Source organism: Pseudomonas sp. P39-UII1, from assembly GCF_039672635.1.
Lineage (GTDB): Bacteria > Pseudomonadota > Gammaproteobacteria > Pseudomonadales > Pseudomonadaceae > Aquipseudomonas.
The window spans coordinates 115,344-171,129 of the sequence record NZ_JBDFPP010000005.1 but is presented as its reverse complement, the minus strand read 5'-3'; the positions used below and the strand labels follow the sequence as shown (position 1 = coordinate 171,129).

Sequence of the window (55,786 nt, the reverse complement as noted above, 5' to 3'; positions counted from 1 at the left end):
GAACCGCCGGATGCCCGCGCCCGTGTCGTCAGCCGCGAAGACGACCAGGTACGCCTGGCCGGGCGCAAGGCCTGGTGTTCGGGGGCCTTGCAGATCGACCGGGCGCTGATCACCGCCTGGGGCGATGACGACCAGCCGCAATTGGTCGCCATCGAACTGGCCCACACCCGCCAGCGCCTGCACATCGACAATTGGCAAGCGGTCGGCATGGGCACCACCACCAGCGTGGAGATCGAGTTTGACGACGCCCCGGGCATTGCAGTCGGCCAGCCCGGCCAGTACCTGTCGCGCCCAGGCTTCTGGCATGGCGGTGCCGGCATCGCCGCTTGCTGGTATGGCGCCGCCGAGGCATTGGCGGATTACCTGCGGGAACAGTGCCGCAAACCCCGGCCCGACCCCCATGCCCAGGCGCACCTGGGCGCCGTGGATGCAGCGTTATACGGCGCCCGCGCCGCGTTGCGCGAATGCGCCGCGTGGATCGACCGTCAGCCCACGGCCGATGCCAGTTTCGAAGTTCGTCGGGCGCGTGCCCAGGTAGAACAGGCGGTTGAACAGGTGATCCGGCACGTCGGCCGCGCGCTGGGTGCTACACCGTTTTGCCGCAGCAGCCATTTCGCCCGGCTAAGCGCCGACTTGCCGGTGTTCATGCGCCAGAGCCACGCCGAGCGGGACCTGGCCGCCCTTGGACAACAGCTGGCCCAGGTGCCGGCAGGAGCCTGGCAACTATGACGGAAAACCTCATTCAGGCCAGTTCAGGCACGCCCTGGGCAGACTGGCAGCAGTCGGCGCACCTGGCGCGGGCCACCTGGATCAAGCCCGAGCAACTGCTGCCACCCGGGCGACGCCTGGTGTTGCTTGCCCCGCACCCGGATGACGAGATTCTCATGGCGGGTGGTTTGCTGGCTGGCCTGCACGGCCGCGAGCAAGACCTGTTGCTGATCTCGGCTACCGACGGTGAGGGCAGCCACCCCGATTCCGCAACCTGGACCGAACACCGCCTGCGCCGCCAGCGGCCACTGGAAAGCCGGCACGCCCTGCAGCAGCTCGACCTTGACGTCAATCAACTGGACTGGCGGCGGCTGCACCTCAAGGACGGTGCGTTGCCCCGCGACGAGGCCTTTCTGGTCAACCACCTCAACCAGTTGCTCAGGCCCGATGACGTGCTGATGACCACCTGGCGAGGCGACGGCCACTGCGACCACGAAGCCCTTGGCCGTGCGGCAGCGCAAGCGGCGCTGGCCCGCAAGGTTCAACTGGTCGAGGTACCGGTGTGGGCCTGGCACTGGGCGACGCCTGACGACCCGCGCCTGCCCTGGCCCCGCGCGCATCGGCTGGAGCTGGACGAGGCCCGCGTGGCGCGCAAGCGCCAGGCGCTGGCCGCGCACCACAGCCAACTGGAGCCGGACCAGAACCGGCCGCCGGTGCTGCCCGCGCACCTGCTCGATTGCCTGCTGCAACCGTTCGAACTCGTGTTCATGTAAGGGGATAGCTGATGAGCCTCGATGCGCAGTATTTCGCCGACCTGTATGCCAACAATGAAGACCCCTGGGCTTTTCGCACCCGCTGGTACGAGCGGCGCAAGCGTGACCTGCTGCTGGCCAGCCTGCCGCGGCAGTGCTACCAGCGTGTGTTCGAGCCCGCCTGCGCTAATGGCGAACTAAGCGCCGGCCTGGCCGAACGCTGCGCCGAGCTGTTGTGTCAGGACCTCAACCCCACCGCTGTAGCGCTGGCCCGCCAGCGCCTGGCGGGTGTGCACAATGCCTCGGTGGTCACGGGCTGCCTGCCGGGGGACTGGCCCGGCGGCAGCTTCGACCTGATCGTGCTCAGCGAAATGGGTTATTACCTGGACCCGACCGACTGGCTGCAAGTGATCGAGCAGTCCGTCGCCAGCCTGACTTACGACGGCGGCCTGCTCGCCTGCCATTGGCGCCACCCGATCGCCGGCTGCCCGCAGGATGGCCGCGAAGTTCACCAGATGCTTGCCAAGCACCTGCCGCTGTACCCGGTGCTGCGCCATGAAGAGGCAGATTTTCTGCTGGAGTACTGGTCATGCGAGCCCAGCGTGGTCGACCTCGACGAGACATGCTCATGATCGCCGTGGTCATCCCCGCACACAATGAAGCCCGCCGGCTGGGCCGGTGCCTCAAGGCGGTGGCTGCAGCAGTTGCCTTGGCCGAGCAGGCGGGGCATCAGGTCGAGGTGCTGGTGGTGCTGGACCGCTGCGTCGACGGCAGTGCTGCGGTGGCCAGGCGCTTTGGCGTCCAGACGCTGGCGGTGGAAGCAGGCAGCGTGGGCATGGCCCGCCGCCTGGGCGCAGCCCTGATGCTGGAACAGGGTGCCAGCTGGCTGGCCTGCACCGATGCCGACAGCCAGGTGCCGCCGCACTGGCTGCTGTCGCAGCTGGCCTGCACGGCCGAGGTGGTGTGCGGCACGGTGCACATCGAGCGTTGGCAGCCCTGGCAGCGCGCTGCGCTGCGCAAGTTGTACCGCAGTGGCTATCAGGCGTGCGAGGGGCATCGGCATGTGCATGGCGCCAACCTGGGTGTGTGTGCCCGCGCCTATGAACGTGTAGGCGGCTTTCAGCCGCTGCCGGCGCACGAGGATGTGCAACTGGTGCGCGACCTGGAGGCCAGTGGTGCACAGATCGTGTGGACGGCCAGGCACAGTGTGGCCACCAGCAGCCGGGTGGACAGCCGCGCCCGGGAAGGGTTTGGGGATTTTCTGGCGGATTTGCAGGCTCAGGTTCTGTAGCGCGTTTGCCCGCTCTCACAGAACAAACGCTAACTTACTGATTCGGCGCGGATCTTGTAGGAGCGGCTTCAGCCGCGAACACCGGCAAAGCCGGTGCCATCCACCGCGGCGCCTGCTTCGCGGCTGAAGCCGCTCCTACAGGGCCTACCTTGATTTCAAGACGCCTTGCGCGGCCGCTTGGCGGGTTTCTTCTCCGCCGGCGCTTTCTTGGCAACCTTGCCGCCAAGGCTGCGCTTGAGCAGTTCGGTGAGGTCGATGATGTCGGCGCTTTTCTCGGCATCGCCCGCCTCGCCTTTGTCGACCACACTGATCTTGCCTTTGCTGGCCTTCTCTTCCACCAGGTCCATGATGGTCTGGCGGAACGCGTCGTGGTATTCATCCGGCGCCCAGGCACCGCTCATGTCCTCGACCAGGCGCTTGGCCATGTCCAGCTCACGCTTGTCGACCTTGGTGTCGGTCACGCTCTTGTCCAGCTCCAGGGTGTCCAGCCCGCGTACTTCCTCGGGCCAGCGCAGGGTGATCATCACCAGTGCGTCCTCCAGCGGGCGCAGCAACGCCAGGTGCTGACGTGTGTGCAGCACCACCGTGGCCAGCGCCACCTTGCCGGTGCTTTCGAGGGTTTCACGCAGCAAGGCGTACACCTTGCCGCCACGGCGGTCCGGGCTCAGGTAATACGGGGTGTCGAACTGCTGCAGAGGGATTTCGCTGGCGGCGACGAAGGAGAAAATATCGATGGTCTGGGTCGCTTCAGGCCGCGCCTTGCGGATCTCCTCCTCGCTGATCACCACATAGCGGCCCTTCTCGTATTCCACGCCCTTGACGATGTTGTCCTTGTCGATTTCCTTGCCGGTCACCTTGTTGACCCGCTTGTAGCCCACCGGCTCCATGCTGCGCTTGTCGAGCCAGTCGAAATCGATGCGCTCGGTGCGCACGGCAGTGTTGAGGGAGACCGGGATATGCACCAGGCCGAAACTGATAGCGCCTTTCCAGATTGCCCTGGCCATGGCGAGCCTCCTAAGGTTGCACGGGGTGACCGGGTTGGCAGTAGCGCACCGCGCCGCAGCGTTCACAGAGCTGGCAGCGCAGCCCGGTCACTTCAGGGTTGGCCATGGCACGCCAGTGGCAGCCACGCAGCAGGCAGACAAATGTCATCAGCCACCTCCTCGGCCCGTGAATGTCGGGCGCTTACTTGAAGTGACTGCACAGCGCCGCGAAGGTTTGATCCAGTCAGCGTTCGGCCGGGCAGATGGTCAGCTCGGCGCGCTGAACAGCACCCGCTGGAAGGCTTCGGCGGCCAGGTGCACCTGCACCGACCAATCGTCTGCCGCCTCGCTGCCGGCGTCATCGGAGATGTACTTGAGGCAGACGAAGGGAATGCCTTCGTTGCGGGCAATCAGCGCGAGCACGTAGGCCTCCATGTCGACCACGTCGTACGGCGCATCGCCGTGGTTGATCTCGAAGCTGTCGCCGCTGCCGCAGGTTTCCACGGGCAGGCCAGGGATCATATGGCCATATTCCAGCACCACCGGGGTATCCGACAGCGGCGTCTGGTAGCGGGCAAAGCCCAGCGGGGTCACGTCCATGTCGCGCTGCACGAAGCGCGTACAGCACACCACCGACCCCTTGCCATGCCCCTGGCTACCGGCGGAGCCCAGGTTGACGATGAGCTTGGGCTTGCGCGGGTGGATGGCCTTGGTCAGGGCGATGGCGGCGTTGACCTTGCCGATCCCGGTGAACACAGTGTTCATCTGGGCAAAAACGTTGCCGGCCTCAGCTTCGAGGGCGAAAACGAACAGGGTGTCGGCCATTGAAATATCAGGGAATTGCTTGATCAGCATCATGGAGCGGGCAGGTCCGAATGGTTTGCAGGGGGCGCCGCCATTGTCGGCGAACCCTGCCGGAATGCAAGCGCCGCTGCTGGGCTGCAGCTGGGGTTTGCTTCAGCCAGGACCTGGTCTACCACGCTATTCACGGCCTGGGCTGCACTGGCACCGCGCACTATCGCTTGCTGCAGGCAGCCGAGCTGGCGGTCGGCGCTGGTCCCTGCGCGCAAAATCCCCCGGGCATGTTCGAACGAGCGCTCGGCGTCCACGGTGTCGACCGGGAAGCACGCCTGCATCTGCGCAAGCCACGCCAACGCGGTAACCGGCTGCTGGGCGTGAATACCAATGAATGTGGCGCTGCGCCCGTAGCGCATCGCCCGCCAGTAGTTTTCCTGGGTTACCCAGCGCAATTCGCGGCTGAACGGCGCCATGGCCGGGTGCGGCACCAGGCAGTGCTCCACCAGGTGGCGGAACAGGCCGGCCAGGCACAGGGCGTCTTCAAGCAACGGGCAGCCGTCGCAGATGCGTAGCTCCACGGTCGGAAAACGTCGCGAAGGCCTGACCGCCCACCAGAAATCGCCATCCGCTGCCAGCGCCCCGGTACGTTGCAGCAATGCCCGATAGCGCTGGTACGCGCCCCAATCCGCCAGTGGCTCCGGCAGCCCCATGTGGGGCCACTCGCCGCAGATTACCCGGCGGTAGCTCATGTAGCCGGTCTGCTGGCCTGCCCACAGGGGTGACGACGTGCTCATGGCAAGCAGTAAGGGCAGCCAGTAAAGCAGCCGATTGATCAGTTGCATGCGATCAAAGCCAGGCGCAACCCCCACGTGCACATGCAGCCCGTTGAGCAGGCTACGCCGGGCCACTTGCTGGTAATCGGCGAACAGCTGCCGATAGTGCGGCGTAGCCCTGGGTTTTTGCCGCTGCCAGGGTGCATTGGGGTGGCTGGCAGCGGCGTACAGGCCCACGCCATGTTGCCCGAGCACCTGGTTGAGCAGCTGGCGGCTGTCGGTGAAAAAATTGCGCGCCTCGTGCAGGTTGCCGAAAACCGGCGATGCCACTTCTATCTGGCTGCGGAACATTTCCTCGGCGAAATAGCGGCCCAACACTTCTTGGCACTGCCGATTGAGGGCAGGCGATGGCGCGGCGTGTACTCGCCGGCTGGCGAGCCCGACCAGCAGGTATTCTTCTTCGATGCCGAACGTGCACGCCCGGTCCATGGGGGTCAAGCGCTGCGGTTGACGGTCAGGGCCACGGCCGCGATGCGCTCGACGCGCTCGTACCCTGGCGCTGACAATTGCTCGCCGAATACGTCCGGGTCCACTTCGCGATACACCCAGGCCCATTCCGGGCCGGCCAGGCGCAGGCGAATGGCTTCGAGCAAAGGGTCGCGGCCTTCGACAATGGCCACGCCGGTGTAGAGCAGCAGCGACCCGCCCGGGGTCAGGCGCTCGCAGGCCTGCTCGACGATGCGCAAGGACAGCGCCGCGCCAAGGTCGCCACCACCGTGGCGGTAGGTGCGCTGGCTGTGATCGAGCATGTACGGTGGGTTGGCCACGATCAGGTCGAAGTTGCCGCCAAGGGCGTCGAGCAGATTGCTGGGCTGAATGGCAACATTGGTCACCCCCGCCAGCGCGGCGTTGATCGCCGTGTAGCGCAGTGCCAGCGGGTTGATGTCGACGGCGCTGACGTGTGCGTGTTGCACGGCGCGAGCGATCAGCAAGGCACCCACGCCGCTGCCGCAGCCAATGTCCACGGCGCGTTCGACGCGTACCGGGCTGCGTTGCAAATGGTCATGAATGACCTGGGCAAAGCGGTAGCTGTCGGGGCCGAAGAACACCGCATCGCTGGCCTCGGTCGGGTAGGCAGAATGCACCAGCAACAGGTCATCGAGGTTGGACCAGCGCACCCGGCTGCGCAGCAGCTCGCCGTCATCATCGACTACCTGCGCGGTGCGCAGCTGTTCCAGCGCGTCAGCGGATATCAGCGAGGGCATGAACGCACGGCTCCAACCGAACACATCGCGCAAGTTAGCCGCACGCTGCGCCCCGCCTCTGGCGTTGTTACGGGCATGGGTAGCGGGCGTCACACAGGTGAAACGATAGCCGTCGGCGCGCAGGCGCCGCCCCAGTTGCAGCAGCGCTGCATCGGCCTGGGCCTGGTGCGGGTCGGGTAGCATCAGTGCGGGCCCTCCTGGGCAAGGCCGGTTACATGAAGGTAGGTACGAGTGGCCTGCAGGCCGTCTGGCAATGCATGACGATTACCGGCCATTTGCGCGATCAGGGTGTCGATGTTCATCGACTGCTTGCGGGTGGCAGGCGGCGGTTCCTGCCCAAGTGCTGCCTCCCAGCTGCCTGGGGGCACGCGGCGCAGCGGCGCTTGCCAGCCGTTTGCTATCCAGTCGTGCCACAGCTGCTTCTCGTAAGCATCGAAAACGCCGAACATCGGCGCGCTCGGGCCTTCGATCAACGACCACCAGCGGCTCTGGGCGGGGTCCATGCCGCGCTTGATCCAGCCCTGTGCTTGCAAGGCCTGCAAAAATGCCGGCAGCGCCCCGGGCTCGGCAAGCCACTGATTGACGGTGCGCTGCTGCAGCCGGCAACGGTCGGCGTGCATGAACTGCCCGAACAGGCGCTTGTGCTCCAGCGCTGCCAGTAACTGGGCGTCGAGGTTGAAGCGGCTGATGAGCGTCGGCGTGTCGGTGCCCAGGTCGTTCAGGCGATAACCGTGCCTGACCCGCTGGTAGAACAGTTCGCGGCCCTCGCGCGGGCACAGTTGCTGCAGCGCGCTTATGGCTTTGTTGGCATGGCCGCTGGCGGCGTTGTCGATGGTCACGTGCAGCTGGAAGTAGTGGCCGTCGATGCCAAGCTCTGCCAGCTCGTAGGTAGTGATCAGCAGGTGCAACGGTGGCTGTTCATAGCCAAGGTTGTAGCCGATGACTTCCGGCAGGTAGTCGTCACCGCAGGCGCCCAGCGCCAGTTGCAAGGTGCCCTGCAAATAGCACGCGTCATCCAGCGACACGGGCTCGAGGCAACCGAGCCGGCTGAGCAGCCGCTGGTAGATCAACACATGGTTGCAGCGCGGGTCACCGTCGCCCAGCTCTTCAAGGTAGGTGCGTATCAAGCCGTGAAAGCGCGGGTCTTGCCAGTGGCGCAAGGCGCTGAACAGCCAGGCACCATCGACCGCCTTGGTCGGCGCCACTTGCTGCAGAAACCACAAGGCCTGGGCGCGATGGGTGAAATATTGACGTGGCGCGCCTTGCGCGCGTTGCTCAAGGTAGTGGGCGTAATCCGCAGCTACCTGTGCGGCGTGACGCGCGCTCCAGGCATGCAGCTGGTCTAGGCTGTCCGGCAGGTCGTCTGCCAGCTCACAGGCCATGGCCAGTTGTTCGGCAAGCCAATGGTGGGTGTCGCTGGAAGTGCCAGCCAGCAATGCCTGGTAGCGTTCGGCGAGGGTTGGATGCGCGGTCGTGGCTGGCGCCAAAGGTGAATCGTTGCGGGTAAGGGCCGTCATACCGCACTCCTCGAATGATTACTGGCTTTGGCCTTGCTGCTGCGGCATTGGCTCGGGGCCTGGCGCAGGTTGTGGTGCGGGTTTTTCGGTGTTCTGCTGCATTTGCAGGGAGGGTTTGCTCTGGTCGGCGTCCTTGGCCGGGTGATCGGCGTCGCGATCAAAACAGCCGCCAACCAGGGTCAGGCTGCCCAGCAGGCCCATAATCGGTATCAAGCGCATGGGATGTCCTCGTGTGCAGGTGAACCGCAGTGCCAGGTTGCCCCGGCACTGCGCTACGTCACTTACGAACGGCCGCCCTTGCGGCTCGTGTCGTTGGTGTGGCCACCACCAGACTGTTGGCCCCCTTTGCGTCCGGCTTCGGATGCCTTCTCGCGGTCATTGGCGAAGTTCCCTGGGTTTTTGGTACCGCCTTGGTTGCCTTGACCACCTTGGCTGCCGGTACTGCCCTTTTCTTTCTTGTCCATGGTGCGAAACCTCATGTGACTTCGGGATGCACGGCACAACTGCCGTACATAGGTTCGGAGTTCAGCGATATCGAGACATTCGTTTTATTGCGAAGGGTTCGGACCGGTGGCGTTAAATAAGCGGCGGTGGAGTATTTGGTGCGCCAGGGGATGCCGGTGCGCTCGCGTCCAGCTGCCGCTGCCGCCGCCCGAGCCAACCACCGGTCAAGCCCCAGGCCAGCGCGAGCACGGCACCGATGATCATGGCCAGCTGGGGATGGTCCCCCAGCACATCCAGCCCGCGCTTGACCCAACCGCTCAGTGCATCGCCGCCGCGATAGACCACTGTGTCGATGAAGTTCTTGGCCTTGTACTTGTCTTCGGCCGGCAACACCGTGAACAGCATCTCCCGCCCGGGCCGCACCAGGGCGTACTCGCCGGCGCGGCGTACGACCATCACCACCACGAACACCGCGAATACCGGCGCAAGGGCCAGCCACAGGAACCCGGCCGCCATCACCAAGGGCACGGCCACCAACAGCACGCCCACGCCCATGCGTTTGGCCAGGCGGCCGGTAATGAACACCTGGGTAAGGATCGCCAAGGCCTGGACAACGCTGTCGATCAGGCCGAACACCTGGGTCTGGCGGGTGCGGTCGGTGAATGTTTCGCTGACGATCCGCGCCTGCTCGAAGTACAGGAAGGTGCTGACGCTGGCCAGCAGCACGACGAACAGGGCAATCCCCAACAGGTACGGTGAGCGCAGCACTGCGGTGGCGCCGGCGAATGGATTGCCGCCCAAGGGTTTGGAGGCAGGCTGGGCGCTGTGAGCCGGCAATGGGTGGCGATCGCGCCAGCGCTGCAGGTAAACCGCTGCGGCAATGCTGCCCAGCAGAAACAGCGCAGCCAGCACGACCAGGCCGGCATGGCCCAGTGGCGCAACCAGCAGCGTGCCGAAGATTGGCCCGCAGAGGCCGCCCAGGCTGGCCCCGGCCGCCAGCAGGCCGAACAGGCGTTTGCCTTGCTCGGTGGAAAACAGGTCGGCCAGCACACTCCAGGCAAGCGAGATGGTCAGCAGGTTGAACACCGACAACCAGATGTAGAACGCCCGGGCATTCCACAGATCGTCCGGCGCGCGGGCAAACAGCACGGCAAACAGCAGCAGGTTGCTGGCGAAGAAGCCGTAGGTCCAGGGCAGGATGTGCCGCCGACGCACTTTTGAGGCCAGCCAGCCGAACAGCGGCAGGCAGGCCAGTGTGGCAATGAAGGTGCCGGTGAACAGCCATTGCAGGTTGTCGACACCGCCTGCTACGCCCATGGTTTCGCGTACCGGGCGCAGCATGAAATAGCCGGTGAACAGCAGGTAGAACAGTGCCAGGCCTGCAGCGACGGCAGGGCCTTCCCCGGGCTGGATGTTCAGCCCTTTGCGCCAGTTGGCCATGGCGTCAGCCGAACTGCTTGATCAGCGCCTGCTGCTGCGCCTGGGTAAGCAGTGGTTCGTGCCCGGCCTTGAGCTGGTCGAGCTGGCGATCGGGCCGGCCGGTGGCCGGGATCACCGTGGTCACGGCCGGGTGGCTGATGGCGAACTTCAGAAACAGCTGCGCCCAGCTGCCGATGCCCGCCTCTGCGGCCCAGGCTGGCAAGGGCTGGTCCTTGACCTTGGCAAACAGCCGGCCGTCGTCAAACGCGCGGTTGATCAGCACTGCAATGCCCTTTTCCTGGCACAGCGGCAACAGCTCACGCGCGGCCTGTGGCGCATTGACCGAATAGTTGATCTGGATGAAGTCCAGCGGCTCGTTGCGCACGATGCGCGCAACCTCGTCCTGGCCGCTGTTCAAATAGTGGGTGATGCCGACGTAGCGGGTCTTGCCTTGTTGCTTGAGTTCACGGGCATAGGGCAGTTGCGTCTGCCAGTCGCGCAGGTTGTGGATTTGCAGCAAATCAACCTTGTCGGTGCGCAGGCTCTTGAGGCTTTGGGCCCATTGCGCTTGCGCATCGGCGCGGCTGTCGGCGGCAATCTTGGTGGCGATGAAGCACTGCCGGTGCCAACCGCCCTCCTCCAGCAGCTGGCCGAGAATGCTGTCGGCGCCGCCATAGTTCGGCGAGGTGTCGATGACCTTGCCACCCCCGTCGAAAAACGCCTTGAGCACCTGCTTGAGTTGTAAGTACTCGGCAGAGCCGGCCTCGACTTCGAAGCTGCCGGAGGTCCCGGCGCCAATCACCGGCAAGGCCTCGCCGGTAGACGGGACCTTGCGTGTCAGCAACCCGGCAGAAGGTGCCGCATGCAGCCAAGGCACGGTGGCAAGCAGGCCCAAAGCCGCCCCGGCACGTAGGACATCGCGACGTGCATACATGGCAAAGCTCCCATTATGAGTCGGAAACTTTCAAGGCTAGCCGCATCGCCCCACGCTCGCAGGTGATTCTGTATCTGGATGTTTAGTGATCAGTCTTGCAGCAGCAGGCTCAGGTCCAGGCTCGTCGCGGTCATGGGAGGGCACCAGTAGAAACCACCGGTCAGGGGGCGGCTGAAACGGTACAGGCCGTCGATGATGCCGTCTTCCAGGCCGCTCATACGCTTCAATTGCACCTCGAACGCGTCAAAGCTGTGGCCCAGGGCGACGAATGCCAGGCCGGCGCCGCGGCTGTCCGCCCACGCTACCGAACGCCGCACCATAAACGCTTCGGGTGCGAAGCTTTCCTGGGCGGTGCGCTTGACGTGGGCCGATTCCGGCGCATCGTCGAGCTCTTCGTTGTCACTAAGGCGACGGCCGATGATGTTGTCCTGGTCGGCCTGGGGCAGCGACTTGAAGTATTCCAGGTCGTGCTTCCACAGCTGGAAGGCGGCAAAGCTGGAGCCTGCCAGCCCCGACTGCTCGGTGGCAACGATGGCAGCCTCGACGGCAGCCTGGTCAACCGGGTTCTCGGTGCCGTCTTCATAACCGGTCAGGTCGTGGCCGCCACGGTGCAGGAAGCCGTCGACGCTGTCGGCCAGCCGCAAGGCCGGGGCCAGTGCCTGTTCCAGCGCCTGGGCCTGCAGCAGCAGGTCGCCGCGTTCATCACCGCGCAGCCATAGCCACAGGGCATGCTGGGTGCTTGGGTTCTCCACGGCCGCATCCAGCTGCGGGAATGGGCGCAGGCCTGGCACTTCACGGCCCAGGGCCTTGGCCAGTGGGGCACCGATGCCGACGATCAGACGCTGGCCATCGACGTGCGGCAACAGAGCATCCAGTGCGCCAGGCAAAGCTTCGGGCATATGCAGGGTGAAGAACAGGTGGCGGGCTTGTGCCGGCACCGGGGTGGCAAGCAGACCTTGCTGGAACGGCATGACAGGCTAATCCTAGGTGAAAAAAGCGGCATGCTACTGCGCGCGGCAGCCTATCGCAACGCGGCATAAAAGCGTGATGGCACCGGGCCTGGCGAGATTGCAGTAACAAAAGGTTACCAAGTGCTGGCGCATTGCAATTAGCTATCGTTCAGGTGCGGCCTAGACTGCCTGGATCCCATGCCCGAGTGATTGCCCATGACCGCCTCGCCCCTGCTGTCCACGTTTCTTCCGCTGGCCTTGGGCATCATCATGCTCGGCCTTGGCTTGTCGCTGACCCTGGCCGACTTCGCCCGTGTGGTGAAGCATCCCAAGCCGGTGCTGATCGGCCTGGGCTGCCAGATCCTGCTGTTGCCGCTGGTGTGCTTTTTGATTGCCAATGGGTTCGGGCTGGAAGCGGCACTGGCCGTTGGCCTGATGCTGCTGGCAGCCTCACCCGGTGGCACCACCGCCAACCTGTTCAGCCACCTGGCGCACGGTGACGTGGCACTGAATATCACCCTGACGGCGGTCAACTCGTTGATCGCGATCCTGACCATGCCCCTGCTGGTAAACCTGTCGCTGGTGTGGTTCATGGCGTCGGACCAGGCCATCCCGCTGCAATTTGCCAAGGTCATGCAGGTGTTCGCCATCGTCCTGCTGCCGGTCGCCCTGGGCATGATGATCCGGCGCTGGACGCCAGGTTTTGCCGCACGCATGGAAAAGCCCATGAAACTGGTGGCCGCGCTGTTCCTGGCATTCACCATCGTGCTGGCCCTGACCAAGGACTGGCAGACCGTGGTCGAATACGCACCCGTGGTCGGCCTGGCGGCGTTGCTGTTCAACGTCATCAGCCTGGCTGTCGGTTACTGGGTGCCGCGGTTGTTGAGTATTCCCAAACGCCAGGCCATCGCCATCGGCATGGAAATCGGTATTCACAACGGCACCTTGGCGATTGCCCTGGCCTTGAGCCCGTCGCTGCTGAACAACCCGACCATGGCGGTGCCGGCGGCCCTGTACAGCCTGATCATGTTCTTCACGGCGGCGGGGTTTGGCTGGTGGGTAAGCCGCGGGCAGGCAGCGGTAGCGCCGCAAGGCAAGGGTGAAACGGCGAATTGACGCCGTCAGCTGCGGCTGCGCCGGGCCTGCAGTTGCCGTTTGAGCACCTTCAGCGGTGGTGCGTAGAAGAACCCAAACGACACACTGCCCGTACGCCCTTTGACTGCATGGTGTAGCCGGTGGGCGCGGTGCAGGCGTTTGAGGTAACGGTTGATCGGGCGCGGCTTGCGTGGCCAGTGCCGATGGAAAAAGCCATCGTGCGCCAGCACATACAGCACGCCGTAACTCGCCACCCCGCCGCCGACCCACTGCAACGGAGCATGGCCGGCCTTGCCCAGCGCCATCAACGCGGCGGCGATCAGGCCCAGGGCCACCAGGTACAGGTCGTTGGTTTCGAGCATGCCCAGGTGCGGCTCGTGGTGCGAGCGGTGCAGCCACCAGCCCCAGCCATGCATGATGTATTTGTGCGCCAGTGTACCGACACCTTCCATGGCCACCAGGGTGCCGATCAGCACGACGAAGTTGAACAGCATGTAACGGTCCGGGGGATGACGAAGAATGGCGCAAGGGTACCGATTAGCGGCGTTTTTTTCCATGTGGGAGTGACCGGCTGTAGGGCATTTCCTTATGAAGCCATTGTCATGTTTTTACCCTTGACCCTGCGTGAACCGGGGCGTAAGGTCCACCCCGCAATTTTGCATCCCTCAACAGGAGCCCCGCTGTGGACAGTAGCCCCAGTCGCTTGCGACAGGCCCACTCGGCGAGCTAGTCCGGCAGCTTCCTGTCACTGTCTCGCTACCGGCTAGACGGTGGATTGCTCCAGCCAATCAAGGCTCGAGCCCCTCCTCTCTTCTTCCTCTTCGTGGTCCTGCGCATTTCTGGTTATTCAACCGCGCCACCTGACGTGGCGTCAGAGCGGGCACGTGCCCGCGCAAGAGGTTCGCTATGGATTGGAAAGTATTTCTGCTGCGTGTCAGCATCGCCTTGCTGCTGGGTGCCCTGATCGGTGCCGAGCGCCAACTGCGCCAACGCCTGACCGGGCTGCGCACCAATGCGCTGGTCAGCACCGGCGCCTGCCTGTTCGTACTGATGACCCAGGCGGTACCGGGCATGGCGCCCACCGATGCCTCACGGGTTGCGGCCTATGTGGTGTCGGGCATCGGTTTTCTGGGGGGCGGCGTAATCATGCGCGACGGTTTGACCGTGCGCGGCCTGAACACCGCGGCCACCCTGTGGTGCACGGCGGCGGTCGGGGTGCTGTGCAGCCTGGGCCTGCTGCTTGAAGCGGCGCTGGGTAGCCTGGTGGTGCTGTGTGCCAACATTCTGTTGCGTGATATCGCGCAACGCCTGGACCGGCAGGAGGTGCTGCCGGCCAGCGAGGTCGAACAACGCTACGAAGTGCGCGTAGTATGCCGCGCCGAAGATGAAATCCAGGTGCGCAGCCTGATGCTGCACAGCTTGGGCGACCCGGAGCTGCGCCTGCAGTCGCTGCACAGCGAAGACCTGGCCAACCCCGCGCGCCTGGAAGTTCGCGCCGAGCTGCTCGGCAACCCGCAGGCACCGGCGCAGCTGGAGCGGCTGGTCAGCCGCGTGAGCCTGGAGAAAGGCGTCAGTTCGGTGCGCTGGCAGCTGCAAGCGCAGGTATTGGCGACGGACTAAGGAGCGCTTGATGTCAATGCGCCAGCTCGTGGGTTGAGTACACTGCCCAGCGCTAGCCGGCGCTCATCGCCATGTTGCCTGCGACGGTGTAGCCGTCGCGCCCCTGCTGCTTGGCCTGGTACAACGCCCTGTCGGCTGCCGCCATCAGGCTTTCCGGGGTGCTCGCATCCAGTGCCGGGTGGCCTACGGCAATTCCGGCGCTGGCCGACACTCGCCCCAGCGGGCTAGCGGCATGCTCGATCACCTGGCGGCGCAGCAACTGCATGATCTCTTCGACAACCAGTTCGGCGCCCTGCACGTCGGTGTCCGGCAGCAACACGGTAAATTCTTCACCGCCATAGCGCACGGCGAGGTCGGCCGGCCGCTTCAATGCCTGCTGCAACAACTCGGCGAACCGCCGCAGGCACTGATCACCCGCCGGGTGGCCATAACGGTCGTTGTACAGTTTGAAGTAGTCCAGGTCGAGCATCACCAGCGCCAGCGCATACCCGTGGCGCCGCGCCCGGCGTATCTCTGCCTCGAACACCGCGTCCAGCCTGCGGCGGTTGCCCAGGCCGGTCAGGCTGTCGGTCAGGGCCAGCGACCTGAGGGTCTGATGCGCCTGGTGCAGTGCCCGTTCGATGGCAATCCGCTCGCGCAACTGGCGCAGTACCACCCAGCCAAACGCGCCCAAGCCCACCAGCAATAACAGCAAGACCGCCACCGACTTGAATACATCATGCCGCCAGGGCGCGATGATCGACTCACGGGACAAGCCCGCCTCCACCACCAACGGGTAACTGGTCAGTGCCCGATAAGCGTACAAGCGCGGTGTTCCGTCCACTACCGCCACCGCCTCGGCCAGCCCCTCGCTGGCATAGGGCAAGTGATCGCGAAATATTTCGCTTTTAGCCAGGCTGCGGCCTACCACCTGGTCGACGAAGGGCCGGCGGACCAGAATGGTGCCATCGCGCTTGGCCAGCACCAGCGCGCCGCGTTCGTCGATCCTGAAGTCACCGTAGTAGCGCACGAACCAATCCACCTTGATGGTCCCCAGCAATACCCCGGCAAAACTGCCGTCTGGGTTGTCCAGCCTGCGCGAGATGGGGATGATCAGGTCGCCGCTGGAGCGGCTGCGCACCACCGAGCCGATGCGCACGTTGCGGTCGGTATGGGTGCGGTGGAATACAAAGTAATCACGGTCGCCGTTATTGGCCTTGGGCGGAATCGCAGCCTGGTCGGTGACGATCCAGCTGCCATCCGCCCCATACACGAACAAACCCTGCAACTGCGGGATGATTGCCTTCTGCTGCGCCAGCAAGGCGTGCAGGCGCGGCCGGTCAAGGTGGCTGAAGCCATCGCCTTCCAGGCGCTCGGCCAGTGCTGCGGTAATGGCGTCGACCTGGCGGATGGCGTCCTCCGCATGTTGGGCGGTGGCCCTGGCCAGGTTGCTGACCATGTTCTCGGCATTGGTGAAGGCGTGCCGGTAGTCGCGCCAGATGCGCCAACCCTCGATCAACACGAAGGTCATCATCACCACGGCCATGAACGTCAATACCAGGCGGAACAGCGCTACCGCGCGCCCCTCACCGGGTACCCCGAACAGCCCGTCATCGTCCTGGTTGTTGGCCGCACTCATGGAAGTCCTTGCCCTCAAGCGTTCGCCGCTTACCACTATAGTTCAGCGCTGCTTGCGCGTGCCCAGCTCGATCCACGTCGGCGCATGGTCGCTGGCCTTGGGTTCGTTGCGTACCCAGGCATCGACCCCGCCCGCCTTGAGGTAGGGCGCAAGCTGCGGGTTGAGCAACAGATGGTCGATACGCAGCCCGGCGTTGCGTGCCCAGTGGTTACGGAAATAATCCCAGAAGGTATAGATGCGCTCTTCGGGATACAGCGCGCGGAGGGCGTCGGTCCAGCCTTGCTCCAGTAGCGACTGGTAGCAATCGCGGGACGCGGGCTGGAGCAAGGCATCCTTGCGCCAGGATTTCGGGTCATAGATGTCGAAATCAGTCGGCACCACATTGAAGTCGCCCGCCAGCACCGTTGGGTGGCCACTGCTCAGCAAGCCGCGTGCATGGGCGTTCAGGCATTCGAACCAGCGCAGTTTGTAGTCGAATTTCGGCCCCGGCTGCGGGTTGCCGTTGGGCAGGTAGAGGCACCCAACCAGCACCCCGTGCACTGCGGCCTCCAGGTAACGGCTCTGGTCGTCGTCTTCCATGCCTGGCAGCCCGCGGCGTACTTCCAGCGGCTGGCTGTCGCGCGCCAGGATCGCCACCCCGTTCCACGACGGCTGGCCGTGATGCAGGTAGCCATAGCCCGCCGCCTCAAAGGCGTCGCCCGGAAACTGGGCATCGGCTGCCTTGAGTTCCTGCAAGCAAGCGATATCGGGCTGTTCTCTCTCCAGCCACGCCAGAAGCGCCGGCAGGCGGCTACGGATGCCGTTGATATTGAAGGTGGCGATGCGCAGCGCTTTCATGCGTCCGGGTCTTCAACATGGGCCTGCACCGCCGCTTGCAGCGCGCCCAGGTGGGCTTCATCCGCCAGCGCCTTGAGTGCCAGCCAGTCGTCCCAGTCGATGGCGCCATCGTCGCGCAGCGCTTCGGCCGTGCGCACCAACTCATGGTGATAGGCATCCGGCGATTCGCGCCGGTAACTGTCATCGTCGTACTGCGCGTACCAGGCTTCAAGCTCGGGAATGCTGCGTTCGATGCTCATCCTCTGCTCCTTTGCGGCAACCTTTGAATGTGTGAGCTTAGCTGCCGGGCATCGTTCAACCGCAATGCCGTGGTGGTCGCCCTGGCCGCAAAAAAAAATTAAACCTATGGCCCTGCGCGCGGCTCAACCGTTAGCGACACTGAGGTCGCGCCACCGATAGCAAGGAGTGAAACATGAGCAATCTGTTCATCAAGCGCGCAGGTTTGTCGCTGGTGCTGGGCATGGCGTCGTGGCAGGCACTGGCGGCGTCCTCCGATGATTTCGTCGACGCGGCCACCGAGGCCGGGATCGCCGAGGTGGTCACCGGTAACCTGGCGCTGGAGAAAAGCCAGAACGCCGAGATCAAGACCTTCGCCCAGCAGATGGTCACCGACCACACCAAGGCCAACCAGAAACTTGGCGACATCGCCCGAAAACTCGATATCAGCGTGCCAGACGAGGCTGCACTGACCGATAAGGTCAAGAAGATGATCCTCGAATGGCGCGAGGAGTCGTTCGACAAGTCTTACGTCAACAATCAGGTCGATGCCCACGAGAAAGCCGTGGAGCTGTTCAAGAAGGAAGCCGCCTCATCCGACAAGGCTGAGCTGAAGGCTTTCGCCAGTGAAACGCTGCCTACGCTGGAGCACCACCTGGAGCAAGCCAAGGCGCTTCAGGCCACCCACGGCAAGTAATTGGAGGACCCAGATGACTAACGATAGCTTGCGCAGCGAAATCCTCACTCGGTTGCTGCATGCCCACCCGCACGGGCTGGGCAAGGAAGTGCTCGACAACTACCGCGGCGAGAAGGCGGTCGCTGATGTGCTCCATACCTTGCAGCAGCACGGGTTGATCCAGGACGGCAGCGTGGTTAGCGACAATGACCAGCCGTTGAGCATCAGTTACCCGATCAAGCTGTCTGCGGCCGGCGTTGAGGCAGCAAAGCAGGTTGAGGGTTAAACCCGCCTGGCAAGGCTCTGTGGGAGCGGGTTTGTGTACGATGCAAACGCCGCCATAACTGGCACCGGCCTCGCCGGTGTTCGCGGGGCAAGCCCGCTCCCACAGAATAAACGCTAACTTACTGATTTGGCGGGGATCCTGTAGGAGCGGCTTCAGCCGCGAACACCGGCGAAGCCGGTGCCATCCACCGCGGCACGCTCGCGGGCTTTGTTCTCTGCGCGACAGCGCAGCCCGAAGGGCTGGTTAATCGCCCACAAAATTACTTGGGCTCGCGTTCGGTAATGGTTGGGTGTGCCTTGAGTGCTTCATCACGCTTGAGCAATTGGTCTTCCAGAAACTGCAACTGCCTGCCCTGCTCCGCACACAGTACCCGCTTCTCCTCCAAGCTCTGGTTTTGCGCCTGCAGCTGCCGGCGCATTTCATCGCTGGCGCCCTGCGCCTGGGCCAGAATCGTACGCAAGCCCTGGATCTGTGTATCGCGCTGCTCGAGCAGGTCATCCAGAACCTTGCGTTCGCTGCTCGCCTGACGGTGCTCGCCAAGCAGGCGCTCGTTGTCCCGGTGCAGCCGGGTCAGTTCATCCTGTTTGACGATCAACCCCTGCTGCAGCTGGCGCATTTCGACCTGTAGCTGTTGCACCTGCGCTTCGTGGCGGCGCTGATCCTGCTCGCGCTGTTCACGGCTGGCGCTGCGGTAATGCTCCAATGCATCGCGTGCGTGCCGGTGTTTCTCCTCCAGCGAACGCACCTGCTCCTCCTTGTCAGCCAGGCGTACCTGCAGCTCGCCAAGTGCCTGGTTGAGGCTGGCGCCGCGCAGTTGCTCGGCTTGCAGTGTGCTTTGCGTAGCGCTCAAGCGCTCCGACTCGGCGGCCAGGGCGGCGGCCTGGATCTGCTGTTGCTGGTGCGCAGCGGCCAGCGCCTGCTGAGTCAGTTGCAACTGGGCTTCAAGTTGTTCGCGCTGTTCGTTGAAGCTGGCTTGCGCCTGCTCGACCCGCGCGTCCGCCTCTTCCTGCAGTTGCTCTGCCAGCTGCGCCACCAGTTTTGCCAACGTGTCACTCAACGCAGGTGTGCCCTGCAGCGCCGCAGGCTTAACCCCTTCGAGCTCCTTGAGGTAGCGGTGAATGGTGGTCTTCGAGCCAGTGTTGCCCAGCTCGATGCGTACTGCATCGATACTGGGGTACTCACCCCGGGCGATCAGCACCTGCCTTGCCTGCTGCACTACCGCCTTGTTGATGCCGCCCCGGGCCATGTTTGCTCCTACGATTTCGTGTTGTGGTACGTACTATGTATTTACGTACCAATTCTGTCTTTTTTCAGGCATTAATTCAAGCGACTACTAAGGCTTAATAATCACGGCTTATCGCATGAGATGGTGTGCAAAGGGGGGTTTAGCTGGGCTGAGGTAGCGGTGGCAGTACGAAAGGCGCTGAAAAGTGGGTTTGCAGGCGCCTTGAAGTTAGGTGGCGCTTGAGTCCACCATGGACAAAATGGCTATGCGCCCAATCAAGCCCCTACCCTTGGCCCAAGATGAACATCGAAAACTACAAGGCAATCGCCGACAGCATCGCGCTGCTGCTCTTCCCTCACGCTGAAGTCATCGTTCACGAGGTGAAGAGCCAGACGGTGGTCCACATCGCCAATAACTTCTCCAAGCGTGCACTGGGAGACGACTCGGCGCTGGACCTTGAGCTGGGCGACTTTCGCAACGCGGCCAAGCTGGGGCCCTACGAGAAGCTCAACTGGGACGGCCAGAAGATCCGCTCCATTACCACCGTGCTGTACAACCCGAACGGCGAAGCTGAGCACCTGTTGTGCATCAACCTGAATTTCTCGGTGCTGGAGCAGGCCCGCGAAGCACTCGATGCGTTCTTCCAGATCAGCCGCCTGGTGCCGCAACCGGACGCACTGTTCAAGGATGACTGGCAGGAGCGCATCAACACCTTCCTTCACGCCTGGCTCCAGGCGCGCAACCTGTCGCTGCGCACACTAAAGATGAAGGAGAAGCGCGCCCTGGTGGAGGCGCTGCATGCCGAAGGCGCATTCGAAGGCCGCAGCGGTGCCGACTATGTGGCCAATGTGCTGAACATGGGCCGGGCGACCGTTTACAAATACTTGAAGGAGCTGCGGGATCAGCCCGTCTGAATAGGTGTCCAGCACTTGTCCATTGTGGATATTGAGTCTATTGTGGACTCATATTCCACAAGCGGATTCTGTTCTCATGCCAGTCGATGCCCAGTACCTCGTCGCCCTGCACCACGCCATCGCTGAAGCACACCAGGCCCTGCGCCCTGAGGTAAGTGTCACCCCGCTCACCTACAGCGCCCGGCTGTCGGCATTGACCGAATGCAGCGTTTACCTGAAATGTGAACACCTGCAACACACCGGCTCGTTCAAATTCCGCGGCGCCAGTAATAAGCTGCGTCTGCTGCCGGCTGCGCAACGCACGCTTGGCGTCATCACCGCCTCGTCGGGCAACCACGGGCAAGCGCTCGCCCTGGCGGGCAAGGTCATGGGGGTGGCGGTCACCGTTTACACCACCACATCGGCGTCCGCCTACAAGCTCGGTGCCATTCGGGCGCTCGGCGCCGAGGTGGTCAGCCTCGACCTCGACCCGCTGGGCGTCGAGCTGGAAGCCGCACGGCAGGCCGCGCTCCAGGGCAAACCCTTCGTCTCGCCCTACAACGACCCGCAGGTCATCGCCGGCCAAGGCACCATCGGCATGGAGCTGTTCGAACAGGCCCCCGACCTGGATGCAGTGTTCGTCGCGGTTGGCGGTGGCGGCATGATCGCGGGCATCGGCGCTGCGCTACGTGCACGCAACCCAGGCATCGACATCATCGGTTGCTGGCCGGCCAACGCGCCCACGCTGCAACGTTCACTCGAAGCCGGGAGCATCATCGAGATGGAAGAAGCCGATACGATCTCCGACGGCACGGCCGGCGGTGTCGAACCCGGCGCCATCACCTTCCCGCTGTGCCAAGCACTGCTGACCCGCACCGTGCTGGTCAGCGAAGCAGAAATCAAGGCAGCCATGCGTGAAGTCGCCAGCGCTGAGCGCTGGATCATCGAAGGCGCGGCAGGTGTTGCGGTGGCCGGCATGCAGAAGCTGGCCAAGGACTACCGTGGCAAGCGTGTAGCCGTTGTGATTTGCGGCCGCAACATCGTGCTGGAGAAATTCCTCGAGGCGGTCCAATGAAAGTCTTCAATAAAGAACAGATCATTGCCCGGCTCGACATGGACCTGGCGGTGCAGCACCTTGAGCAAGATTTCATCGCCTTTTCGCAAGGCAAGGCCCAGGTGCCGCCGGTGCAGGCATTCGCGTTCCCCCAGGCGAACGGCGACTGCTGCATCAAATCTGCGCATGTCGAAGGCAGCGACACCTTCACGCTGAAGGTGTCGACTGGCTTCTATGACAACCCAGCCAAAGGCCTGCCCAGCAACGACGGCTTGATGATGGTGATCTCGGCCACCACCGGGCAGCCCATTGCCTTGCTGCAGGACGAGGGCTGGCTGACCTGTATCCGCACCGCGCTGGCCGGGCGCATCGCCGCCCGCTTGCTGGCCCCCTCGAAGGTCAACGCCATCGGTATTCTCGGCACTGGCACACAGGCGCGTATGCAGTTGGAACAGTTGGCTACCGTCACCCCTTGTCGCAAGGTGGTCGTGTGGGGGCGCAGCGAGGCCGCGCTGGCTGATTACAGTGCATTCGCCGAGGGTCTGGGGTATGAAACCGAGGTCACGCGCAGCGTTGAAGGGGTGGCACGCAACGCCAACCTGATCGTCTGTGCAACACCTTCGTGCGCACCGTTGCTGCACAGCGACTGGGTGCAACCTGGCACGCATATTACTGCCGTAGGCGCAGACGCACCGGGCAAGCAAGAGCTCGACCCGGTACTGGTCGCACGGGCAGACCGCATCATTGTCGACTCCATGTACCAATGCAGCCACTACGGTGAAGCCTCCCATGCACTGAACGCCGGCCTGATCGGCGAGCACCAGCTTGCAGAGCTTGGCGCGCTGCTTGAAGGCCGCGCGCCAGGCCGTGACAACGATCGGCAGATCACCCTGGCCGACCTGACTGGCGTGGCCGTGCAGGACGCCCAGATCTCAAGCTGTGCGCTGGCCTCACTGGGTATGTGAGCGCGCTACGATTGCGAAACTTCAGCCTCTGTCCGTGATGCCTTGGGCGAGGCCTTTTTCTCCTGCACCACGATGTAGAACTCCTCCCCGTGCTTGACCGCGCCGTACAGCACCGCTTTTTCAATCAGCTCGCTGCCGCGCAGGTGGCGCAGCATCATCGGGTCCTTGCGCAAGTCGCGGTACAGCGCAAGGCACAACAGCACCATCACCACCACAAAGGGCAGCGCCACCACAATGGTCAGGTTCTGCAGGCCCGTAAGCGCTTCACCCGGGTTACCAGAGTTACCAATGGCCAGCATGATGGCGGCCACGGTGCCGGTCAGTGCGCCCCAGAAAATCACGGTGCGGCGCGAGGGCTCCGTGGTGCCGTGTTCGGACAAAGTCCCCATCACCAGGGAGGCCGCATCGGCGCCAGAGACGAAGAAGATCGCCACAAGGATCATCACCAGTACCGAAGTCGCCGCTGCAAACGGGTAGCTGTCGAGTAGCTGATACAGCGCATGGTTGCTGTTCACCGCGCCGTCGATCAGCACGAAGGTGCCCTCACGCAGCGCATCGATGCCGGCACCGCCGAAAATGCTGAACCACACCAGGCTGACCAGGCCTGGCACCAGCAGCACGCCGCTGACGAACTGGCGGATGCTGCGCCCACGGCTGATACGGGCGATGAACATGCCGACGAAGGGCGTCCAGGAAATCCACCAGGCCCAGTAAAACACCGTCCAGCTGGCCAGCCAGCTGTCCATCGCATCGCCGCCACTGGCGCTGGTGCGCGCCATCATCTCGGGCAGCAGCTTTATATAGACGCCGATCGAGGTTGGCAGCAGGTTGAGCATCAACAGCGTCGGGCCGACCAGAAACACGAACACCGCCAGCGCCAGTGCCAGCACCATGTTGGTGTTGGACAGCCACTGGATGCCTTTGCCGATGCCCGACACCGCCGAGGCAACGAAAGCGATGGTCAGCAACGTGATGAGGCCGATGTAGAACAGCTTGCCGGGGTTTTCGATCCAGCCGTTGTATTCCAGGCCGCCGGCGATCTGCAGGGCACCGAGCCCCAGCGACGCCGCCGAACCGAACAGGGTGGCGAAGATCGCCATCATGTCGATCACCCGGCCGATGGGGCCATTGGCATGTTTGCCTATCAAGGGCCGGAACGCGGTGGAAATCAGCTGCGAGCGCCCGCGGCGAAAGGTGCCATAGGCGATCGCCAGGCCAACGATGGCGTACATCGCCCAGGGGTGCAGCGACCAGTGAAACAGCGTGGTGGCCATCGCCACCTGCAGCGCCTCGTCGGACTGCCCGGCGGCAGTGCCCGGCGGCGGTGATACGTAGTGCGACAGCGGCTCGGCCACGCCGAAGAACATCAGGCCGATGCCCATGCCCGCGCTGAACATCATGGCAACCCAGGACACCGTGCGAAATTCCGGCGCTTCGCCATCACGCCCCAATGGAATTCGGCCGTAGCGGCTGGCGGCCAGCCACAGCACGAAGATTACGAAGAAGGTCGAGGTGAGGACGAAGAACCAGCCAAAATTGACGATGATCCAGGACTGTGCCGTGGATGCGCTGGCGGCGAGGCTTGCCTGGTTGACGAACCCCCAGAGGATGAAAGCGATGGCCAGGAGGCTGGTGAAGCCGAACACCACCCAGTCGAGCTTGCCTTCAAGGTGACGGTCCTGCCTGGCTTCGGCAGTCTTGGACGGGTCGGTGACGCCGAGCGCCGGTGTTTCAACGTTCTCTTGCGTTGCCATCGATGGGCCCTTTTCGGTTTGCTGCAGGCTTTTGTTGTTTTAGTTGCGAGCGATGCCTGCGCTAGAACCGGGGTCGGCCACAGGGGAGGCCCCGTGATTATCCAGTGCCCGAATTGACGGCCCCTATTCCAGGACCGTCGTGGCACGTCCAATCAACGACCTGCCACTCCCACAAAAATGCCGCAGCATTCAAGCTGCGTTATCCAACCCCATCTGCCAGAAATCCGCCTCCAGCCGCGAAGCCTGGCCGAAGACCCCCGCCAGTTCGACAAAGCGCTGCTCGGTCATGCTGCGTGCCGCCAGCTCATCGAGGTGCTTGCGTGCATTGGCCGCCACCCCTTGATACCCGTCGCCCGCGTATTCACCAATCCACTCCCGGTAAGGGTGGTTGCTCAGGTCACCGATCTGCGCCGCCAGCGTGCGACCAATCTCGGCGTAGCCAATCACGCACGGCGCCAACGCCACGTGCAGCTCCAATAGGTCACCGGCCGCGCCGCAGTCAAGCACATACCGGGTGTAAGCCACCGTCGCCTGGTGCTCCGGCGCCGCCTCGATATCGGCCTGCGACAAGCCCCAGCGGGCGCACAGGCGCAGGTGCAGTTCGGTTTCATCGAGGATCGCCCCGAGCGTCGCCTGGGCGGCGCGGATGTCGGCCGGCAGGCGGCTCTTGTAGGCCGCCAGTGCCCAGGCGCGGGCGAACTGGATGAGGAACAGGTAGTCCTGTACCAGGTATGTCCGGAAGGCGTCCTCACTCAAGGTGCCCTCACCCATCTGCCGCACGAAATCGTGGTCCACGTAACTGGACCACTGCGGTGCGGTGGCAGCTTTCAGGCGCGCAAAGGTATCCATGGTCAGGCCTCCTCGTCGTAGATCGCGTCAAAGAAGGCAAGCTCAAGGGCCACGGTGCGCGCAAAGAAGTCGCTGCTCAGTGCAGCCTGTTGCGGCCCTACCCGGTCGAGTTCGGTTTGCAGAAAGCCGACGAATTCGGCGAACGCCGGGTTGTCATGCAGGGTGATCCATTCGGCATGCACGAAATTACCGGGTAGTGGTTTGGCTGCCTTGGTCGCCCAGTCCAGGTACAGGCCTTCGGCAACGTTCAGCACCGCCAGCGCCGCTGCGTAGCAACGGGTGGCTGCAGCCTCGCGCATGATTGCCTTGAAGCCTTCAGTGGGTACCGTGTCCTTGGGTTCGGTGCGCTGCGCGGGGCTGACGTCCAGCGCCTCGAACGCACGCAGGAAGTAAGTGTTTTCGTCGCTGGAGATCATCCCGGCGAAGCGGCCGAAACGCAGGCGCGCCTCGAAGGTGTCGGCGCTGGCAATGGCAGCGCCCAGCAGGGTCAGGAAGCTGTCGAGAAAGCGATGGTCCTGGACCAGGTAGCGAACCATGATCGGGTCCGCCACGGTGCCGGCGCAGAGTTCGCGGACGAAGCGGTGGCCAACGGCAGCCGACCAGGTTGGCTCGTTCTGGCGACGCAGGGTTTCGGTGAAGCGTGCGGTCATGGTGCTGTCCTCCATGGGGTGACAGCGAGACCGTTGCGTTGGTGCATGGAGCGGCCTCGCAGTGAGGCCGGCAAAAAGGCAGGTCGGCAGTCCCATCCCTTCGCCGGCATGATCCGGATCAGGTTCTAAGGGTCACCGCGCTGCAATGCCAGCGGTCTCTCAGCCCGTTGCCGGACTCCCCTTGGTGGGGTGCAGGTATACAGCACTTGCACGGGCATTGTCACGGGCCCAGTCACCAGAGCTGCCAGTCACGCATCTGTGGGTAGCCCCGCGAAAGGGCCGGGACAGGCAAACCAATAAGCTTTATGGTGTCACTGTCTATCACCACACCGCCGACCATGACCGACATCGAGCGCTACGTACGCGCCGCCACCCGCGACAACACGCGCCGCAGCTACCAGGCCGCCATCGAGCACTACGAGGCGCACTGGGGCGGCTTTCTGCCGGCCACTGCCGACAGCATTGCCCGCTACCTGGCCGACCATGCCGAACAGCATGCGGTCAGCACCCTGCGCCAACGCCTGGCAGCGCTAAGCCAATGGCACATCAGCCAAGGCTTCCCCGACCCGACCAAGGCGCCGCTGGTACGCCAGGTGCTGCGCGGCATCCGCACCTTGCACCCGACGCCGCCGAAGCAGGCCGCGCCGCTGCTGTTGCAGCACCTGCAAACTGCCGTCGAACATTTTGCAGAAGAAGCCCGGCAGGCCCGCGAGCACCACGACCTGCCGGCGTTGCGCCGCGCCAGGCGCGATACCGCACTACTGCTGCTGGGGTTCTGGCGGGGCTTTCGCGGTGATGAACTGGCGCGCCTGCGCGTCGAGCATATCCAGGCCGAGGCCGGCGTCGGCATCACCCTGTTCCTGCCACGCAGCAAGGGCGACCGTGAAGCCCTCGGCGTGCAGCATCGCACCCCGGCACTCAAGGCGCTGTGCCCGGTCACGGCCTACCTGCAATGGCTGGAAGTCGCCGGCATCGCCCACGGCCCGGTGTTTCGCAAGCTCGACCGTTGGGGCAACCTGAGCGACACGCCGCTCAACAGCAACAGCCTGGTCGGCCTGCTGCGGCGCATGCTCGAACGCGGCGGTGTGCCCGCCGCGCTGTACACCGGCCACTCCCTGCGCCGCGGCTTTGCCACCTGGGCCACGGCCAACGGCTGGGAGTTGAAGTCGCTGATGAGTTACGTGGGCTGGAAGGACGCCAAGTCGGCCTTGCGCTACATCGACTCGGCCCAGCGCTTTGGCGAACTGGCCGTGTTACCGGCCAGCCAGGTGCAAGCGCTTATTCCTTGAAGGTGTAGCGCGCGATGCCGCCCACTTCCGGGCGGATCGCATACAGGTCACCGGCGTCCGGGTAGTGGCGCAGCTCTGCTGGCGACATGCCGACGCGAGCCGTGGTGATGAACAGCGTGTCCATGCCATCGCCACCGAAGCAGACGCTGGTCGGGCGCGGCACGGGCATCACCACCTGGTCGGTCAGGTGGCCGTGGCGGTCATAGCGCAACAGGCAGCTGCCATTGAACTGGCACACCCACAGCCCGCCTTCACGATCCAGCGCAATACCGTCCGGGCGGCCCAGCTCGGCCGGCGTTTCGGCGAACAGGCTGACCTGCTCCAGTCGGCCTTCGGGCAGGTATTCGGCGCGGTAGATCGCGCGGGCAACGGAATCGACGAAGAATACCGTCTGGCCGTCGGCCGACCAGGTAATGCCGTTAGGCAACGACAAGCCGTCGTGGATCACCTCATCGTGCAGCTCGCCGTCGAAGCGGAACAAGGCGCCGGTCTTGCCGCTTGGCCCCTCGTCCATCAGGCCGGTGACGAAGCGCCCGTGTGGGTCACAGGCGCCATCGTTGAACCGGTAGCTCGGGCGGTGGTGCACCGGCATCGAGTACTGGCGCACCTTGCCCGGCGCCACATCGAGGATGGCAACGCTGGCGTCCTCGGTGAAGATCAGGTTGCCTTGGTCGGTCAGCGCCAGGGCGCCGATGCGCGCAGCCGATTCATACAGTTTTTCGACCTCACCATCGGGCAGCAGCCGGTGGATACGCCCGCCGGTGATATCGACGAAATACAGCGCGCCCGTGCGCGCATCCCACACCGGGCTCTCGCCCAGGTCGGCGCGGGTGTTGGCGACCTTGATCGGCACGTAGTGGCATTCCTTGATGCGGCTCCAGCGCTCGGCCACTTCGGCCAGGCTAGACGCTTCAACCCGCGCCAGGTCACGCGGGTAGCTGACCCCGCTGTTTTCGCTGAAACGCGTGGCGGTGAACTGGCCATTGCTGGCGCGCAGGATGTAGCCGGTGTCCCGGCACAGCGGGCTGGCCAGGTACAGCACGCCTGGTGTCACCCATTCCGGCTTGAGCTCTTCTGGCGGCTGGGTCACGCCCCACATGCGGGTCTTGGCCACCGGCGAGATCGCGTTGACCAGGATGCCGTGCTCCAGCCCTTCCATGCTCAGTGCATTCATGATGCCCACCTGGGCCATCTTGCCCGCCGAATAGGCAACCAGGCCCGGCTGGGCGTAGCGCTGGTACATGGCGCGGTCCGAGGTGGTCAGCACGATACGCGGCGCTTCGGAGGCCTTGAGGTGCTTCCAGGCGTGCTTGGCCAACCATACCGGGGCATGCACGCTGATACCCAGGGCGCGTTCGAGAAACGCCTGCTCCTGGGTCTCGATGCCTTGGTAATCGACCCAGCCGGCGTTGTGGATGAGGATGTCCAGCGCACCGAAATGGCTGATGGCCAGCTCGACCAGCTGGCGGCATTCTTCTTCGTTTTCCAGGTGGCCGACATGGGCGACCACGTCGTGCCCCTTGGCTTTCAGGGCGTCGAGGGCAACGCTGACGGCCGCCGGGTCCTGGCCTTCGCCGGAACGGTCAGTGCCCAGGTCGCTGATGACCACCCGCGCACCGCGTGCGGCCAACGCCATGGCGTAATCCAGGCCTAGGCCCTGGGCGGCACCGGTGACGATGGCCACTTTATTCTTGAATGGGTCTGTGCTTGGCATTGTAGAGCCCTTCCGATTCTCCTTTTTTTACGATAACAATAAAAAAATCAATGACTTAATATTAAAAGCATGCAACTTTGATATCTCCGAGATATCACCTGAAACCCGCCACATGCCGATGTACGCCAGCCACCCGCGTGATGCCCTACAAAAGGCGATGGCAGCAGAGGCTTTGTCGCCGCGATGTCACGCACTATGATGGCCGCCTTGCAGGGTCGGCCGCCGGAAAACGCCTTCCTGGCGCCCGTTCGACTCGATGAAGGAACGTAAGCATGATCGAGACACGTTTGCTCAGGCAGTTCATTGCCGTGGCCGAGGAGCTGCACTTTCACAAGGCAGCCATTCGCCTGCACATGGCGCAGCCACCCCTGAGCCAGGCGATCAACCGACTCGAAGAGAAGCTGGGCTTCAGCCTATTCCTGCGCAACAAGCGGGGGGTCAAGCTGACGGCGGCCGGCATGGCGTTTCTGGAAACCGCTTACCGCACGCTCAAGGAGCTGGAGCAAGGCATCGAGTACGCGCGCAACGTCTCTGAAGGGATCTGCGGCAAGCTGACCATCACCGCTATTTCCATCGCTTACTACGAGTCACTGCTCAATACCCTGAAGAAATTTCGGGAAATCTACCCGAACGTGCGGCTGACCATCCGCGAAATGCCCTCGGCTTCCCAGGCCAAGGCGTTGATGGCTGGCGAGGCGGACATCGGCTTCATGCGCAAGCTGCCGATGCCGCCGGACACCATCGAATCGCGGCTGCTGCTCAACGAGCAGATCGTCATGGCCCTCCCTGCCAGCCACCCCAAGGCGCAGCAGCCGGTGGTCGACCTGCGTGATTTTGCCGAAGAGGACTTCGTGTTCACCCCGCAGGCGCTGGGCAGCGGCTACCACAGCCAGTTGATCGCCCTGTGCGAATCGGCCGGATTCTACCCCAAGGTGGTGCAGGAAGCGGCGCAGATCCATACCCTGATCGGCCTGGTGGCCTGCGGCTTCGGCGTGGCCCTGGTGCCGGAGTCGATCGCCTATTCCACCCTGCGCGACCGCGTGCAGTTCCGCCCGATCCGGCCGATCAAGGACCAGCCTACGCCGACCATGGGCCTGTACATGAACTGGAACATCCAGAACGCGTCCCCGGCCCTGGGCAGTTTCATTTCCATGCTCGACCTGGGCGCGCCACGGCGCTATGCCGACACCATCCAGAACCCGGTGATGCTGGATGGTAGCGACAACCGCGAACTACAGCGTTAAGCGGTATTCGCGCAGCCAGGCATCCAGCGCCAAGGCCGTCTCCAGGTTGTTGCGGCGCAGCTGCGAATTGAAATAACCCTCCGCCTGGCGCAATTCAGCCGCCAGCCGGCCCCGGTCGATCACCGCGAACACCGGGCTGCCGGCCTCTGCCAGCAAGCCCTGGGCACGCTCACGCAGGAACCGTTCGTAGGCCAGGTTGGCCGAGGTCGGGTACGGGCTCTTGCGCCGCTGCAATACGGCCGGCGGCAAGATGTCCTTGCAGGCCTGCTTGAGCAGCCATTTCTCTTCGCCGTCCTTGCCCTTGATCGCCCACGGCACGTTGTACACGTACTCCACCAACTGATGGTCGGTGAACGGCACCCGCACCTCCAGGCTGGCGGCCATGCTCAAGCGGTCCTTGCGGTCGAGCAGGATCGGCAGCCAGCGCTGCAGGTGCATGTGGCACAGCTCGCGCATGCGCCGTTCCCGCGGGCTGTCACCTGGCAAGTGCTCGACACTGTCCAGCGCCTGGTGATAGCAACTGCTCTGGTAATCAACGAAGTTGCACTGGCGGTTGAAATCGGGGTTGATCAGTTCGGGCTGCAGCAACTGCATGCGCGAAAGCCACGGGAAGCGTTGCGCCGCAATGGCCTGCGGGTCGCGGAACCAGGCGTAACCGCCAAATACCTCGTCCGCCGCCTCGCCGGAGATGGCCACCGTGGAATGCCCGCGAATGGCCTTGAACAGCACATACAGCGAGGTGTCCACATCGCCGAAGGTGGCCGCCGAGTCATTGGCCCGGTACACCGCCCTGCGTGCATGGGCTGCGACCAGCTCGCGGTTGTCGATGAGGATGGTCTGGTGGTGGCTACCGATGTACTCGGCGGCCGCCAGCGCGAAGGGCTGGTCGCGCTCCGGGCGAAATTCATCGCTCTGGAACTGCTCGGCCTGGCCGACGAAGTCCACCGAGAACGAATTGACCGCGCCACCCTGCTGCGCCTGCAACCGTTGCTGCGCCATGGCGGTGAGGATGGTCGAATCCAGCCCGCCAGACAGCAGCGAGCAGACCGGCACGTCGGCATGCAACTGCTCGCCCAGCGCGTTACCGAGCAGCTCCCGGGTGCGCGCCACGGTGGTGGCCAGATCATCCGCATGCTCGCGCCGCTGCAACTGCCAGTAGCGGCTGAGCTTCGGTTGCCTGTTGGGCCGCCAGGACAGACGATGCCCCGGTGGCAGTTCGCTGATCCCGCGCAGGGCTGTGCGCACGGTGCCGCGAGACAGGCTCAGGTCGTCAACGAGGCCGACCACATCCAGCGCGCTGGTGAACTCCGGGTGCGCCAGAATGGCCTTGACCTCCGAACCGAACAGCAGCCCCTGCTGATGGCGGGCGTAATACAGCGGCTTGACCCCCAGGCGGTCCCGCACCAGCAGGAAGTGCCCGTCGCGCCCGTCGAACACGGCGAAGGCGAACATGCCACTCAGGTGCTCGCAGCACTGCTCCCCCCACTCCAGGTAGGCATGCAGCACCACTTCGGTGTCGCTGCGGGTATGGAACGGGTGGCCGGCCTTCTGTAGCTGCTCACGCAGTGCGTTGTGGTTGTAGACCTCGCCGGTGTAGATCAGGGCGATTTCCTCGCCGCCGGCACAGCGGTAGGTCATCGGCTGTACGCCGCCGCCAAGGTCGATGATCGCCAGGCGCCGGTGGCCCAGCAGGGCGTTACGATGCAGCCAGCTGCCGCTGGCATCCGGCCCGCGCAGGGCCAGGGTATCGGTCATGGCGCCGAGCGCCGAGGTGGCCTGGGCCAGGTCGCGGGTGTAGTCCACCCAGCCTGTGATTCCGCACATGCTGCGCTCCTTAAACCTGAAGACGGCGGGTTGGCAGCAGGCCGGTGACGGCTTGCAGGCGCTTGGCGATGTCCAGCAGCTGCCGCTCGCTGTCGCGACGGCCCATGATCTGCACGGCCAGCGGCGCTTTGCCGTCGGCGCTCAGGCAGATCGGCACGGTGATGGCCGGCAGGCCGCTGAAGCTGGCCAGCGGGGTGAAGCTGATTTTCTGTTCATAGCCAGGTTCGGCCGGCGACGGGATGGTCGAGTCGCCTGGCTGCGGGTTGCGTCGGTCGAACGGCCGGTTAGGGTCCATGGGGAACACCACGAAGTCCACCTGGGCCTGGTCGAACCAGGCGTCGATACCGCCGCGAAGGGTGTCCATGCGCTGGTGGATGCGCTGGTAGTCGCTGTCGCTGACGCCCTCGCCTACCTGCAGTGCGCTGAGCGTGGACCAGTGCAGCTCGCAGTCGAAGCGCCGCGCCCAAGCCGCCGAAGCCAGCCAGGCATCACGCGCACAGAGTTGCCAGGCGTCACCGCGGCAGGCCCAGAGCTCGGGCATGGCGACTTCACCGGGCGCCATGCCCAGGTCTGCCAGCGCGCTACGCGCCTGGCCGAGCATGTCGAGCATTGCCGGGCTGGTCAGCGCCGGGTCCAGCGCGTGCTCCAGGATGGCGACCCGGTAGCGTTCCTTCAGGGGTTGTTGTTGGCCGAGCAGCGGCTCCAGCCCCAGCAGCGGGAACAGCACATCGAGATCGTCTGCGCTGCGGGTGACCCAGCCCAGTGCATCCATGCGTGGCGACAACGGGAACACACCAGCCAGGCTTTCGGACTTCTGGGTCATGCGCAGGCCGACCATGCCGCAGTGCGAGGCCGGCCAGCGTACCGAGCCCAGCACGTCGGTGCCCAGCGAGATATCACACAGGCCCGCCGCCACCGAAACCGCCGAACCTGTGCTGGAGCCGGACGGGTCGATGCTCGGGAAATGCGGGTTACGGCAGCCGGCGCCGAAGGCGATGTTCAGCTCGGTGGTGGCAACCTTGCTGGTCAGGGCGATGCGCGGGTCGAGGAAGGTCAGCGCCTCGGCACTGCGCTGCGGGTAGTGGCGGTAGCTGCGCAGGCCCAGGCGGGTCGGCAGGCCGGCGACGTCGACGGTGTCCTTGACGCCCAGGCGGTACCACGGCGCCAGGGCTTCGCGGGTGCTGGTCAGGCAACGGTAGTGGCTGTCGGCATGCACCGACCAGTGGCCGTACTGGGCCGCCCAGTCGGCCGCCAGCGCGGGGGTGCGCTGCAGCAATTCGTGGCGCTTGCGCAGGCTCAGCCCAAGGTATTCGGGCTGCTCGCGCCCGCGGCCGGCATCGGCGCCGCAGTTGCTGAGGTACTGGGTGATGGTGTCCTGGGTATTAGCGTGGGTCATGGGTGTATTCCTTGACAGTCGTTGTGGCCGCCCACGGCATTGGCTTGCCGGTGGCGGATAAAGGCAGGTCGCTGACGCGGCGCACGGCAACGGGCCGTGGATGGCCTGGGGGCAGCTGCCTGAATGCATCCAGTACCGCGCGTTCGCTGAGCGTGACGGAGCTGAACAGCACTTCGAACGCTTCGCCGCGCAGCGCATCACGCACCGCCACGCAGGCCAGCGTCGGGCAGTTCAGCTGCTGGCCAAGGTCGCGGGTCAGGCGAGCCAGATCGACACGCAGGCCGTTGACCTTGATCAGGCTGCTCGCCCGGCCCAGCCACGTGAAGCGGCGTGCATCCAGGGCCAGCACCTGGTCATCGCAGCAGTACGTGGCCGCAGGGCGCGGTTGGCCGTGCTCGCGAGCGATGCGCGGGCTGGCCACTTCGAGTGCACGCGGCTGGCCTGGCGTGCTCAGCAACGTGACATCGTCGAGCAGCGTCCAGGCCTGCTCCGGGCTGCTATGTGCCTGCAGCTCGCGGTAAGCCATGGCGCCGGTTTCGGTGGAGCCCAGCAGTTCGACAAAGCGCACGCGTGGCCCGGCATGGCGCTGCACAGTGGCCAGGGCGTCCGGTGGCAGCAACGAGGCGCTGTGCACCACCAGCACCGCACGGCGCGCCGAGAGCTTGGCCAGCAGCGCCGGCAGCACACGCCAGGTACTGGCAATGGCGAGGATCACGCACGGGCACTCGCCATCCAGGGCAGGCAGCCGTTGCTGCTCCAACGAGCAGGTGTGCAGGTGCGCGTTCAACACCCGCGCACCGACATCACCGAGGATCATCCCGTAGCTGTGGCTGGCCGGCGCAAAGGAGAAAATCTCCCGTGCATCCGGGGCCCAGTGGCCAAGGATCAAGGCTGCCTCGCGCTCCATCTGCGCCACGCTGCGCAGCCATTGGCGCGGCGCGCCGGTGGAGCCGGAGGTGGTAAACAGATGTTCGGCGCTCACTCGCTGGCCTGCAGGGTCAGTTGATCTTCCAGTTTCTGGCCGACGAATTGCTCCATTTTTTCCAGGGTTTCAAACCAGAAGCGCACATCGTCGCTGAGGTAATCCACCTCGATGTCGAAACAGCCCTCGATGGCGGTAATCACCTCGACGGCCATCAGGCTGTCGAAGCGCTCGCCAAGGAAGTCGCGGAAGCTGTCGCGCTTGTCGATGGCGTCGACCTCATCGCCAAGCAACTGGGCGAGGGTCTGACGAATGCGCTGTTCAATGCTGAGGTCGTTCACGAGCCGGTCTTTCCTTGTGGGTGGGCAGCGTTGGTCAATTCCGCGCCGGCACTGAAGAACACGTGCTCGGGCAGGATCGGGTCGAAATGCAGGTAGATGAAGGCGTTGGGGTAGTGCGTGCGCAGGCAGGCGTGCAGCCCTTCGGCCAGCGCCTGGTGGGCCTGCCGGTCGCGCGCCGCAGCCAGGGTAATGCGCACATGGAACTGCGCCGGCAAGCCATCGTGGTCGGTGATCGGCAGCGGCATGCCGGCGCTGAACACGCACCCCTCCGGCAAGGGGTTGAAGAACACCATGCAGTGAGCAGTCTCTGCGCCAAGGGCTTTGAGCAGCCGGGTAAAGGCCAGGGCCAGGCGCTTGCGCGCCAGCGGTTGCAGCGCTGCGCTGGAAACATTGAGGGTTGGCATGTCAGGTCCTTACGACAACTGCAAACTGGGCAGGCATTGCTGTCGGCCCTCGGCAAAGGCTTCGAGCAGGCGGCCCAGGCAGGCCGACAAGGCATCGACCCCTTGCAGGAACAGCGGTGACCAGGCGTGGCCCGCGGGGCCGCAGACCTTGTCGAGGAAGTACCGCAAATGCGGCAGGTCCACCGTCAGGCCGAGGTCAGCGGCCAGTGCCACGGCCTGGTAGGTGCTCAGCAGGTCGGGAATGCGCTGGCCCTGGTTGGCGAAACCACCCTGCCGCACCTTGTGGGCGGCCAGTAGCTCGGTGGCTGCCTGCGTGACGTCGTGGCCAATGTAGGCGAGGCACGCCAATGCCTGCAGCCCGGCGCGCAAGGAAGTTTCGCCACGCGGGAACGATGCATAACCCTGCACCTGCCGGCAGCTGGCCACGTAGCGTTCGAGAGCCTCCCGATCGACACCGCTGTTGTCGCCCAACTGGCGCAGGATCGACACGGCCGAGGCGGTAGACACCATGTCCGAACCGCGCCCCTCCCAGAAGCCGAAGCCTCCATCGGGGTTCTGCAGCGAGGCCAGCCAGTGGCCGATTGCCTGGCGCGGCCCAGGCCTGCCACCGAAGGCACCGGCGGCCAGGCCCCAATTGGTGCAGCGCACCTCGGCGCCCCGGCCGGGCATGTACATGATCCCCGGCTCGTTGGGCATCTGGCAGCCTTCGATCCAGCGCAAGGCGCCATCGCGCTGCGCCGCCGGCAGGCTGTCACCCAGCAGCGCAGCCGCAGTGGTGAGCACATCGTGCGCGGTGTCAGCCAAGCGATAGGTGTAGCCGCCCTGGGGCATCGACAAGGTTGCAACGAAGGCAGCCACCTCGTCAGCCAGGTGCGCCACCGGCTCACCCATGGCCTTCAGTGACCCTACGGCACAGAACGCTGCCCAGACATCCTCACCGTCATAACCTGCCCAGCGCACGAAGGCGCCGGTCGGGCCGCGCAAGCTGTCGATCCATTCCGCGCAGCGCCGGCGGCCCAGTGGCTGCGCCTGCAGGCCCGCGAGGCTGGCCGTGGCGCGATAGGTCGCCCACAGGCAGGGTACTTGTGCCGCTTCGCTGAAGCGGAAACCGCCACACTCCATCTGTTGCGCCTGCAACCAGCCGATCAACCGTGGCAGGTCCCATTGGGGGGCCGGCAAGCCTTGGCGTTGCAGCGCGCGGGCGGCCATCACACCATAGAAGCAGGCGCGGGTATCGGCGAGGTTGCGCCGGGCAAACTCGGCGGACCAGCTGAGGCCGCCATTGGCACATTGCAGGCCCTCCAGCCAGGCGTACAGGCGCTCGGTGTCCAGCACCTGGCCCTGGCAAACTTCGATCAAGGTCCGCAGCGCATAGTGGCTGGCCCAGACATCGGCCGTCTGCCCGGGGCACATGGCGTAGGCGTCGCCGTCGAACAGCGTATGCAGCCACGCCGCCGTCTCGTCGCGGCGTTCCACTGCAACGCCCAGGTCGTGCAGTGTTTCGGTGCAGTAGAAGGTGGCCCAGGCATCGGAAGGCATGCCCTTGCTCCAGGCAAAGCCGCCATCTCGGTTGCGCCGTGACTGGATGTACGCCTGCAGCGCCGGGGCGTCGGCCTGGTCGAGCCGTTCGACCCATGCCAAGGTGCGTATCGCAGCATAGGTGCACCACAAATCCGGCTGGCCGTTGCCCAGGCCCTGCCCTTGGGGAAACCGCGGTGGCATCATTACTGGCCACCGACAAAGCGCAGGTTGGTCTTCTTCCAGCTCTTTTGCGATGCACCGCTCTTGTTCAGCGCCGACAGGTTGTTGACGAACAGCACCCGGCTCCAGCGCAACCCCATGTGCTGCTCGGACCGCTCCAGCAAATCGGCCTGCAGCTGGGCTTCCTGGCTGATGTCCCAACCCACATCGCGCTCCAGAATCAGCGCAGCACTGTCGCTTTGGCGATCCACTTCGATGACATAGCCGGTGGCATCGCAAGCGCCGTATACCACCTCCTCGACCGCGCGAATTTCCAGGGGTACACCGCCAACCACGATGCTGTCGCTGTCGCGCCCGTTGATCAGCAGGCCCGGGCTGGCCCGGCCCGGCTCCCAGGGGGCGGTGATGGTCACGCTGTCGCCGGTATCCAGGCGCAACAGCGGCCGGGCATACAGGTTGAGCGGCGTCACCACCAGCCGGCCCGTGAGGCCTTCGGCCGGGGTGACCAGCCGGCCATCGGGCAACAGCAGCTCGAAATAATTGGTGGCGGTGGCCAGGCGCATGTGCAGGTCTTCGCCCACTGCCGCGAGGGTACCGGTTTCGGTGCTGCCGTAGCTGGCGTCGAACACCTCGCACTGCCACCACCGCGCCAGGCGCTCACGCAACGGCTGGGTGTTGACCTCGCCAAGCAACATGATCGCGCGCACGGAGCCCGCGAACGTCTGCAGCAGTTCACGCTGTTTCAGGTAGCGGGTCAGTTGCACCAGTACGCCGGGGGCGATGAACAGCACTGTCGGCTTATAGGTATCGAAGGTTTTGCACACCCGCTCCCAGTCGGTAATACCGGTGGTGAACGGGTAAAGGCGCACGTGGGAAACGTCCAGGTATTCGCAGACGTTGGCGATCAGGTCGCCGACCGGGACGATGTCCGATGGCATCAGGTTGGCCACCCGCGTACCGGGGCGCAGCACGGCGCGCCAGTGGCTGGCGACGCTGACGGCGTTCCAGATGATGTCCTCTTTCAACCGCGGCGTCGGCGTCGGCTCGCCGGTCGTGCCGGTGGTGGCGTAATACTTCGCTGCCTCGCCAAGTTCGACCGTGCAGAAGTTCAGCGGCTGGCTTTTGAGTAAGCCCTTGGCCGTCGGTGGCAAGTGCTTGAACGCGCTGTAACTGTATTGGCCTATGTGTGCGTAGTGGGCGCTGTGTTGTGCTCGCGTCCATACTGCTTGCAACTTGCGTTCATAAAATGCGGCGTCGGGAATGTGCCCCGCCTGCAGCTGAAGCTCGCGTTCCGCGTCCTTCAGTACGCCGTAATCCTGGTCGCTGTGAACTAACATCGACTCGCCCTCTCGAATAAACAGCGCAGAGAATTGGCGAGTGCCCGGCCCAAGTAAAATACTTATTTGAACCCGGCGGTGATAGTTCAAAAGTATTATTCAACACTATAACCCGGTTTATTCTGATTGGTACGTGGGTATTTTCTGGTCGTTAGCGTCGATTCACCTCGCAAACCCGGTGAGATATCAGACAAAGATATTTAATGTATTTCCCAAGCCGTGTCCGCCCTGCGCACTATCGCCGCCAGCTGCTCCCCAGGCAGATCAAGCGAAGCACCTCTCAGGAGAGACACACCATGCTGACCCCCACCGCCGCAGTGGCGGACGCCCAGGCAACCTGGACGATCGACTCATGGCGCAGCTGCACTGCCCTGCAACAACCCTGCTATGACGACCCGCACGCTTTGCGCCAGGCACTCGACGCGCTTGCACTGCGCGCGCCGCTGTTGGGCGCGGAGCGCATCCTGCAGCTCAAGGCGTTGCTCGCCCAGGCCCAACAGGGCAAGCGGTTCGTCCTGCAACTGGGGGACTGCGCCGAGCGCTTCGAGCACAACGATCTTGCGCAAAGCACGCGGCAAGTGGCGCTGCTGCAGCAGATGAGCCAGGTACTGATGCACGGCCTGCAACTGCCGATCGTGCAGATTGGTCGCCTCGCCGGGCAATATGCAAAACCTCGCTCCAGTGATATCGAGCAGCGTGATGGCGTGAGCCTGCCGGTGTATCGCGGCGACATCGTCAACCAGTATTCCTTCAGCCCTGAGGCGCGTCGGCCTGACCCGCAGCGCCTGTTGCAGGCGCATGCCCACTCGGCGCTGACCCTGCAACACCTGCACACGCTGCAGGCGCAGGGCATCGACAACCTGTTGCCGGCCGAATGCTGGCCGCTCGACTGGCTCGCACAGGCGCAGGATCAGCAGCGGCTTCGCCCGCTGTTGGCAGAAGTCCATGGCACCCTGCGATTCATGCGCACCTTGGCAGGCTCCCAGCCGGGCGAATTCCTGCACCGTGAGCTGTACGTGTCCCACGAAGCCCTGTTGCTGGAATACGAACAGGCGCTGACGCGGCAAAACAGCGATGGCGACTGGTTCAACCTGGGCACCCACCTCCCTTGGATCGGCCTGCGTACCGCACAACCCGACGGTGCACATGTCGAGTACCTGCGCGGGCTGGCCAACCCGGTGGCGGTGAAGGTAGGTATTGAGACCGACCCCGAGCAGCTACAGCGGTTGATCGCACGGCTCAACCCCTCCAACGAACCTGGCCGGCTGACGCTGATCCACCGCCTGGGCGCTGCCCACCTGCAAGACCACCTGGGGCCGCTGATCGAAACGGTTCAGGCAACCGGTGCACAGGTGCTGTGGCTGTGCGACCCGATGCACGGCAACACCCGCACCCTGCCCTGCGGCACCAAGACCCGCGCCTTCGACGACATCCTCGCAGAGGTCGCCGGCGCGTTCGCCGTGCATGCTCGCCATGGTTCGGCCCTGGGCGGTTTGCACCTGGAAGCCAGCGGTGACGACGTCACCGAATGCCTGGGCGGCGCCGCGGACCTGCAACCCGCTGACCTTGCCCGGCGCTATGTGAGCCAGGTCGACCCGCGGCTCAATCGCGATCAGGCCATGGAACTTGCGCTGCGCGTGAGCCTTGACGCCACCACGTGGCGACAGCGCCCTTGAACCTGTAAGGATTACGTTCACCCCATGCCAACCGTCATCTATGTGTTTTCCCTGTGTACCTTCACCTTCGGGCTTTCGGAGTTCGTGGTGGCAGGGCTGGTTTCGGCCATGGCCGAAGACTTGGGTACTTCGACCACCGCCGTCGGCTCGGCCATCGCGGCCTATGCCCTGGGCGCGGCCATCGGCGCGCCACTGCTGACCGCGTTGCTGCTCAACTGGCGAGACCGTACTTCACTGTCGCTGACCTTGGCCGTGCTGGCTGTCGGCAGCCTGGCGTTCGCCTGGGTCGAACAGTTGTGGACAGTGAACCTTGTCCGCTTCGTCATCGGCCTGGCGCATGGCGTTTTCATGGCAATCGCGGCCGACGTGGCGGTCAAACTGGTCGACGCGCCCCGCGCAGGCCGCGCCTTGTCGCTGGTGTGGCTGGGGCTGACCCTGGCGCTGGCCCTGGGTGTGCCACTGGGGACGTTGCTCGGCAGCCTGTGGTCGTGGCGGGCCATCTTCGTCGCGCTGGGCGTGCTGGGCTTGCTCAGTTTGCTCGGGCTGGTGCGCCTGATGCCCCGGCAAGCGGCGGCGCCACTGCCCGCTGGCGGTCGGCTGGCAGGCGTGGCTGCGCTGATGCAACGGCCGCTGCTGGCGGCAGCCGGCATCGCCATGCTGGTGAGCGTGGCAACCTTTTCGTTCCTGACCTATGTGTCACCGTTTCTGCTGCAGGTGACGCAAGGCGGCGTGAGGTTGTTGAGCCTGGCGATGTTGATGTTTGGTGCCGCGACCATGCTCGGCAACGTGCTGGGTGGCGTTCTGGCGGACCGCTTCGAAGCCGGGCGTTGCCTGAAAATAGCCCTGGGGTTGCTGGCTGCCAACCTGGCGCTGCTTTACCTGGGCCGTGAACACGCGTGGGCGGTGGTGCTGCTGGTTGGCGTGCTGGGAGCAGTCTTCTTTGCCATCGTCACCTTGTCGACCCTGCGCCTGCTTGGGTTTGCGAAGCAGTTGGCACCCCATGCTACCGGTGTGGCATCTGGGTTGAGCATCGCGGCATTCAACCTCGGCACGGCGCTAGGGGGTGCGCTGGGGGGCTGGATGATTGAACGGGTTGGGCTGGCTTACCTGCCGTTGGCGGGCGCTGCAGCGGGGTTGCTTGCGCTGGGCTTGTTGATGGCTCAGCCAGGCAAAACGCGATCTGGGTTGCAGCAAGTAGAACGGGAGGCCTAGGGGCGCATAGCGCCCCCAAAATCCCAACTGGGTCAAGGTTTCCCAGCACAACGCCAAACCCGGCCGATATCACCGGCCCGTGCCTGCAGCAACTGCGCCGCATCGGCACACGCCTGCTCCAGGGTCATCGGCCCGCTGGCCAGGGCAAACGCTGCATCGATACCGTGTGCATACAGCTGCTGATACCCCTCACCCAACGTACCTGCCAGCACCACCACCGGCACGCCGTAGCGCTTGGCGACCCGCGCCACGCCCATCGGTGTCTTGCCCCGCAAGGTCTGGGCGTCGAAGCGCCCTTCGCCGGTGATCACCAGGTCGGCGCCTTGTACCAGCGCATCGAGGCCGGCCAGCTCGGCCACCACTTCAACCCCCGGGCGGAATTGCGCGCCCATGAAGGCCTTGGCCGCAAAGCCCATGCCGCCGGCTGCGCCGCTGCCTGGCTGCTCACGCACATCCTTGCCCAGCACCTTCACGCAGTGGTCGGCGAAGTGCCCCAACGCTTGATCCAGCGCCTGCACCTGCTGCGGGCTGGCGCCTTTTTGCGGGCCAAAAATCGCCGAGGCGCCATTGGGCCCACACAGCGGATTGTCGACGTCGGCCGCCACTTCGACCTGCACCTGCGCCAAGCGCGGGTCGAGGCCGCTGGCATCGATGCGCGCCAAACCGGCCAAGGCCAGCCCACCCTCTTCCAGCGCCTGGCCATCGGCATCCAGCAAGCGCAGGCCCAAGGCCCGCAACATGCCGCTGCCGCCGTCGTTGGTGGCGCTGCCGCCAATCGCCAGCACGATACGCTGCGCGCCCGCAGCAAGCGCAGCCGCGATCAGCTCGCCAGTGCCCCAGGTGGTGCTGCGGCAGGCATCACGCTGCGCACTCGGCACCAGCTGAATGCCGCTGGCCTGGGCCATCTCGATGATGGCCGTGCGGCTCTCGGCCAGCCAACCCCAGCCGGCCTCGACACGTTGCCCCAGTGGCCCGCGCACGTTCAGGCGGCGCAGTTCGCCGTGGCTGGCGGCAACAATCGCCTCCATGGTGCCTTCGCCGCCATCGGCCATGGGGCACTCGACCAGTTCGGCAGCCGGCAACGCGTCGGCAAGGCCAGTGGCGATGGCACGGGCGACGCCGGCAGCGTCGAGGCTGTCCTTGAACGAGTCGGGGGCGATGACGATCTTCATGGGGATTCTCCTGTCCAGATGACCGGCATGCTGACAGCTGCGCCGCGCAAGGGCCTCGGTCGGATGCACAAAAGCGCCGACGGGTTGTTTGGGCAAATGCCTTTGCCGGCAGTCAATCGGCAGGCAACAGCTGCAAGCCCAGGTACAGGCTCAACATGCCTTCCATGCGCAGCGGGTCCACTTCACCCAGCTCGGCAATGCGCTCCAGGCGGTAGCGCAAGCTGTTGCGGTGGATGCCCAGGGCATCGGCACAGGCCTGGCTCTGGCCATCGTGTGCACACCAGGCGCGCAAGGTTGCGAGCAATTGCCCGGTAGCATCCTTGGCGCGAATACGGTGCAGCGGTTCCAGCAGCTCATCCAGCGCATCTTCATTGCGATGGCGCCACAGCAAGGCCGGCAGGCGGTAGCGGGCAAGGCTCAGCAGCTGCTCGTTGGGCAGCACTTCACGGCCGTAGGCAAGCAAGTCGCGAACACGTCGGTAGCCGCGGCGCAATTGTTCCAGGCTCTGCGCCGGGCTGCCCAGCGCCAGGCGCTCGATCTCCCAGCCAGCGCGCTGCACGCGTTCGAACAGGCGCTCTTCGTCCAGCACCACCCCGGCCGGGCGGCACCACAGCAGCGAATCCCGCGCCGGGCTGACGCACCAACTGTCCGGGTAGCGGCTCAGCAACCAGGCCGCCAACGCTTCGGCGGGAGGGCCTGCGTACAGTTCGAACAAACACGGAATGCGTGGCAACTGCGGCTTCAGGCCCAGCTGCTGCGCTTCATCCAGCAGCCGTGGCGAGTCACCCGTGCCGCCCAACAGCAGGGCCAGCAGGTCGTCACAACGTTGGCGCCGCCATTGCTGTTCAACCTGCAAGTGGCGTTGCGCAAGCAGCATTTCGGCGGTCATGCGCACCAGCTCGCCATAGGTGCGCATCTGCTGCGGGTCGCCGGTCAGCCCGAGTACGCCGATCAGCCGGCCATCGAGCATCAGCGGCAGGTTGACCCCCGGCTGCACGCCTTTCAGGCATTTGGCGGCGTCAACGTCCAGTTCGACGATGCGGCCATTGGCCAGGACCAGCTGCGCACCTTCGTGGCGGGTATTGATGCGCTCCGGCTCGCCACTTCCCAGAATCAGCCCCTGGCTGTCCATGACATTGACGTTGCACGGCAGGATGGCCATCGCCCGATCAACGATATCCTGCGCCAGGTCATGGTCGAGTTCGAACATTCAGCGATCCTTGTGGGTGGTAGGCTTTGTACCTCGGCACAGCAGGCCAGGCCCATGGCTGTGCAAAAGCACAAAGACAGGCGCGTCGCACTCCCCGAGACTCGTCAGGGCGAGCGCCGGCACAGGCGACGCGGCGACAACCATAACAACAGAGAACCCGATCATGGCACACAGCCCCGCCCCTGACCAAGGCACGGACATCACCCGCAACGCGCTCTACCGGCGCATCACCTTGCGGCTGATCCCGTTCATTTTCATCTGCTATCTCTTCAACTACCTGGACCGCGTCAACGTCGGCTTCGCCAAGCTGCAGATGCTCGACGCGCTCAAGTTCAGCGAAACCGTCTACGGCCTCGGCGCCGGGATTTTCTTCATCGGCTACGTGCTCTGCGGCCTGCCGAGCAACCTGGCGCTCAACCGCTTCGGCCCGCGGCGCTGGATTGCGGCAATGATGATCGCCTGGGGCAGCCTTTCGACCTGCCTGCTGTTCGTCACCACACCCACCGAGTTCTACACCCTGCGTTTGCTCACCGGCGCGGCCGAGGCCGGGTTCTTCCCCGGCGTGGTGCTGTACCTCTCGCGCTGGTTCCCGGCAGACCGCCGTGGCCGCATCATGGCCTTGTTCATGTCGGCGATCCCGGTGTCGGGCCTGCTCGGTGGGCCGTTCTCCGGCTGGATCCTCGAGCACTTCGCCGCCGGCCAGCATGGCCTGGCCGGCTGGCAATGGATGTTCCTGATCCAGGGCTTGCCGACGGTTGCGCTGGGCGTGCTGGCCTTTGGCATGCTCAGTGATGGTTACCAGAAAGCCGCGTGGCTGAGCCCAGCCGAACGCCAGCTGATCGAGGCCGACCTCAAGGCCGACGCCGCCAGCAAACCCGCCACCCGTGGTGATGGCGTGCTGGCCGTGCTGACCAACCCGCTGATCTGGACCTTCGGCTTTATCTACTTCTGCATCCAGAGCGGCGTGTACGCGATCAACTTCTGGCTGCCGTCGATCATCAAGAGCATGGGCTTCGACAACCCGTTGCTGATCGGCTGGCTCAGCGCCATTCCGTATTTGCTGGCGGGTGTGTTCATGATCCTCTGCGGCCGCTCGGCAGACCTGCGCAACGAGCGCCGCTGGCACCTGGTGGTGCCGATGCTGATGGGCGCCCTGGGCCTGCTGATCGCGGTCAACTTCGCCGCCAACCCGACCATCGCCATCCTCGGCCTGTCCATTGCCACCATGGGCGCCCTCACCGGCCTGCCGATGTTCTGGCCGATGCCGACGGCGCTGTTGAGTGCCAGTGCCGCCGTTGCCGGCTTGGCGATCATCAACTCGGTGGGGCAGATGGCCGGGTTCCTCAGCCCGTACCTGGTCGGTTTCATCAAGGACCAGACCGGCTCGACCGACGCTGCGCTGTACTCGCTGGCCGCGCTGATCGTACTGGGCAGCCTGGTCGCCCTGCGCATTACCCGCGCCGGCGCCTTGAACGCTGCTCGGGCACACTGAACCGTCAACGGGGCCGCGCTGCGGTCCCGTTGCTTAACCTCTCGTAACAATCCCGCCTCGTCCGTTCGGTAACTTTTCCGACATCAAGCCTTAGGCATCTGTTAAAAAACCCCACATGCCTAGCCTATTCCTTACCCACCTGCGCCGTCGCTGGCTCACCTGGCTGTGTGCCAGCCTGCTGGTCATCGGCCTGCCTTCCGGTTGCGCCGTGCTGCAGCATAAAGAGCGCGAGCTGGTATTTCGCATCGAGCCCGGCCAGGCCAGCTGGTTCCGTGGCCTGCCCAGCGGCGTGCAGGAACTGGACCTGCGCCCGCGCAGTTTCGCCGACAACCAGAGCCTGCACGCCTGGTGGTGGCCCGCCCGGCGCGCTGATGCGCCGGCCATCCTGTACCTGCACGGTGTGCGCTGGAACCTCACCGGCCAGCTGTTCCGCATCGAGCAGCTGCATGCCATGGGCTATTCGGTGCTGGCCGTGGATTACCGCGGGTTTGGCCAGAGCCGTGGCGGCCTGCCGTCCGAGGCAACGGTGTATGAAGATGCACGAATTGCCTGGGAGCGCTTTGCCCAGCTGCAACCGGATGCCGACAAGCGCCTGATCTTCGGCCATTCCCTGGGCGGCGCCGTGGCGGTCGAGCTGGCTTCCGAGCTGGCCCGCCAGGCGCAGAAAGACGGTACCCAAGCGCCGGCACGCGGCCTCATCCTCGAATCGACCTTCACCTCCCTTGGCGATGTCGCCGCCGCAGTGGCCGACACCACGCTACCGGTGCGCTGGTTGCTGTCGCAGAAATTCGATTCGCTGGACAAGATCAAGGACGTCGGCCTGCCGCTGTTGCTGGTGCACGGCCTGGACGACCGCTTCGTGCCGCCGCGCTTTAGCCAGCAGCTGTTCGAGGCCGCACAGGAGCCCAAGACCTTGCTGCTGGTGCCGGGGGCCACGCACAACAACAGCATGAGCCTGGCAGGGCAGCGTTATCGTCGAGCGATACAGGCGCTGCTTTGAGGGCACCGCGACGCCCGCCTGGGCTTGGCATGTAGGAGCTGGCTTGCCTGCGATCGGCTGCGAAGCAGTCGTAAACCCTGTATCCGCATTCCGTCTGGCACTGCGCTAATACCGACTTTACGACTGCTGCGCAGCCGATCGCAGGCAAGCCAGCTCCTACAACAACGACCACGATAGGTAATTATTCGGGTGTGCAGCCTATTGCACCGGCAAGAAGTTCATCAACAACAAGCTCTGCGCATAGTTGAGCCCAATGCGCCGGTAACGCTCATCCAGCAACTGCGCCAGCAAATCCAGCCGGGCCACGATCTTGCCGAACTCCACCGCAAAACTCAGGTTGCTGCCCTCTTCCGATATCTCGTTGGAGAACAGCAGCAACACGCCGTTGGCATCCTGACGCTGGCTCAGCATCCAGGTGGCCTTCTCGATGTTGCGCGCCGCGTTGTTGACGAACAGCGGGTCGATGGTGTCGGTCATGTAGAACTCGGTACGCCCCCCGTGCGCGGTGACCAGCATGCTGCCGATGGCGTAGATGAACGCGCCCACCCGGTCGCCGCGAAACTCCGGGCTCAGGGCATAGCTCAACGCGGCCAGGTCGCGGCGGTTGCCCAGCTGGGCCAAGGGTTGGCGCTGTTCGATGGCGATGCGGAGCTGCCGCTCGGCGGTGGCGGCATCCAGGTAGCCAGACATCTTCCACTGGCTGGGGTTGCGCAGGTACAGCTTGTTCATCAGCAGGTACAGGCTTTGCAGGTTGTCGCGCATGGCCAGCGTCGCCATGCGGTCCACGCTGGTCTGGAACAGCTCGCTGGGCTTGCCGTTGCCGAACTGGCTGACAATGTCCTGGCCTTGCTGCTGGGTGCAAGCGCCGAGGCAGAACAGTGCGCCTGCCAGCAGCAGGCGCGGGAGCATTTGAGATGTGGTTGCAACCATCGGCACCGGGGTCGAAATCGGCGGCGGCGCTGGGGATCGGCGCGGCCTGGCCATGCATAGAGCCCGGAAAGCAGAAAAAGTGCGATGTTGCCAGGCCCGTTCCTACAAGTGGATAACCTGTAGGCGCGGGCTTGCCCGCGAAGAGGCCCGCGACAACACAACAATCACATGGCGTGACGCAACATCTCCACCACCTGCGCATGCAACACCGGGTCACCACAGGCCACCACACACCCGCCGTGCTGCGCCGAGCTGCCATCCCAGGCGGTGATCACCCCGCCCGCCCCTTCGATGATCGGTATCAGCGCCTGCACGTCATACGGTTGCAGGCTGGCCTCGACGATCACGTCGACAAAGCCCGACGCCAGCATGCAGTAGGCGTAGCAGTCGCCACCGTAGCGCATCAGGCGCGCCTTGCCGGCCACCGCTTCGAAGGCTGCCTTGCGCTCAGCCGTGTCGAACATGTCTGGCGTGGTGCACATCAGCGTGGCCGAGGCCAGGTCTGCACAGGCCCGGGCCTTCAACGGCGTACCACTGCGCCAGGCGCCCTGTGGGGTGCCGATGAAGCGTTCGCCTGTGAACGGCTGGTTCATCACACCCACCACCGGGCGCGTACCATCGTTCAAGGCGATCAGCGTGCCCCACAGCGGCAGGCCGGTGATGAAGGCGCGAGTGCCGTCGATAGGGTCCAGCACCCAGGTCAGCGGGCTACTGCCAAGCGCCACGCCCTGCTCCTCACCCAATATGCCGTGCGCCGGGTAGCGGGCCTGGATCAGTTCACGCATGGCGTCTTCGGCCGCCTTGTCGGCCACGGTCACCGGGTCGTACAGGCGCCCCCCTTTGTCCTCCACGTCCAGGCTGGCGCGAAAGTACGGCTGGATCGCCGCTGCAGCGGCATCAGCCAACTGCTCGGCAAAGGCGCGGTATTCGCCGATCTGTTCAGCACTCAGGGACATGGGGCAGGCCTCGTGAAAAAGATGGGGCTGCATCATACCCGACAACCCGCGCCGCAGTAGATGCCCGCGCCTGGCAGCCATTATTCTGCCACTATTCCAACTTCATTTAACGGTCACTCATTCGTTGTACTAGGATATGAACCACCTCCCGCCACAGGCCCAGGATGCAGGCCGGCAATTCGGTGGGAGTCTGCACCTCGACACCTCAGGGATGACACGATGAATTCGCACTTGCTCTACCCGCAGATCGGCAAAGTGATTGCCAGCACCGGCAGCCGCCAGTTCCCACGCATGTTGCACGACCTGATCCACGCGCATCTGAGCATCGATGCCACACAGATACGGCAACTGCCCGCAGCCAACACGGATGCAGCGTTGATCGATGAAACGGTTTTTTCTTCAGATCAGTGCCTGGAAGCCGGATTCACCGACCCGTCGCGCCTGCATTTGATTCGCCGCAAGGGCGATTCGCGGTTTGAGATCCAGGTTCTGCGCGGTGGCGCTACGTACAGTTTCTCGGCGCACGAGCGTAGCCGGCTGGATGACATCTCGCCGCTGCTGCTGCCGATGCTCGAAAAACACATCGCGGCCTTGAAGCCTGGCCCTGAGCGCAGTGCGCCAGAGAGCCTGCAGCAGCGCTTTCTCGACCGCCTGGCGCAGTCGGGGCTGAAACTGTCCGAGCGTGAGTGCCAGGTGTGCCTGGGCCTGCTGGCCGGGCATACCGCGCCGGAGCAGGCCGAACGGCTGGCGTTGAAGGTGAATACGGTGGAAAGCTACCTGCGCCGGGCGGCGATCAAGCTGGGGATTGCTGGCCGGCATTCGTTGATGCGCTGGATGTATGGTGACCGCTGATTATTCGTAGCCTGCACCGGCCTCTTCGCGGGGCAAGCCCGCTCCCACAGATACCTCGCTGACCCAAGGCAGTCAGCTGACTCAAGGCAGTGAAGATCCTGTGGGAGCGGGCTTGTCCCGCGAATGGGCCCGTACAAGCCAGTTCAATCCCGCGCCAATGCCTCGATCGGGTCCAGCCGCGCGGCATTGCGTGCCGGCACAAAGCCGAACACCACGCCAATCAGTGTCGAACAGGCAAACGCCATCACGATCGACCCGGGCGAGAACACCATCTCCCACTGCTTGACGAACAGCTCGAACAGCGAGCCAATCCCATACGACAAGGCAATCCCTACCACACCGCCAAACAGGCAGACCATCACCGCCTCCACCAGAAACTGCTGGCGAATGTCCGACTGGCGTGCGCCCACCGCCATGCGGATACCGATTTCGCGGGTGCGTTCGGTGACCGACACCAGCATGATATTCATCACCCCGATGCCCCCCACCACCAGCGAAATCACCGCGATCAGCGACAGCAGCAGGGTCAGCGAGCGGCTGGTTTTCTGCACCGTCTGCATGATGCTGTCGAGGTTGTTGGTGAAGAAGTCCTTGGTGCCGTGGCGCTGCAGCATCACCTTGGTCACCTCCTCCTCTACCCGTTTGCTCGGCACGCCGTCCTTGATGCGCACGCTGATGCTGTCCAGGTGGCGCTGGCCGAGCACGCGGCCTGCGGCGGTTTCGTAGGGCACCCAGATATTCAGCTGGTTGCTGGCGACGAACAGGTTCTTGTTCTCGGCGGTTACGCCAATCACCGTGCACGGCAGGTTGCCGACCAGGATCACCTGGCCGAGCGGGTCGATGTGCTGCCCGAACAGGCGCTTGCGGGTGTTGTGGTCGATCACCACCACCTGTGCCTGGCGCCGGGCGTCGTCGGCGCTGAACACGATGCCTGAGGCCAAGGGGATGTTGCGTACCTGGAAGTAGTGCTCGCTGACGCCGTTGAGCTGCACGTCGACATCCAGGTTGCGGTAGCGCACCAGGGTGCTCTGGCCGATCACCGGGGTGGCGCTGTCGACGTAGTAGAGTTCGTTCAACGCCGCGACATCGGCGGGTAGCAGGGTTTCGATGGTCTTGGCCCGGCTGTCGCCGAAGTTGCTGCCCGAGTAGATATCGATGGTGTTGCTGCCGATCGCCTGGATGTCCTTCAGCACATAGCCCTTGGCGCCCTCGCCGATGGCTGAAATGGACACCACCGAGGTGATGCCGATAACGATCCCGAGCATTGTCAGCAGGGTGCGCATGCGGTGCGAGACCAAGGCGATCCAGGCCATCTTGAACGCCTCGCGGAACATGCCCAGGCTGGCCACCAGGCGCCGCACGGCCGGTGCCTGCGGCGACGGTTCGACGGCTGGCGTGGGTAATGCTTCGGCGGCGTTGCGGCGGTCGCTGATGATCTGCCCGTCGCTGACCTCGATGATGCGCTGGGCATGGGCAGCCACCTTCGGGTCGTGGGTAACCAGAATCACCGTGTGGCCTGCGGCGTGCAGCTCCAGCAGGATGTTCATCACTTCCTTGCCACTGGCGGTGTCCAGGGCGCCGGTGGGCTCGTCGGCGAGGATCACCTGGCCGCCGTTCATCAACGCCCGGCAGATACTCACCCGCTGCTGCTGGCCACCGGAGAGCTGGCTGGGGCGGTGCTCGAGGTGCCCGGCCAGGCCCAGGCGCGTCAGCAGTTCGCGCGCGCGGTCGTGGCGCTGGCCTTGCGGCGTACCGGCATACACCGCCGGAATCTCCACGTTGTGCAGGGCGTCCAGGTGCGGCAACAGGTGATAGCGCTGGAAAATGAAGCCGAAATGGTCGCGGCGCAACGCGGCCAGGGCATCGTCGTCCAGCTCGCGGGTTTCCTGCCCGCCCACCTGGTAGCTGCCACTGCTGGCGTTGTCCAGGCAACCGAGAATGTTCATCAGGGTCGATTTGCCCGAGCCGGACGCACCGATGATCGCCACCAGTTCGCCGCTGCGGATGTCCAGGTCGATGCCCTTGAGCGCCAGAAACTCACGGTCGCCCGCCATGAAACTGCGGGTGACGCCTTGCAGGCGCAGCAAGGGCTCGCCGGTGCCGCTGGCAACTGCCCTGTGCGGGGTAAGCTCGACATTCATGTTCATGCTCAGGCCCCTGCTTCGCCAGACACCGGCTCGCCGATCACCACCCGGTCGCCTTCGGCCAGGCCGTCCTTGATCTGCACCTTGACGTTGTTGTTGATGCCGGTTTGCACGTTGCGCACCTGGGCGAAGCCTTTACCGTCGAGTACCCGTACCGGGAAGCTGCCATCGCCATTGCGCAGGCCCAGCGCCGCCACCGGCACGGTCAGCACGCCGGCGGCGGTGTCGAGGACGATATGCACCTGGGCGGTCATCGAGATGCGCAGGCGGTGCTCGGGGTTGGGCACTTCGAACAGCGCGTTGTAGAACACCGCGCCATTGGGCTTGGCGCTGCTGCCGTCGCTCTTGTCGCTGCTTTGTGCGTAGTTCTGCGGGGCAGGCTCGGTGCCGCGCAGCTTGGCGTAGTAGCGCTTGTCCTCGCCGAGGATGGTGAAGTACACCTCCTGGCCGGGGGTGATGTGGATCACGTCGGCTTCGGAAACCTGGGCCTTGACAGTCATGGTGTCGAGGTCGGCCAGCTTGAGCAGAATGGGTGCGAGCTGGTTGGCGATCACGGTCTGGCCTTCCTGGGTGACGATGCCGACCACATGCCCGGTAATGGGCGCGTTGATGCGGGTGTAGCCGAGGTTGACCTTGGCGGTGTCGATCTCGACACGGGCGCTCTGGATCTGCGCATCGAGCGAGCGTACGGCGGCCTGCTGCACCTCGTACTCCGATTCGGCGTTCTCGAAGTCCTGGCGCGACACCGACTCGTCGGCCTGCAGCTCGCGGTAGCGCTCGTAGACACGCCTGGCCTGCTTGAGCTGGGCCAGGGTCGAGCGCCGTTCGGCCTGCAGTTTTTCTTCATCGACCTCGGCCTGGCGCAAGGTGTTGCGCAACACCAGCGGGTCGATCTCGGCCAGCCACTGGCCCTGGTCGACCTTGTCGCCGAGCTTGACCTTGAGCGACTTCAACTGCCCGGAGACCTGGGCGCCGACATCCACTTGCTTGATCCCTTCAAGGGTGCCGGTGGCCAGCACCGCGTTTTCGATGTCGCCCCGCTCGACCGTGGCGGTGATGTACTGCGGCGCCTTGGCCGGCGCGTGGATGGCGTACAGCGCGATGCCGGCGACCAGGGCCACGGCGGCGCCGAGGGTGTATTTGCGGAATCTGGACTTGTCCATGAACACTCACTTTCCATTCAAAACATACACGTGTGGGTCTGCTCTGCAGCCCCATCGCCGGCTTGCCGGCTCCCGCAGATCCAGTGCTGCACCAGAGAGCACTGATGTACCTGTGGGAGCCGGCTTGCCGGCGATGAGGCCGCAAGCAGCAGTACAAGAAGTCGCCTTCCACCTATTTACTGAGCCACTCGGTCCCGCTGCAGGGCCTGCCCGTCATGCCACCAGGCCGCCAGGCTGAACACATCCGGCACCTTGAGGATGCTGAAGTGGTTGCCCGGCCCCTGCCACAGCGCCAATTGCGGCATCAGTTGCTGCCAGCCGGCCTGCATCGCCGCCTGTTCCCGCGCATTACCGGCCGCGTCCAGGCTCGGGTCATCGACCAGCACCAGGCCCACCGGCCCGCTGTACCCCTGCGCCGGCCGGTAGCAGGTGCGCAGCGCCGTGGCAAAGGTGCGTACGGTGCCTTCCAGGGCCCTGGGCGCAGAGCGCGCCGGCATCAACCCGGCCCGCACCATGGCCCCGTGCAACTGGCGCAATTGCTCGTCATCGCTGGCTTGGGCAAATGCCAGGGGCTCGATACCCAAGGCCTTGCCGGTCGACAGCTGCAGCGAGTCGATCAGGCGCTGCAGCGCTTCACCAAAGGTGTAGGGCTGGCCGCAGGTAGCGCCGCCACCCGGCGCTTCGCTGTCGATCAGGGTCAACGAACGCACCTGGCGCCCCTTTGCCTCGAAACGGGCCGCCAGGGCATGCGCGACCCAACCGCCAAACGAGTGGCCCACCAGGTTCAGCGGCCCTTGCGGGTACAGCGCCTCGATGGCCTGCAGGTGGCAGTCGGCTGCGGCCTCCACCGCGGCATGCGGCACCGAGCAGCCGTCCAGGCCACGGGCCTGCAGCCCATACAGCGGCCAGTCCGGCCCCAGCGCTTCGGCCAGCCCGATGAAACTGGTAACGCTGTCACCCGCACCCGGCACGCAGAACAGCGGCGCATGGCCGTGCTGCCCAGTCTGGATCGCCACCAGCGGCTGATAAGCCACAGCCTGTTCAGCCGGGCGAGCCGTTGCGCTGGCGAGCGCCTGCGCAATGGCCGCACCGACCGCGGCCACCTGCGGGGCCTGCATCATGCTGCGGTGGTCACCGGGCACGGCGATCTCGACCAGCGCCTGGGTCGGCAGCGCTTCGCGCCAACCCAGGCTTGCCAGGCCCTCGCTGCCCTGCTCGGCCCGGAACAGATGCACCGGCACACTCAGCGGTGCCAGGCGGTACTGGGCCATGGCATGGCCGTGCGCCAGTTCGCGGGTGAAGTAATGGCGCAACTGCTCATCGCTCATGCTCGACCACAGGCCATACAGCAGGTGGTGTTCACGGCAGCTGGCCAGCAGCGTGGCGAAATCGGCCTGCGCGGCCTCCAGGCGCTGCAGTTGCGCCAGGCGTGCTTCGCCCGCCTCGCCCTGCGAGCGCCAGAAGGTGCTGCAGTTGAGCAGCAACTGCCGCTCCAGCGCCCGCGGCCCTTGCCAGCGCGCCTTGCCCTGGTCGGCCAGCCGCGGCACATAGGTATCGATCAGGCCGAGGAACTCGACGACCTCATCCTCGCCCAGCAACTGGTTGGCCATTTCAAAGGCCACCACGCCACCGAACGACCAGCCCGCCAGGCGGTAAGGCCCCTGTGGCTGCACCTTGCGCAACTGTTCGATCTGGTAGCGGGCCAGGCATTCCAGGGTGCGCGGTTGGGGTTCGCCGCAAGGCACACCCGGCAGGCCGTACACCGGGTAATCACCCGGCAGGTGCTGGCCGAGCACCGGGAAGTAGAAGTCCAGGCCGGTGAATTCGTGCACCAGGAACACTGCGGGTTGCGTACCTGCGGACCTGACCCGGATAACGGTTGGCGCCTGGCGGGCACCGCCGGCTTCCAGATGACGGGCCAGCGACGCCACACTTGGCTGCTGGAACACGTCATTGATAGCGGCCCGCAGGCCTGCCTTGGTGAGCTTGTCGATCAAGCGGATAGCCGCCAGCGAGTGCCCGCCCAGTTCAAAGAAGTTGTCGTGGCGCCCTACCCGTTCCACGCCCAGCAGTTCGGCCCAGATCGCGGCCAGCAGGGTTTCGGTTTCGCCTTCCGGGGCCTCGAACGGGCGGTCCTGGATGGCATCGGGCTGCGGCAATGCTTTGCGGTCGAGCTTGCCGTTGGGGCTCAGTGGCAGGGTTTCGAGGTGCATGAACAGCGCGGGCACCATGAATTCCGGCAGGTGCTTGAGCAGTGCTGTGCGCAGGGTTTCTACCGTTTGCGGCTCGCCGGTGTAGTAGGCGATCAGGCGTTGATCGCGGGCCACCACTACGGCTTCCTTGATACCCGCCATGGCGGTCAGGCCGGCCTGGATTTCCCCCAGTTCGATGCGCAGGCCGCGGATTTTCACCTGGTCGTCGTTACGGCCCAGGTATTCGATGTTGCCGTCCGCAAGGTGTCGCGCCAGGTCGCCGGTGCGATACAGACGCGCACCAGGCCGGGTGCTGAACGGATCGTCGATGAAGCGTTCGGCGGTCAGTTCGGCACGGTTCAGGTAGCCACGGGCAACCTGCACGCCACCAATGAACAGCTCGCCCGCCACGCCCTGCGGCACCGGCTGGCCTTGGCTGTCCAGCACGTACAGCGTGGTGTTGGCGATTGGCTTGCCGATTGGGGTGTTGTCCGGCGCGGTGACGCAGTGCCAGGCACTCACATCCACGGCGGCTTCGGTCGGACCGTAAAGGTTGTGCAGTTCCACGGTTGGAAGCTGAGTGTGGAATCGCCGTACCAAGCTGCCCGGCAACGCCTCGCCGCTGCACAGCACGCGTTTGAGGCGATCTGCCGAAGCGTCGCCGTGCGCGAGGAACACGTCCAGCATCGACGGCACGAAGTGCAAGGTGGTGACGCCTTCGCTGCGAATCACCTGGCGCAGATACTCCGGATCACGATGCCCGCCTGGGCGGGCCATGACCAGGCGCGCGCCGGTTTGCAGCGGCCAGAGGAATTCCCACACCGACACGTCGAAGCTGAACGGCGTTTTCTGCAGCACCACGTCATCGGCGCCAAGGCCGTAGGCCTCCTGCATCCACAACAGGCGGTTGACCACCCCGGCGTGCTCGTTCATCACGCCTTTGGGCAGGCCGGTCGAGCCCGAGGTATAGATCACATAGGCCAGATGATGTGGCGTCAGCGCAGCCACAACCGGGTTGCTGGCAGGTTGTGCATGCCAGGTCGGCTGATCCAGGTCGATCACCAGCCCGGATTCCGGCACATGGCGAGTCGCGGCATGCACCAGCACCGCTACCGGCGCGCTGTCGCTCAGCATGTGGCGCACACGTTCGGCCGGGTAATCAGGATCGACCGGCACATAGGCACCACCGGCCTTGAGGATGGCCAGCAGCCCCACCACCATCGACAGCCCACGTTCGACGCAGATAGCTACGCGATCGTCCGGTCTCACCCCAAGATCGATCAGATGGTGCGCCAGACGGTTAGCCTGCTCGTTGAGCTGGCGATAGCTCAACACGCCCTCTTCAGCCCGCACAGCCACGGCATCCGGTGTGCGCTCGACCTGCGCCTCGATCAGGCCATGCAAGGTCTGCTCAAGGTCGTAATCCACCACCGTGTCATTGAACGCCAGCAACAACTGTTTGCGCTCATCCGCATCCGGCAGCCCGGTGTGCGCTGGAATAGCCCCCGCACCTTCGGCAAAAGTCCACAGCAACTGCTCCAGGTACCCCGCGTAACGCGCGATGGTCGAACGATCAAACAGCGCGGTGGCGTAGACAATGCCCCCGGCAAAGCCGTCCGCCCCTTCGCCCATGCTCAGGCTCAGGTCGAACTTGGCGATCCGCGCCTGGCCGCCGAGCGCGGTCACTGCCAACTCGCCCAGCTGCAGCGCCTGGCGGTCCGGGCTACCTTCCCAGTCCAGCGACACCTGGTACACCGGTGTATGGGCCAGGCTGCGCTGAGGCCGCAGGGCCTCGACCACCTGTTCGAAAGGCAGGTCCTGATGCGCCTGGGCGGCCACTACGGTCGCCTTGACCCGTGCCAGCAGCGTGGCAACGTCCGGCGCGCCAGTGGTATCCACGCGCACGGCGATGGAGTTGACGAACATGCCGATCAGCCCGTCCACCTCCGCCTGCCGGCGGTTGGCCAGTGGCGAACCCACCACCACCTCGTCCTGCCCCGCCAGCCGCGCCAGCAACACCGCCCAGGCCGCCATGAACAGCAT

Annotated in this window: 51 protein-coding genes, 2 pseudogenes and 1 riboswitch (2 of these 54 only partly in view); of the genes and pseudogenes, 18 read left to right on the top strand and 35 right to left on the bottom strand. The window is 64.7% G+C overall.

Annotation, left to right across the window (positions count from 1 at the left end; translation table 11 throughout):
* The 4 genes in view from ABEH27_RS09395 to ABEH27_RS09380 are tightly spaced (at most 11 nt apart) and all read left to right on the top strand, a layout consistent with a single transcriptional unit that may run on beyond the window.
* Positions 1 to 729 carry the 3' portion of an acyl-CoA dehydrogenase family protein gene (locus tag ABEH27_RS09395; RefSeq protein WP_346613312.1) on the top strand. Its footprint begins 315 nt before the window's first position, so 729 of the gene's 1,044 nt are visible here — the last part of the coding sequence; its start codon lies beyond the left edge, outside the window; its stop codon occupies positions 727 to 729.
* Positions 726 to 1,481, top strand: a complete 756-nt coding sequence (locus ABEH27_RS09390; RefSeq protein WP_346613311.1) for a PIG-L family deacetylase — start codon at positions 726 to 728, stop codon at positions 1,479 to 1,481. Before ABEH27_RS09395 ends, ABEH27_RS09390 begins: the two co-directional genes overlap by 4 nt.
* An 11-nt stretch (positions 1,482 to 1,492) precedes the next feature.
* Positions 1,493 to 2,092, top strand: coding sequence for a class I SAM-dependent methyltransferase (locus ABEH27_RS09385; RefSeq protein ID WP_346613310.1), 600 nt, complete (start codon positions 1,493 to 1,495; stop codon positions 2,090 to 2,092).
* Complete coding sequence (locus ABEH27_RS09380; protein WP_346613480.1) at positions 2,089 to 2,751, top strand: glycosyltransferase; 663 nt, start codon at positions 2,089 to 2,091, stop codon at positions 2,749 to 2,751. Before ABEH27_RS09385 ends, ABEH27_RS09380 begins: the two co-directional genes overlap by 4 nt.
* A 155-nt stretch (positions 2,752 to 2,906) precedes the next feature.
* Here the strand turns inward: ABEH27_RS09380 and ABEH27_RS09375 are convergent, their stop codons facing one another.
* From ABEH27_RS09375 to ABEH27_RS09325, 11 genes and pseudogenes are all read right to left on the bottom strand, one after another.
* Complete coding sequence (locus tag ABEH27_RS09375; RefSeq protein ID WP_346613309.1) at positions 2,907 to 3,755, bottom strand: Ku protein; 849 nt, start codon at positions 3,753 to 3,755, stop codon at positions 2,907 to 2,909.
* Positions 3,756 to 3,765: 10 nt separating this feature from the next.
* Positions 3,766 to 3,903 (bottom strand): PSPA7_2676 family Cys-rich small protein, encoded by a 138-nt coding sequence (locus ABEH27_RS09370; RefSeq protein ID WP_346613308.1) that lies wholly within the window; start codon positions 3,901 to 3,903, stop codon positions 3,766 to 3,768.
* Between the two features lie 98 nt (positions 3,904 to 4,001).
* Entirely contained in the window at positions 4,002 to 4,592 is a 591-nt protein-coding gene (locus ABEH27_RS09365; RefSeq protein WP_346613307.1) for a nucleosidase, read from the bottom strand.
* A gap of 98 nt (positions 4,593 to 4,690) precedes the next feature.
* Positions 4,691 to 5,794: pseudogene (locus ABEH27_RS09360) on the bottom strand (carboxylate-amine ligase); the annotation flags it as partial.
* 5 nt (positions 5,795 to 5,799) lie between these two features.
* Positions 5,800 to 6,753: a class I SAM-dependent methyltransferase gene (locus tag ABEH27_RS09355; RefSeq protein WP_346613306.1), complete on the bottom strand. Its 954-nt coding sequence runs from the start codon at positions 6,751 to 6,753 to the stop codon at positions 5,800 to 5,802.
* The gene (locus ABEH27_RS09350; protein ID WP_346613305.1) at positions 6,753 to 8,087 is read right to left on the bottom strand and encodes an iron-containing redox enzyme family protein; all 1,335 of its coding nucleotides are present in this window, start codon (positions 8,085 to 8,087) and stop codon (positions 6,753 to 6,755) included. Before ABEH27_RS09350 ends, ABEH27_RS09355 begins: the two co-directional genes overlap by 1 nt.
* Before the next feature lie 18 nt (positions 8,088 to 8,105).
* Complete coding sequence (locus tag ABEH27_RS09345) at positions 8,106 to 8,306, bottom strand: hypothetical protein (protein WP_346613304.1); 201 nt, start codon at positions 8,304 to 8,306, stop codon at positions 8,106 to 8,108.
* Between the two features lie 62 nt (positions 8,307 to 8,368).
* Entirely contained in the window at positions 8,369 to 8,551 is a 183-nt protein-coding gene (locus ABEH27_RS09340; RefSeq protein ID WP_346613303.1) for a KGG domain-containing protein, read from the bottom strand.
* Between the two features lie 112 nt (positions 8,552 to 8,663).
* A complete protein-coding gene (locus ABEH27_RS09335; RefSeq protein ID WP_346613302.1) occupies positions 8,664 to 9,971 on the bottom strand; it encodes an MFS transporter in 1,308 nt (435 codons plus the stop codon).
* A gap of 4 nt (positions 9,972 to 9,975) precedes the next feature.
* Positions 9,976 to 10,884, bottom strand: a complete 909-nt coding sequence (locus ABEH27_RS09330) for an aldo/keto reductase (protein WP_346613301.1) — start codon at positions 10,882 to 10,884, stop codon at positions 9,976 to 9,978.
* Between the two features lie 89 nt (positions 10,885 to 10,973).
* Complete coding sequence (locus ABEH27_RS09325) at positions 10,974 to 11,855, bottom strand: Dyp-type peroxidase (protein WP_346613300.1); 882 nt, start codon at positions 11,853 to 11,855, stop codon at positions 10,974 to 10,976.
* A 195-nt stretch (positions 11,856 to 12,050) separates the two neighbouring features.
* On the opposite strand from ABEH27_RS09325, the gene ABEH27_RS09320 reads away from it, so the two are divergent.
* Positions 12,051 to 12,950, top strand: coding sequence for a bile acid:sodium symporter family protein (locus ABEH27_RS09320; protein WP_346613299.1), 900 nt, complete (start codon positions 12,051 to 12,053; stop codon positions 12,948 to 12,950).
* A gap of 5 nt (positions 12,951 to 12,955) precedes the next feature.
* Here ABEH27_RS09320 and ABEH27_RS09315 read toward each other — a convergent pair whose 3' ends face one another.
* Entirely contained in the window at positions 12,956 to 13,423 is a 468-nt protein-coding gene (locus tag ABEH27_RS09315) for a sterol desaturase family protein (protein ID WP_346613298.1), read from the bottom strand.
* A gap of 412 nt (positions 13,424 to 13,835) precedes the next feature.
* Here ABEH27_RS09315 and ABEH27_RS09310 point away from each other — a divergent pair, with 412 nt between their 5' ends.
* Positions 13,836 to 14,549: an MgtC/SapB family protein gene (locus ABEH27_RS09310; protein ID WP_346613297.1), complete on the top strand. Its 714-nt coding sequence runs from the start codon at positions 13,836 to 13,838 to the stop codon at positions 14,547 to 14,549.
* A 52-nt stretch (positions 14,550 to 14,601) separates the two neighbouring features.
* Here the strand turns inward: ABEH27_RS09310 and ABEH27_RS09305 are convergent, their stop codons facing one another.
* The 3 genes from ABEH27_RS09305 to ABEH27_RS09295 are packed head-to-tail and all read right to left on the bottom strand — an operon-like array spanning position 14,602 to position 17,243.
* Positions 14,602 to 16,167, bottom strand: coding sequence for a sensor domain-containing diguanylate cyclase (locus ABEH27_RS09305; protein WP_346613296.1), 1,566 nt, complete (start codon positions 16,165 to 16,167; stop codon positions 14,602 to 14,604).
* Positions 16,168 to 16,209: 42 nt separating this feature from the next.
* Positions 16,210 to 17,004 (bottom strand): exodeoxyribonuclease III, encoded by a 795-nt coding sequence (gene xth / locus ABEH27_RS09300; protein WP_346613295.1) that lies wholly within the window; start codon positions 17,002 to 17,004, stop codon positions 16,210 to 16,212.
* The gene (locus tag ABEH27_RS09295; RefSeq protein WP_346613294.1) at positions 17,001 to 17,243 is read right to left on the bottom strand and encodes a hypothetical protein; all 243 of its coding nucleotides are present in this window, start codon (positions 17,241 to 17,243) and stop codon (positions 17,001 to 17,003) included. The genes xth and ABEH27_RS09295 overlap by 4 nt, the downstream gene beginning before the upstream one ends.
* Positions 17,244 to 17,416: 173 nt before the next feature.
* On the opposite strand from ABEH27_RS09295, the gene ABEH27_RS09290 reads away from it, so the two are divergent.
* Positions 17,417 to 17,917 (top strand): DUF4142 domain-containing protein, encoded by a 501-nt coding sequence (locus tag ABEH27_RS09290; RefSeq protein WP_346613293.1) that lies wholly within the window; start codon positions 17,417 to 17,419, stop codon positions 17,915 to 17,917.
* 13 nt (positions 17,918 to 17,930) lie between these two features.
* Complete coding sequence (locus tag ABEH27_RS09285; RefSeq protein ID WP_346613292.1) at positions 17,931 to 18,182, top strand: hypothetical protein; 252 nt, start codon at positions 17,931 to 17,933, stop codon at positions 18,180 to 18,182.
* Positions 18,183 to 18,441: 259 nt separating this feature from the next.
* Here ABEH27_RS09285 and ABEH27_RS09280 read toward each other — a convergent pair whose 3' ends face one another.
* Positions 18,442 to 19,428, bottom strand: a complete 987-nt coding sequence (locus ABEH27_RS09280) for a DNA-binding protein (protein WP_346613291.1) — start codon at positions 19,426 to 19,428, stop codon at positions 18,442 to 18,444.
* A 278-nt stretch (positions 19,429 to 19,706) separates the two neighbouring features.
* On the opposite strand from ABEH27_RS09280, the gene ABEH27_RS09275 reads away from it, so the two are divergent.
* The 3 genes from ABEH27_RS09275 to ABEH27_RS09265 all read left to right on the top strand — a co-directional run bounded on the left by ABEH27_RS09275 (position 19,707) and on the right by ABEH27_RS09265 (position 22,319).
* Positions 19,707 to 20,321 (top strand): PAS domain-containing protein, encoded by a 615-nt coding sequence (locus tag ABEH27_RS09275; protein ID WP_346613290.1) that lies wholly within the window; start codon positions 19,707 to 19,709, stop codon positions 20,319 to 20,321.
* Between the two features lie 76 nt (positions 20,322 to 20,397).
* Positions 20,398 to 21,375, top strand: coding sequence for a threonine/serine dehydratase (locus tag ABEH27_RS09270; RefSeq protein WP_346613289.1), 978 nt, complete (start codon positions 20,398 to 20,400; stop codon positions 21,373 to 21,375).
* Positions 21,372 to 22,319: an ornithine cyclodeaminase family protein gene (locus tag ABEH27_RS09265; protein ID WP_346613288.1), complete on the top strand. Its 948-nt coding sequence runs from the start codon at positions 21,372 to 21,374 to the stop codon at positions 22,317 to 22,319. The genes ABEH27_RS09270 and ABEH27_RS09265 overlap by 4 nt, the downstream gene beginning before the upstream one ends.
* 5 nt (positions 22,320 to 22,324) lie before the next feature.
* Here the strand turns inward: ABEH27_RS09265 and ABEH27_RS09260 are convergent, their stop codons facing one another.
* From ABEH27_RS09260 to ABEH27_RS09250, 3 genes are all read right to left on the bottom strand, one after another.
* Complete coding sequence (locus ABEH27_RS09260; protein WP_346613287.1) at positions 22,325 to 24,073, bottom strand: BCCT family transporter; 1,749 nt, start codon at positions 24,071 to 24,073, stop codon at positions 22,325 to 22,327.
* Positions 24,074 to 24,262: 189 nt separating this feature from the next.
* Complete coding sequence (tenA, locus tag ABEH27_RS09255; protein ID WP_346613286.1) at positions 24,263 to 24,922, bottom strand: thiaminase II; 660 nt, start codon at positions 24,920 to 24,922, stop codon at positions 24,263 to 24,265.
* 2 nt (positions 24,923 to 24,924) lie between these two features.
* Complete coding sequence (locus ABEH27_RS09250) at positions 24,925 to 25,572, bottom strand: TenA family protein (protein WP_346613285.1); 648 nt, start codon at positions 25,570 to 25,572, stop codon at positions 24,925 to 24,927.
* Between the two features lie 78 nt (positions 25,573 to 25,650).
* Positions 25,651 to 25,764: riboswitch (TPP riboswitch) on the bottom strand.
* Between the two features lie 116 nt (positions 25,765 to 25,880).
* Here ABEH27_RS09250 and ABEH27_RS09245 point away from each other — a divergent pair.
* Positions 25,881 to 26,861 (top strand): site-specific integrase, encoded by a 981-nt coding sequence (locus tag ABEH27_RS09245; protein WP_346613284.1) that lies wholly within the window; start codon positions 25,881 to 25,883, stop codon positions 26,859 to 26,861.
* Here ABEH27_RS09245 and ABEH27_RS09240 read toward each other — a convergent pair.
* Both ABEH27_RS09240 and ABEH27_RS09235 read right to left on the bottom strand, forming a co-directional pair.
* A complete protein-coding gene (locus ABEH27_RS09240; protein WP_346613479.1) occupies positions 26,851 to 27,903 on the bottom strand; it encodes an SMP-30/gluconolactonase/LRE family protein in 1,053 nt (350 codons plus the stop codon). The genes ABEH27_RS09245 and ABEH27_RS09240 overlap by 11 nt on opposite strands.
* A 51-nt stretch (positions 27,904 to 27,954) precedes the next feature.
* Positions 27,955 to 28,575: pseudogene (locus ABEH27_RS09235) on the bottom strand (SDR family oxidoreductase); the annotation flags it as partial.
* Positions 28,576 to 28,847: 272 nt separating this feature from the next.
* Between ABEH27_RS09235 and ABEH27_RS09230 the strand changes: the two are divergent.
* Positions 28,848 to 29,819, top strand: coding sequence for a LysR family transcriptional regulator (locus ABEH27_RS09230; protein WP_346613283.1), 972 nt, complete (start codon positions 28,848 to 28,850; stop codon positions 29,817 to 29,819).
* Here ABEH27_RS09230 and asnB read toward each other — a convergent pair.
* From asnB to ABEH27_RS09195, 7 genes are read right to left on the bottom strand one after another with little or no spacing between them, the layout of a single operon-like run.
* Positions 29,808 to 31,643, bottom strand: a complete 1,836-nt coding sequence (asnB, locus tag ABEH27_RS09225) for an asparagine synthase (glutamine-hydrolyzing) (RefSeq protein WP_346613282.1) — start codon at positions 31,641 to 31,643, stop codon at positions 29,808 to 29,810. The two genes, ABEH27_RS09230 and asnB, sit on opposite strands and share 12 nt — an antisense overlap.
* Positions 31,644 to 31,653: 10 nt before the next feature.
* On the bottom strand, positions 31,654 to 33,039 hold the full coding sequence (locus ABEH27_RS09220; protein WP_346613281.1) for an amidase: 1,386 nt from the start codon (positions 33,037 to 33,039) through the stop codon (positions 31,654 to 31,656).
* Positions 33,026 to 34,021, bottom strand: coding sequence for an acyl-CoA synthetase (locus tag ABEH27_RS09215; protein ID WP_346613280.1), 996 nt, complete (start codon positions 34,019 to 34,021; stop codon positions 33,026 to 33,028). Before ABEH27_RS09215 ends, ABEH27_RS09220 begins: the two co-directional genes overlap by 14 nt.
* Positions 34,018 to 34,302, bottom strand: coding sequence for an acyl carrier protein (locus ABEH27_RS09210; protein ID WP_346613279.1), 285 nt, complete (start codon positions 34,300 to 34,302; stop codon positions 34,018 to 34,020). Before ABEH27_RS09210 ends, ABEH27_RS09215 begins: the two co-directional genes overlap by 4 nt.
* Positions 34,299 to 34,706: a hypothetical protein gene (locus tag ABEH27_RS09205; RefSeq protein ID WP_346613278.1), complete on the bottom strand. Its 408-nt coding sequence runs from the start codon at positions 34,704 to 34,706 to the stop codon at positions 34,299 to 34,301. The genes ABEH27_RS09210 and ABEH27_RS09205 overlap by 4 nt, the downstream gene beginning before the upstream one ends.
* Before the next feature lie 9 nt (positions 34,707 to 34,715).
* Positions 34,716 to 36,431: a prenyltransferase/squalene oxidase repeat-containing protein gene (locus tag ABEH27_RS09200; protein WP_346613277.1), complete on the bottom strand. Its 1,716-nt coding sequence runs from the start codon at positions 36,429 to 36,431 to the stop codon at positions 34,716 to 34,718.
* Complete coding sequence (locus tag ABEH27_RS09195) at positions 36,431 to 37,744, bottom strand: AMP-binding protein (RefSeq protein WP_346613276.1); 1,314 nt, start codon at positions 37,742 to 37,744, stop codon at positions 36,431 to 36,433. Before ABEH27_RS09195 ends, ABEH27_RS09200 begins: the two co-directional genes overlap by 1 nt.
* Before the next feature lie 296 nt (positions 37,745 to 38,040).
* On the opposite strand from ABEH27_RS09195, the gene ABEH27_RS09190 reads away from it, so the two are divergent.
* Together ABEH27_RS09190 and ABEH27_RS09185 are read left to right on the top strand one after the other, a co-directional pair.
* On the top strand, positions 38,041 to 39,420 hold the full coding sequence (locus tag ABEH27_RS09190; protein ID WP_346613275.1) for a 3-deoxy-7-phosphoheptulonate synthase class II: 1,380 nt from the start codon (positions 38,041 to 38,043) through the stop codon (positions 39,418 to 39,420).
* 24 nt (positions 39,421 to 39,444) lie between these two features.
* Positions 39,445 to 40,632: an MFS transporter gene (locus ABEH27_RS09185; protein WP_346613274.1), complete on the top strand. Its 1,188-nt coding sequence runs from the start codon at positions 39,445 to 39,447 to the stop codon at positions 40,630 to 40,632.
* A 32-nt stretch (positions 40,633 to 40,664) separates the two neighbouring features.
* Here ABEH27_RS09185 and ABEH27_RS09180 read toward each other — a convergent pair whose 3' ends face one another.
* Together ABEH27_RS09180 and ABEH27_RS09175 are read right to left on the bottom strand one after the other, a co-directional pair.
* On the bottom strand, positions 40,665 to 41,804 hold the full coding sequence (locus ABEH27_RS09180; RefSeq protein WP_346613273.1) for a glycerate kinase: 1,140 nt from the start codon (positions 41,802 to 41,804) through the stop codon (positions 40,665 to 40,667).
* Positions 41,805 to 41,916: 112 nt separating this feature from the next.
* The gene (locus tag ABEH27_RS09175) at positions 41,917 to 43,014 is read right to left on the bottom strand and encodes a sugar diacid recognition domain-containing protein (RefSeq protein WP_346613272.1); all 1,098 of its coding nucleotides are present in this window, start codon (positions 43,012 to 43,014) and stop codon (positions 41,917 to 41,919) included.
* A 163-nt stretch (positions 43,015 to 43,177) separates the two neighbouring features.
* On the opposite strand from ABEH27_RS09175, the gene ABEH27_RS09170 reads away from it, so the two are divergent.
* Together ABEH27_RS09170 and ABEH27_RS09165 are read left to right on the top strand one after the other, a co-directional pair.
* On the top strand, positions 43,178 to 44,506 hold the full coding sequence (locus ABEH27_RS09170; RefSeq protein ID WP_346613271.1) for an MFS transporter: 1,329 nt from the start codon (positions 43,178 to 43,180) through the stop codon (positions 44,504 to 44,506).
* A 115-nt stretch (positions 44,507 to 44,621) separates the two neighbouring features.
* Positions 44,622 to 45,506 (top strand): alpha/beta hydrolase, encoded by an 885-nt coding sequence (locus tag ABEH27_RS09165; protein ID WP_346613270.1) that lies wholly within the window; start codon positions 44,622 to 44,624, stop codon positions 45,504 to 45,506.
* Between the two features lie 198 nt (positions 45,507 to 45,704).
* Here ABEH27_RS09165 and ABEH27_RS09160 read toward each other — a convergent pair whose 3' ends face one another.
* Both ABEH27_RS09160 and hisN read right to left on the bottom strand, forming a co-directional pair.
* A complete protein-coding gene (locus tag ABEH27_RS09160) occupies positions 45,705 to 46,415 on the bottom strand; it encodes a hypothetical protein (RefSeq protein WP_346613269.1) in 711 nt (236 codons plus the stop codon).
* 185 nt (positions 46,416 to 46,600) lie between these two features.
* On the bottom strand, positions 46,601 to 47,392 hold the full coding sequence (hisN, locus tag ABEH27_RS09155) for a histidinol-phosphatase (RefSeq protein ID WP_346613268.1): 792 nt from the start codon (positions 47,390 to 47,392) through the stop codon (positions 46,601 to 46,603).
* Between the two features lie 219 nt (positions 47,393 to 47,611).
* Between hisN and ABEH27_RS09150 the strand changes: the two genes are divergently transcribed.
* Positions 47,612 to 48,244: a helix-turn-helix transcriptional regulator gene (locus ABEH27_RS09150; protein ID WP_346613267.1), complete on the top strand. Its 633-nt coding sequence runs from the start codon at positions 47,612 to 47,614 to the stop codon at positions 48,242 to 48,244.
* A 143-nt stretch (positions 48,245 to 48,387) separates the two neighbouring features.
* Here ABEH27_RS09150 and ABEH27_RS09145 read toward each other — a convergent pair whose 3' ends face one another.
* The 3 genes from ABEH27_RS09145 to ABEH27_RS09135 form a co-directional block, all read right to left on the bottom strand.
* Entirely contained in the window at positions 48,388 to 50,391 is a 2,004-nt protein-coding gene (locus ABEH27_RS09145) for a MacB family efflux pump subunit (RefSeq protein WP_346613266.1), read from the bottom strand.
* A 2-nt stretch (positions 50,392 to 50,393) separates the two neighbouring features.
* Entirely contained in the window at positions 50,394 to 51,551 is a 1,158-nt protein-coding gene (gene macA / locus ABEH27_RS09140) for a macrolide transporter subunit MacA (protein ID WP_346613265.1), read from the bottom strand.
* Positions 51,552 to 51,727: 176 nt separating this feature from the next.
* Positions 51,728 to 55,786: the end of an amino acid adenylation domain-containing protein gene (locus ABEH27_RS09135; protein ID WP_346613264.1), read on the bottom strand. 7,266 nt of this gene lie beyond the right edge of the window; only the last 4,059 of its 11,325 coding nucleotides appear in the window; the start codon falls outside the window, past its right edge — the gene reads right to left on this strand; the stop codon is at positions 51,728 to 51,730.

Bases quoted from the DNA above. Each gene is read 5' to 3' on its own strand.
- ABEH27_RS09305 (WP_346613296.1), bottom strand. From the start codon at position 16,167: ATGAGTGCGGCCAACAACCAGGACGATGACGGGCTGTTCGGGGTACCC.
- asnB (WP_346613282.1), bottom strand. From the start codon at position 31,643: ATGTGCGGAATCACAGGCTGGGTGGACTACACCCGCGACCTGGCCCAG.
- ABEH27_RS09335 (WP_346613302.1), bottom strand. From the start codon at position 9,971: ATGGCCAACTGGCGCAAAGGGCTGAACATCCAGCCCGGGGAAGGCCCT.
- tenA (WP_346613286.1), bottom strand. From the start codon at position 24,922: ATGGATACCTTTGCGCGCCTGAAAGCTGCCACCGCACCGCAGTGGTCC.
- ABEH27_RS09165 (WP_346613270.1), top strand. From the start codon at position 44,622: ATGCCTAGCCTATTCCTTACCCACCTGCGCCGTCGCTGGCTCACCTGG.
- ABEH27_RS09190 (WP_346613275.1), top strand. From the start codon at position 38,041: ATGCTGACCCCCACCGCCGCAGTGGCGGACGCCCAGGCAACCTGGACG.
- ABEH27_RS09175 (WP_346613272.1), bottom strand. From the start codon at position 43,014: ATGTTCGAACTCGACCATGACCTGGCGCAGGATATCGTTGATCGGGCG.
- ABEH27_RS09380 (WP_346613480.1), top strand. From the start codon at position 2,089: ATGATCGCCGTGGTCATCCCCGCACACAATGAAGCCCGCCGGCTGGGC.
- ABEH27_RS09290 (WP_346613293.1), top strand. From the start codon at position 17,417: ATGAGCAATCTGTTCATCAAGCGCGCAGGTTTGTCGCTGGTGCTGGGC.
- macA (WP_346613265.1), bottom strand. From the start codon at position 51,551: ATGGACAAGTCCAGATTCCGCAAATACACCCTCGGCGCCGCCGTGGCC.
- ABEH27_RS09220 (WP_346613281.1), bottom strand. From the start codon at position 33,039: ATGACCCACGCTAATACCCAGGACACCATCACCCAGTACCTCAGCAAC.
- ABEH27_RS09145 (WP_346613266.1), bottom strand. From the start codon at position 50,391: ATGAACATGAATGTCGAGCTTACCCCGCACAGGGCAGTTGCCAGCGGC.
- ABEH27_RS09315 (WP_346613298.1), bottom strand. From the start codon at position 13,423: ATGCTGTTCAACTTCGTCGTGCTGATCGGCACCCTGGTGGCCATGGAA.
- ABEH27_RS09370 (WP_346613308.1), bottom strand. From the start codon at position 3,903: ATGACATTTGTCTGCCTGCTGCGTGGCTGCCACTGGCGTGCCATGGCC.
- ABEH27_RS09385 (WP_346613310.1), top strand. From the start codon at position 1,493: ATGAGCCTCGATGCGCAGTATTTCGCCGACCTGTATGCCAACAATGAA.
- ABEH27_RS09200 (WP_346613277.1), bottom strand. From the start codon at position 36,431: ATGATGCCACCGCGGTTTCCCCAAGGGCAGGGCCTGGGCAACGGCCAG.
- ABEH27_RS09260 (WP_346613287.1), bottom strand. From the start codon at position 24,073: ATGGCAACGCAAGAGAACGTTGAAACACCGGCGCTCGGCGTCACCGAC.
- ABEH27_RS09275 (WP_346613290.1), top strand. From the start codon at position 19,707: ATGAACATCGAAAACTACAAGGCAATCGCCGACAGCATCGCGCTGCTG.
- ABEH27_RS09285 (WP_346613292.1), top strand. From the start codon at position 17,931: ATGACTAACGATAGCTTGCGCAGCGAAATCCTCACTCGGTTGCTGCAT.
- ABEH27_RS09365 (WP_346613307.1), bottom strand. From the start codon at position 4,592: ATGATGCTGATCAAGCAATTCCCTGATATTTCAATGGCCGACACCCTG.
- ABEH27_RS09375 (WP_346613309.1), bottom strand. From the start codon at position 3,755: ATGGCCAGGGCAATCTGGAAAGGCGCTATCAGTTTCGGCCTGGTGCAT.
- xth (WP_346613295.1), bottom strand. From the start codon at position 17,004: ATGAAAGCGCTGCGCATCGCCACCTTCAATATCAACGGCATCCGTAGC.
- ABEH27_RS09310 (WP_346613297.1), top strand. From the start codon at position 13,836: ATGGATTGGAAAGTATTTCTGCTGCGTGTCAGCATCGCCTTGCTGCTG.
- ABEH27_RS09205 (WP_346613278.1), bottom strand. From the start codon at position 34,706: ATGCCAACCCTCAATGTTTCCAGCGCAGCGCTGCAACCGCTGGCGCGC.
- ABEH27_RS09160 (WP_346613269.1), bottom strand. From the start codon at position 46,415: ATGCTCCCGCGCCTGCTGCTGGCAGGCGCACTGTTCTGCCTCGGCGCT.
- ABEH27_RS09230 (WP_346613283.1), top strand. From the start codon at position 28,848: ATGATCGAGACACGTTTGCTCAGGCAGTTCATTGCCGTGGCCGAGGAG.
- ABEH27_RS09320 (WP_346613299.1), top strand. From the start codon at position 12,051: ATGACCGCCTCGCCCCTGCTGTCCACGTTTCTTCCGCTGGCCTTGGGC.
- ABEH27_RS09350 (WP_346613305.1), bottom strand. From the start codon at position 8,087: ATGACGGCCCTTACCCGCAACGATTCACCTTTGGCGCCAGCCACGACC.
- ABEH27_RS09150 (WP_346613267.1), top strand. From the start codon at position 47,612: ATGAATTCGCACTTGCTCTACCCGCAGATCGGCAAAGTGATTGCCAGC.
- ABEH27_RS09250 (WP_346613285.1), bottom strand. From the start codon at position 25,572: ATGACCGCACGCTTCACCGAAACCCTGCGTCGCCAGAACGAGCCAACC.
- ABEH27_RS09295 (WP_346613294.1), bottom strand. From the start codon at position 17,243: ATGAGCATCGAACGCAGCATTCCCGAGCTTGAAGCCTGGTACGCGCAG.
- ABEH27_RS09180 (WP_346613273.1), bottom strand. From the start codon at position 41,804: ATGAAGATCGTCATCGCCCCCGACTCGTTCAAGGACAGCCTCGACGCT.
- ABEH27_RS09170 (WP_346613271.1), top strand. From the start codon at position 43,178: ATGGCACACAGCCCCGCCCCTGACCAAGGCACGGACATCACCCGCAAC.
- ABEH27_RS09340 (WP_346613303.1), bottom strand. From the start codon at position 8,551: ATGGACAAGAAAGAAAAGGGCAGTACCGGCAGCCAAGGTGGTCAAGGC.
- ABEH27_RS09265 (WP_346613288.1), top strand. From the start codon at position 21,372: ATGAAAGTCTTCAATAAAGAACAGATCATTGCCCGGCTCGACATGGAC.
- ABEH27_RS09185 (WP_346613274.1), top strand. From the start codon at position 39,445: ATGCCAACCGTCATCTATGTGTTTTCCCTGTGTACCTTCACCTTCGGG.
- ABEH27_RS09330 (WP_346613301.1), bottom strand. From the start codon at position 10,884: ATGTATGCACGTCGCGATGTCCTACGTGCCGGGGCGGCTTTGGGCCTG.
- ABEH27_RS09280 (WP_346613291.1), bottom strand. From the start codon at position 19,428: ATGGCCCGGGGCGGCATCAACAAGGCGGTAGTGCAGCAGGCAAGGCAG.
- ABEH27_RS09355 (WP_346613306.1), bottom strand. From the start codon at position 6,753: ATGCTACCCGACCCGCACCAGGCCCAGGCCGATGCAGCGCTGCTGCAA.
- hisN (WP_346613268.1), bottom strand. From the start codon at position 47,392: ATGTCCCTGAGTGCTGAACAGATCGGCGAATACCGCGCCTTTGCCGAG.
- ABEH27_RS09390 (WP_346613311.1), top strand. From the start codon at position 726: ATGACGGAAAACCTCATTCAGGCCAGTTCAGGCACGCCCTGGGCAGAC.
- ABEH27_RS09195 (WP_346613276.1), bottom strand. From the start codon at position 37,744: ATGTTAGTTCACAGCGACCAGGATTACGGCGTACTGAAGGACGCGGAA.
- ABEH27_RS09345 (WP_346613304.1), bottom strand. From the start codon at position 8,306: ATGCGCTTGATACCGATTATGGGCCTGCTGGGCAGCCTGACCCTGGTT.
- ABEH27_RS09270 (WP_346613289.1), top strand. From the start codon at position 20,398: ATGCCAGTCGATGCCCAGTACCTCGTCGCCCTGCACCACGCCATCGCT.
- ABEH27_RS09325 (WP_346613300.1), bottom strand. From the start codon at position 11,855: ATGCCGTTCCAGCAAGGTCTGCTTGCCACCCCGGTGCCGGCACAAGCC.